Origin of the sequence: Mesorhizobium sp. M0701 (assembly GCF_040320365.1) — a bacterium.
Classification (GTDB): domain Bacteria; phylum Pseudomonadota; class Alphaproteobacteria; order Rhizobiales; family Rhizobiaceae; genus Mesorhizobium.
Genome location: NZ_JAMYPO010000001.1, coordinates 1 through 55,544, shown reverse-complemented (window position 1 = coordinate 55,544; position 55,544 = coordinate 1). Strand labels below are relative to the sequence as shown.

The following is a 55,544-nucleotide window of genomic DNA, read 5'->3' as shown; positions in this document are numbered from 1 at the left end:
ACGCGACCATCTGCTGCTCAAGGTGTGATGATGGGCTTCAATTCTGGGGGCTTCAACTCCGGCCTGGATATCGGCAAATCCTACTATGTCGCGACGACCAATCCGGCTCCGGACCATCCGGCGCTGCAGGGCGACGTCGACGCCGATCTGGTGGTGGTCGGCGGCGGTTGTACCGGCCTCTCCGCAGCCTTTCATGCAGCCGAACGCGGCCTGAAGGTGGTGCTGCTCGAAGGCGGCAAGATCGGCTGGGGGGCGTCGGGGCGCAATGGCGGCCAGATGATCCCCGGCCTGCGCAAGGGCGCCAAGGGGCTGGTCAAGCTATATGGGCCGGAACGGGGGAGGGCGCTGTTCGATCTCGCCTTCGAGGCGCGGGCCCTCGTGCTCGGTCTGATCGAGCGCCATGCCATCGATTGCGACCTCAGGCTCACCGGCCATCTGGCCGGTGCGGTCAACGGTTCCGACCTGCGCGACCTCGAAGAAGAGGCCGAGTGCCTTTCGACGGTGATGAACTTTCATGATGTCGAGATGCTGTCGGCAGCGCAGGCGCGCGGAATGGTGAACACACCTTATCACGGCGCGATGTACGAGAAGCTCGGCGGCCATATGCATCCGCTGAACTACACGCTCGGTCTTGCTCGCGCCGCGGCTGCGGCGGACGTCACCATCCACGAGAATTCGGTGGCGCTGCGGCTGGAGCGGGAACCTTCCCCCCGGGTTTCGACGGCCAAAGGCTCGGTCCGGGCCAGGCATGTCGTACTGGCCGGCGATGCGCTGCTCCACGGGCTTGAGCCGCGCGTCAACAGCCGCATCATGCCGGTCGGCAACTACATCATCGCCACCGAGCCGCTGGGCGACACGAACGACGTCATCCCAAGCAATGTGGCCGTCTCCGACACGCGCTTCGTCGTCAATTACTACCGGCTGTCGGCGGATGGACGCCTGCTGTTCGGCGGCGGCGAGAGCTATACGCCGTCGCCGCCCGCCGACATTGCCGGCTTCGTGCGGCCGCACATGGAAAAGACCTTTCCGCAATTGCGCGGCCGCCGCATCGATCACGCCTGGGGCGGGCTGGTCTCGGTGACGACATCGCGCCTGCCGCATGTCGGTCGCTATGGCGACGTCTATTTTGCGCATGGCTATTCGGGCAAAGGGGTGATCCTGTCGACGCTGTCGGGCAAGCTGCTCGCTGAGGCGATCACCGGTGATGCTTCGCGGCTCGATCTGTTTTCGACCCTAAGCCCCCTCCCGTTCCCAGGCGGCACGGCGCTGCGCGGCCCACTCTATGTGCTCGGCATGCTTTGGTACGCAATGCGTGACCGCATCAAACATTGAGCGCAGGCATGCGCAATGAGGCCGAGCGCCGCCACCAAGCGATTAACGGCTGATTTCGCGGCGGCGTCCGACTTGATCGATGCTTGAATATGGTCCGCAGGCCATGGCCGCGCGTCGGTTCGTGCCCTGCTCCCGAAGCCTGAGCGCCGATAGACCTGCCTGCTATTTCCTCAGCTAATAGATCGATATGATTGCAGGATTAACTGTTTCATATCCCAGGCGCGGCTCCGATTTGTCTTTCGAAATCGCGCTGGAGACAGTTCCGGTTGAACTGCAATCCAATTTTGTTTCCCTGTTTTTCTTGATCGTGCTGCCCGACAGGTCGGCGCCGGCCGACGTTACTTCTGTACTGACCACTCTCTTTTTCTCGTGCGCAACGGCGGCGGTGGATACGGCCATCACAATTGCCGCACAAATAATCGTCAATCTCATTGATTTCCCCCTTAGAGCACCTCAAACGTGTGGTCGACTGCCTTGAGACGCCGGCGAAGACGGTACTCGCGCCTAGCCGGCCCATGCAGCTTCCGACTGCACAAGATTGTAACTACATTAGCTGCAGCGCAAGTAACCATTTCGGACTAGGGAACGGGTTCCCCTTCGATCGAAAGCGCTGGGCTGCCGGCGAAAAAAGCAGGCGTTTTAGCCGTTCTCGCCGCCGAGCGCCTTCCAATTTTGGGACAGAGGTTGGCTGATGCCCTTAAACTCACGGCTACGCATTGGTTGGATCTATGCAGCGACAAGGCCAACCTTGGCAAAGCCTCTACATAGTCACCTTCGGGCAGCACCAGTCTTGGAATTCACGCCCTCAAGCAAGGCGAGCAAGCCTTTCAGAATTTCGATTGGCGGCGGCGGACAACCTGGAATGTGCAGATCAACAGGCAAGGCCTCGGACACTCCGCGCACCACCGCATAGCTGCCGGAGAAACAGCCGCCATTGCCTGCGCAATCTCCCAGTGCGACCACCCATTTTGGGTTGGGTGTTGCGTCGTAGGTCCGCTTCAATGCCTCGCGCATGTTTTTTGTGACCGGCCCGGTGACGAGCAGTACATCGGCATGGCGCGGTGATGCGACGAACCGGATCCCAAAACGCTCGATGTCATAGAAGGCGTTGTTCAGCGCGTGCATCTCAAGTTCGCAGCCGTTGCAGGAACCAGCATCGACCGCCCGGATCGACAGGCTTCGCCCCAATCGTTTGTGAGCAGCCCCATCGAGCGCGCGTGCGAGTTCGTCGACTGCCGTGCTGCTTGCCAACGGCGGACGCTCGGTGAGAGGGGGGCGTATCAGGCTTTCAAAAAGAAGCTTGCGCATGACAGCGTGCCTTCAGAGATCATGGCCCGAATAAGAGCAGTTGAACGATTTGTTGCACAGCGGAAAGTCGGCAACGATGTTTCCTTCGATCGCCGCTTCAAGGAGCGGCCATTGAAACCATGACGGATCACGGAGGTGACAGCGCTCGACCAAGCCGCCCTTGCCAATGCGCAGCCAGGCCAGAATGTCGCCGCGGAAACCTTCGACGAGCGCCATGCCTTCATGCGATCGGTTTGTCTGCGCGAAATCGACACGGATCGGTCCGTCTGGCAGTTGTCGCAGGACTTGTTCGATCAGGGACAGGCTCTGTTCGACCTCGTGGATACGAATCCATACACGGGCGTTCACATCGCCTTCCTGGAGGAGAGGTACATCGAAGGCGAGTTCGCCATAGGGTGGATAAGCGAGATTGCGTCGGGCATCGAAGTCCCGACCGGAGGCCCGGCCAACGTAGCCTCCGGCGCGATATTGACGAGCGAGTTCCACCTTCAGCCGGCCAGTCGCGACAGTCCGATCCTGCAGCGACGCCGTGTTGTCGTAGAGCTCGACCAGCGCGGGAAACCGCTGCCTGATCTCTTTGATCAGGGACCTGAGTGCTGTCATGCCCTCATCGCTCAGGAAGCTTGCCACGCCTCCGGGCACGATGCAGTCGCGCATCAAACGATGACCGAAGGCAGCATCGCTTGCCCGCAATACGCGCTCACGCAGCACCCCACAGTGGGCATGCATGAGCGCGAAGGCGGCATCATTGCAGATAGCGCCGATGTCGCCCAGATGATTGGCCAGGCGCTCCAACTCGGCCATGAGCGCTCGCAGCCAGACCGCGCGTGGGGGAACCTGGATACCCAGCGCCGCCTCGACGGCGCGGGCAAAAGCGAGGGAGTATGCCACGGTACTGTCGCCAGAGGTTCTGCCCGCCAATTTGGCTGCACGGTCGATGTCGGACCCCGCCATCAGGCCTTCTATACCCTTGTGCGCGTATCCGAGGCGCTGCTCCAGCCGGACGACCGTTTCACCGCTCGCCGTGAACCGGAAATGGCCCGGCTCGATGATGCCGGCATGCACGGGCCCGACCGGGATCTGATGCAGGCTCTCCCCCTCGGCAGGCAGGAAACTGTACGGGAAGGCAGTCGCAGCAGACATCCGGACGCGGGTACTCAACGGATAGCTGACACCCCAGTGGCCATGATCAAGCCACCGTCTCATATCAGGCGCGCCTTGTGGCAGGAGCCCGAACAGGTCAGCAGCCGCACGTTCGAGCCGCAATGCGGGCGGATGCAGCCGGCCGACCGATGGGTAGCGGCCACTGGGGCATTCCAGGCTGACAACGCCGATGTCCCCGGCGCTTTCATCGAGAAGTGCCATGTGGACGGCGCCTGGCTCACCCCATAGGCCGAGCAAGCTCCAGTGGCCTTCGGCCAGTTGCTCGACGGCAAAGCCCCATTTTTTCGGAGTCACCACGGCGCGCGACCACGGGAAATGATTTTCGACACGTTGGCCAGCAAGGATGAGGTCGATCAGCGCGGGCATGCTCTTTCTCTCCTCTGCTCACCCCAGGATACTTGCGACGTGCTGGAACCATGTGACCAGCGGTGGCGGCAGATAGATGCCGGCAGCAAACACCAACGCCAAGTGGGAATACATCGGAATGTAGGACGCCTCGGCGGGTGCAGTGCTGCCGCGCGGTTCGCCGAAAGCGACGCCGGTCAGTCGAAGCAGCAGGGCGCCGAAAGCGAGCAGAATCCCGAAAACCAACGGCATTGCCAAAAGAGGGTGTCTTGCAAATGTCGAACTCACGACCAGGAATTCGCTCATGAAGATACCGAGCGGAGGGAGGCCGGCAATGGCAACGACGCCGATGACGAGCGCCCAGCCAAGGGCAGGATGTGTTTCCGTCAGTCCCCGGATTTCGGCGATGTTCTGTGTCCCCTTGACCTGGGCAATGTGGCCGACCGTGAAAAAGATCGCCGACTTGGTCAGGCTGTGCATGACCATGTGCAGCAGCCCGGCAAAATTGGCGAGCGGGCCTCCTATGCCGAAGGCGAACACGATGATGCCCATGTGCTCGATCGAGGAGTACGCGAACAGGCGTTTGATGTCGCGGCGGCGGTAGAGCATGAAGGCCGCGAAGACAAGCGACGTCAGTCCCATCGTGATCATCAATGGCCCAGGTGCGATCGCTTCCGGGCTTGCCGCGAGCAATAGCTTGAAGCGCAGCACGGCATAGAGTGCGACGTTTAACAGCAAGCCCGACAGCACTGCGGAAATCGGCGTTGGACCCTCAGCATGCGCGTCTGGCAGCCAGGCATGTAAGGGCGCAAGGCCGACCTTCGTCCCGTAGCCGAGCAGCAGAAAGATGAAGGCGACATTGAGCAGAGCCGGATCGAAGCGCGCGGCGTGAGCGATGAGCACCGTCCAGACCATCGCATTCGTCCCCTCGCCAACAACCGGCTGTGCAGCCATGTAGACGAGGATAGTGCCGAACAGTGCGAGCGCGATGCCGACGCTGCCCAGAATGAAATATTTCCAGGCTGCCTCCAGCGCTTCGTGCGTGCGGTAGATGCCGACCATGAGCACGGTGGTCAGCGTGGCAAGCTCCACCGCCACCCACATCAAGCCAATATTGTTGGACACGAACGCCAGGTTCATGCCGAACATCATGACCTGGTACATTGCGTGATAAAACCGCAAGTTCGGGACTGTCAGCCGCCCGCTCTCCAGTTCGTGGGCAATGTAGGAAGCGCTGAAGACGCTGGTGGTGAAGCCGACGAATGTGTTGAGCACGATGAAGACGATATTGAGATCGTCGACGAGCAGATACTGCCCAGGCTGCGGGCGGGCGGTGACAAGAAGCGACAGTGCGGCGAGCAAGGTCAGCAAGCTCGCCGCGACATTGACGCCCGCCGATATCTGGTATTTCGGCAGTGCCGCCAGAAGTGCGGCCGCGAAGACCGGTATCAGCAAAATGGCGGCCACCGCATCGAGGGAAAACGCGGTCAACGGTGTTCTCCCCTGTAGTCGTCGAGCGCGCCGACATCCACCGAGTCGAACCTCTCGCGAATGCGGAACAGGAAGACTCCGATGACGATGAAGGCGATAAGGATCGAGAAGGCGACACTGATCTCGACGACCAGAGGCATGCCCTTGGCCCCCGTGGCGGCGAGGACCAGACCGTTCTCGAGCGACATGAATCCGACAACTTGGCTGACGGCGTTACGGCGGGTGACCATCACCAGCAGCCCCAGCAAAATGATGGACAGCGCGAAAGCCAGGTCCTCGCGGGCGAGGGGATCAGCCTCGGGAGTGACGCGCAGCATCAGGACCATGGACAGGGTCACCAGGCCTATCCCCGCAAGCATCGTCGTACCGATGCCGACGGCGGTCTCGACGTCACGATGGATGCCGAGCCGCTGAATGATGCGATGAAGCCCGACAGGAATGACGATCGCCTTGAAGACGAGGGCGATCGCCGCCGTGACGTAGAGATGATGCGCGTCCTGAATGTATGCCTGCCAAGCTACGGACAGGGCCAGCACGATTGCATGAAGCGCAAAAACGTTGATCAGAGCAAAGAGGCGATCCTGATACAGCATCATGAAACTGACCAGCACCAGGCCGCCGGCGAGCAGGTGAGCGATGTCGAAGGTGAGGCCGTTCATCAGAGGCTCCGTGAGACGAACAGCAGGAGCGTGCCGAGCAGGGCCAGCATCAGCGCTGCCCCAAGGAAATCCGGGACGCGGAAGACGCGCATCTTGGCGATAGCAGTCTCAAACACGGCGAGGAGAACGCCACAGACGGCAAGCTTGCCGACATAGGCGACGACACCCGGAGCAAGGGATTCCAGTCCTGCACCGGCGCTCGCCAGTCCCCAAGGTAGGAAGACGCAGGAAATCAGCGACACATAGAGCAGAAGCTTGAGGAAGGCGGCAAACTCGATCATCGCCAGATGGCGACCGGAATATTCCAGCACCATCGCCTCATGAACCATGGTGAGTTCCAGATGGGTCGATGGGTTGTCCACGGGTATGCGGGCGTTTTCGGCGATCGCCACCATCACGAGGGCGATGAGCGACATCCCGAGCGACACCCGCAAGCCAACCTCCGGTGACCCCATGAAGGCGGCGACCGTTGAGAGTTGCGTAGCACCCGCGACGAGCGCCAGGCTGAACACGATGAGCAGCATGGCGGGTTCGGCCAGCGAAGCGATCGTCACCTCGCGGCTCGAGCCGATGCCGCCGAAGCTCGTGCCGACGTCCATGCCTGCCAGCGCCAGGAAGAACCGGGCGCTTCCCAGCAGTGCGACAATGGCTATGAGATCGGCGGTCCAACTGAATGTGAGGCCGGCGGCGAATGTCGGGATGAGCGCCGCGCCGACCCAGGTGGTGGCAAAGATCAGATAGGGCGTCACGCGAAACAGCCAGGATGCGTTGTCCGCCAGAACGACTTCCTTGCGCATCAGCCGCAAGAGATCGCGGTAAGGTTGGATCAGGGAAGGACCCTGGCGGCGCAAGAGCCGTGCCTTCACCTTGCGCACGAATCCGGTCAGGAGCGGCGCCAGCAAAAGCACCAGCGCCATCTGCGCGCCTTGAACGGCCAACTCGAGAATCACGGCCATAGTGCGAGCACCAGGAGCAGGACAATGAGAAAGAGAAAGACGAGGGTCAGGTAGCGCCTGATCGTCAGGAACTGCAGATGGTTGAGGTGGTCGGTCGCAAAGTCGAGGGCCCGGCCGATAGGCAGGTACAGCGTCTCCCAGATCACATCATGCATTTCGACATTCAGACGAGCCGGACCGGTCTCGCCAGGTGCCGGCATTTCGACGGTTTCCCTTGCACGGAATACGAACGTGCCGAAGACGCGGCGGATAGGCTGCGCGAAGCTGACGGCCGTGTACTGCGAGCTCGGGACCACATCCGGGAAGCCACAACCCCAGGCGGGACCCCGACGGAGTGCATGTGATGCAAAGCGATGGATCACATATGCCGCAGTGGATGCGGAAAAGGCGATGAACAGGAACACCAACAGGCCGTTGTAGGAACTGCGGCTCGCTGCAATCGGCACGATAGACAGCCAGGGCTGGGCCACCTGCACAGGCATCCGACTGCCGATCAGTGGCAGTGTCACCGATGAGAGGCCGTCTATCACAAGACCGGGCAGAATGCCGGCCAGGAGACAAAGGGCAGCGAGAATGAACATTGCCGCCAGCGAGTAGCGGTCGACCTCATGCGCCAGTTCCACCGCGGCCGAGCGTGGCCGGCCGAGGAATGCAATCCCGAACGCCTTTACAAAGCAGGCCGCGGCCAGTGCCGCTGACAGCGCCAGCAGACCGCCAACGGCGGGCACCATGACCTTCAGTCCCCATTGTGGCAGATCGGGGCTCTGCAATATGGCCTGAAAGGCCAGCCATTCGGAGACGAAGCCGTTGAAGGGTGGAAGTGCCGAGATCGCGACGCAACCGACGAGAAAGGCAAAACTTGTAAAGGGCATGCGGTGGATGAGACCGCCCAGCTTCTCCATATCCCGCTCTCCGGTTGCCGTCAGCACGGCGCCCGCGCCGAAAAACAGCAGGCTCTTGAAAAAGGAGTGGTTGAGGACGTGGAACAGCGCGGCGGTGAGGGCCAGCGCTGCAGCCGATGGCATGGCGTTCGCCTTGAAAGCGAGCGCGAGACCAAGGCTTACGAAGACGACGCCGATGTTTTCAATGGTGCTATAGGCAAGCAGTCGCTTCAGGTCCTTTTCCATCAGCGCGTAGAGGATGCCGAGAACCGCCGTCAGGCCGCCAAGGGAAAGCACGGCAACGCCCGACCACCATGCCGGCTCACCGAGCAGATCGAAAATAACGCGTATGAAGCCATAGACTGCGACCTTGGTCATCACGCCGCTCATGAGAGCCGAGACGTGGCTTGGCGCGGCCGGATGCGCGAGTGGCAGCCAAACGTGCAGCGGGACAAGTCCAGCCTTGGAGCCGGCGCCCAGCAGCATGAGAACCAGGACGAAAGCAGCGGCGAACGGGGTGGGGTCGGCGGCTCGCATCGCGTCGAATGTGTAGGTTCCATCGGATCCGGCGAGCAGGCCGAACGCAAGCAGCAGCGCGAGTGTGCCGAAGCTCGCCATCACGAGATAGATGTAGCCCGCCCGCGCATTGTCCTGCTCGCGATGGTGCGCCATGACAAGCGCCCAGGAGGCGAGCGACATGAATTCCCAAGAAAGCAGGAAAGTGAAGGCGTCGTCGGCCACCACGACAAGGTTCATTCCGGCTAGGAAAGCCGGGAAGAACGGCAGCACCCGATGCGGCGCAGACTCATGCCTGCCATAGCCGAGGCCATAAAGACTGGCCATGGAGCCGCCGAAGTTGACGACGATGAGGAAGAAAGTCGAGAGCGCATCCAAACGGAAATGAGCGCCAATCCATGGCAATCCAAGAGGCAACACCACAGTCGACGGGGTGACGGGATTGTCGGCGATGCGGCTCGCGAGAACCATGAGCACGGCCGCCGATATACCTAGCGTCAAGCCGTAGATCAGGCGTGTTCCCGAGTCCGATCTGCGGCTTTCCGCAATCGCAAGCACCGCAGTCCCCAGAAGCGCAGCAACGCCCCACAGGAGGACCGCGGCCGCCGAAATCACGCCACGCTCCTCGCGGGGAGTTTGGCATCCGTATCGACCCCGCCAAGAATTTTAGCGGGGTCAAAATCCGCTTTCAGTCGCACGCCGCGCCCGCCGATTTGGCTGGAGGCGCCTTCAGCGATCAATTCCACGCCGGCGAGGTCAAGTGCCCCGATCAGCTTCATGAGGGAATCGACGTTACCCCGAATAATCGACTCGCTGGCTTCCATGCGTTGAATTGTCGGCACGGAAAGACCGGACAATTCGGCAAGCCTGCGCTGGTCGATGCCAAGGAGCGCCCTGGCGGCACGCAACTGTGGAGCAGTTATCACGGTCGCATCCCCTTTTTGCTCAGCTTTGAGATGTTATCTCTACGTCTTGCAGCATATATTAAAATGGGGCGCATTCAATTAATGATGCGTGACGCATCTGTCTTGAGGCTGTAGAAAACCGGGCGATACGCCCTGCGCCTCGAACCAAAGCCATGCGGCCATTCCCGTCACGGCCAGTCTTGTCGCCAGCCATCTCGGATTGCGCGTGATGGGGCAATGGGCCTTATCTCGGCCGGCCATTCGATTGGAGCCGCCGCGGGCTACAGACCTTTTCAGGATCCGACCGGCACCTGGACCGTCAATGATGCTCGTGCCGGGCGGCCCGCCGAGATGGGCAGCCGAACCATCGTTGGAATGAACCAGCACGATCCCGAGGAACTCGCCGATCTCCTCAACGGGCTGAATGCACAAAGGCAATCTGGTTCTGCGGACGGAATTTCTGAAGAAAGCTTAGGAGAGCCACCGCTTCGATGGGATGTTGTCTCGAGGCTTGTACGGGAGTGCAATCTAGAGCACCGAAACGTCATGGCCCTCGCAGCTATCGGATCGCCCTGTCTTGAGAGAAGCGCCCTGCTGCAAAACCGGGTGTCAAAATTGCAAAATCGCGCGACCCGCTACAATGAGACGACTGGCACCGGTACATCTCTATGTATCTGATTTATCTTTAGGATTTGGTAGCGGGAGAGCGCTACCGCCTTTCCCCCCACTCGGAGAGCATGCGATATTTTCTACAGTGTCGGGCGTGATGGGCCTGTCTCGGTGCTGCAAAGACCGGTAGGGAGCGGGAGAGTCTGACCCGAAAGCTATCCACGACGCGAACGGCAGCTTTGCGCCCAATGTCGGACGTTGAGGTCGGCTTGCGCGTGAGCTGAAAGCGGACATTCTGATGGGGTCGCAGAACGCCCGAAGGGGCGACCCCTAGCTGACATTTGCCTCAGATATTTTCCGGCGTGACTATTTCGAATGGAATTGACCGCTGAAGGGTGGCGAACGGTGCTTGTGGTCCAATGACATCAATCATGGTTTGGACAAGAAAGGCCGAGGTTGCGTCGAGCGGATGACAGAGAGCTGCAGTGATCAACCCTTCAGACAGTCCCTTTCGGGTTTCGGGTCCAATATCACGGCAAACCAGCTTGATACCCGACCGCTTTTCGAGAGTTGCCTCCCTTAGCGCACGGAGGACGCCGGTTATTCCGCCGCCGACGATCAGAATGCCCACAAGGTCGTCAGTCGCCTTCAGCAACTCGGCCACCATGCGGTACGCCTCACTCGATTCCTCATGCGTCGGGCGACTTTCCTCCACTGTTAGCCGCGGAGCATGCTCGCGCAAATAGGACCGGAAGCTGGCGTCTGCGACGTCCTGGCATTGATAGCGGTGGTTCCCTATGAACACCGCAATGCGACCAGGGCCATGTGTGGTCTGGGTGATCAGGAAGGCTGCGGTGCGCCCCAGCTTCCAGTTGTCGGTGCCTACATACGCCGCTCGTTCCGGCGCTGATTGGTCGGTAATGTAAGAGATGACGGGTTTCCCGATCTCCTTCAGAAAACGGATGGCTTGGCCAATGATCGGATGATCTGCGGCGACTACAGCGACAGCGTCGCACGACTCGCCGAGCGCGACGAGGCGGCTCGAGATCGTCTCCGGTGTCAGCAAATCCACAAAGTCGATAACCGGCTCGATCACCTCGTCCCGGCGATCGCGACAGGCGGCAACGATTTTCTTTCCGAACAGCTGGTAGAGGTCACGGGTCGATTGCTGCAGCAGGAACCCCAATCGGTACTGTGGTGATAGCTGACGGGCTCGGTTGTCAATCGCACCGATGCCGTAGAATCCTATTTCTGCCGCAGCGCTTTGAACGCGTTGAACAGTTTTCGGGCGCACGGAAACGGTCCCATTCAGAATTCTATTTACCGTCGCTGTGGATACGCCTGCGGCGATAGCGAGATCGCGAATTGTCGGCCGAGTCATGAACCTCACCTTCGTTTGTATCATGATGATTGAGCCGAAATGATACAAATGTCATTTTGATATTATTTTCGACTACTACAAATATCAACCCTCCGATATGAAATGTGCCAGCTAGGGATATGATCTGATGATGGCTCCCGGCGGCTAGACCCACACGCACAAGACTGATCCGAGCACGGAGGTGCTGTTACGATGGATGACCTTCAGTATGGGACACGCGACAAGCGCGGCAATTGGGCGCCGCACCGCCGCGCCGAACCGGCGCCGTTGTGGCATCGTCCGTTCAATGCAAGAAAGGTCATCGCCTGGCTCCCTGATTTTTTTTGGCCGTGGAATGCTTTCCACATCGCCACATCGCTCCTCTGGGTGAATTTTCTCATCCCGAACTGGCAGAGCCTGGCAAGCTTGTCGGTGCTCAACTATTTTTGGCTTTACGGTCTGAACGCCGCCGGCATTTTCCTGTTTTATGGCTTCTTCGAGCTGCGCTTCTACGTTCATCGCCGGCAGGGCACGCGCTTCAAATACAATGCCAAATTTCCGTCTGATGTGCCGTCCGATGTTTTCTGGTTCCAGCGCCAGAACCTAGACAATTTCCTGCGGTCCTTCTTTGTCACCATTCCGCTGTGGACGGTGGTCGAAATCGTGATGCTGTGGGTCTACGCCAACAGCTGGGCGGTCTGGCTGCCCTGGACGACCAATTGGCTCTACTTGTCTTTCCTGGTGTTGCTCGCGCCGTTTGTTCACGAGGTTTATTTCTTTCTGCTGCACCGCGCGATCCACTGGCCACCTGTCTATAAGTGGGTCCATTCGGTTCACCACAATTCGATCAACCCCAGCCCATGGTCGTCTCTTTCCATGCACCCCGTGGAAGGCTTCCTGTATCACGCCGAGGCGTGGCTGCACCTGCTGATCCCATCCAACCCGGTCTGCGCCTATTTCACGCTGCACGGCGCCGGCTTTGGCGCGGTCAACGGTCATCTTGGCTTCGAAACGTTTGAACTGACCGACAAGTTGAATCTCGATAGCCACTCTTATGTGCATTACCTGCACCACAAGTACTTCGAGGTGAACTATGGCGGAGACGGTCTCGTGCCGCTCGATAGGCTGTTCGGTACCTGGCACGACGGCAGCAAGGAGGCCGACGACGCGATGAAGGCGCGCTTCCTCAAAAAGAAAGAGAAGCTACGCGCCAAGCAGCAAGCCCCTGGGGCAGGCTCGGGTATGCCGGCGGAGTGACGAAAGGCATCAGCGCCTATGAGGAGAGGGCGCGGGGCAGCAGAACTTAATTTGAACACCTGCAGAGCGGGTGAAACCTGGGAGGACTACTGTGAAGCTTTTAAAGACACTCATATCGGCAACGGTTCTGACTGCATTCAGCACCGGGGTGACACTTGCCGCCAACATCTTCGTGATCGGCGGCAAGCCGGACGATCCGTTTTGGTCGATCGTCAAGCGGGGCGCCGAAGACGCCGGCAAAGTGGTCGAGGCCCAGGGCGGTAAGGTCACTTGGCTCGGTCCCCAGAACTATGACAATCTGGGTGTGGATGCTGCCGAGCTGATCCGGCAGGCCATCGACCAGAAAGCCGATGCCATTGTCGGTCCGGACTGGGTGCCAGAAGCAATGGATCCTGCGTTCAAGGCCGTCAAGGATGCCGGCATTCCACTGGTCATCTACAATGCTGGCGGGTTGAAGGCGGCCGATCGCCTCGGCGCGCTGAACTACGTCGGCTCTGACGACTACAAGGGTGGCGTCGCGGGCGGCGAGTACCTGGCCAAAGCCGGCAGCAAGAAAGGCGTCTGCATCAACACCCTCCCGGGTGCCGCCAATATCGAAGCTTATTGTGGTGGCTTCAAAGAGGGGATGAAGAATGGCGGCGGCGAGGCCGACGTGTTGCCCTTGCCCGCCACGTCGTTCGGTTCAGCTACAGCTGTTGCGCAGGCTGTGAAGGCCTATTTGCTGCAGCACTCGGACGTGACCGCCGTGTTCACCATCGGTAACGTTGACGCCAACTCCGCCATGAACGGCCTCACCCAGGCCGGAAAAAGTGATAAGGTTCATCTCTGCGGCATCAACTTCGACGAGACCATCCTGAACAACATCAAGGATGGGAAACAGGCCTGCGCGATTGATCAGCAAGGCTACCTGCAGGGCTACCTCGCCGTGGCGATCCTGAACGGCAATGTAAACTACGGCCTCACCGTGCCCACTCGTGAGATCCTGACTGGACCCGGCATCATCGATAAGGCTTCCGTAGATGCTACCATCGCTGGTGTGAAAGCCGGGACGCGATAGCCCTTTGTTCAGTGCCGCCCTCGCATGGAGCGGGGGCGGCCATTCCATCTCCCTGCGGCGGCCTCATCGTGGCTGGCCGCCCGCTCGCGGATTACCCAATGGCACATCCCGTGACTTCCACATCGATCCCGGCGGCGGACCCCACGCGGTCCGGACTCGCCCTCGGCCGGCTGGCGCGTCGACCAGAGTCGGGCTCATTCCTCGGCCTGGTCGCGGTTCTGCTTTTCTTTGGCCTGTTCGGCGGAAGCGGCTTCCTATCGGCAGCCGGCACGGCCAGCTGGTTGAACATCGCGTCCGAGATTGGGATCATCGCAATGCCGATAGGGTTGCTGATGATCGCCGGGGAACTCGACATCTCGGTCGGCGCCGTGATCCCCGCAGCGTCGCTTACCGCTGCCATCATCTCGGGTCACTATGGGCTGCCCGACTGGCTTGGCATAACGGCCGCGCTTGGCCTCGGCCTCGCTGTCGGCCTCCTCAACGGGCTCTTCGTGACGAGAACGACCATCCCGTCACTCATAATCACAATCGGCACCATGTTCCTCACGATGGGCCTGACGCTAGGTCTCACCGTCAAGATCGCCGGCAGCACCGGCGTGTCACTGGTGCCAGACCCGCTTACCAAGGCAATCTTCGGCGACTATCTCGGCGGCATGTTCCAAGTCACGATCCTGTGGTGGGTGCTGTTCGTGATTGGCCTGTTCTGGCTGTTGCACATCTCCCCACTGGGCAACTGGATCTATGCACTCGGTGGCGACAAGGAAAGTGCGCGCAACGTTGGCATTCCGACCAAACGGCTGACCATCGGCCTGTTCATGCTATCCGGCTTCAATGCCGCTTTCGTCGGGGTCAGCGAGGTGATGGTCTATCAGAGTGCGCAGGTTCTGGCTGGTCAGTCCTTTATCTTCAATTCCATCATGTGTGTGGTCATCGGGGGCGTTCTGCTCACGGGTGGCTTTGGCTCGATCGTTGGCATCGTGTTTGGCACGATTACCTTCTCGATCGTGAACCAGGGCATCTACTTCACCAGCCTGGATCCCAACATCGGAAGCATCATAATCGGCGCGCTTCTTTTGATCGCGGTGCTGACAAACGACACCTTCCGGCAATTGGCACTCAGCTATTCTTCGAAGAGAGGAAAGCAGCCATGATGGACGTGATCAAATCCGTACTGCGTCGTCCCGAAGCCGGCTCGATCCTCAGTCTTATTGGCGTGGTGTTGTTCTTCGTTCTATTCGGCGGCGCCCACCTGGGTACGCTCGTTGGCGCGGCGAGTTGGGTCAATTTCGCGGCCAATCTCGGCATCGTCGCCATTCCCGTCGGGCTGCTAATGATCTCAGGTGAACTAGACATTTCCATCGGCGCTCTGATCCCAGTTGGTTCGATGACAACTGCCATACTCACCGGTTACTACGGACTGCCAATAGGGGTAGGGATAGCTGGAGCGCTGGCAGTCGGCGTGGCGGTAGGCCTGGTCAACGGTCTGCTGACGATCCGTACCTCCGTGCCCTCGCTCATCATTACTCTGGCCACCCTGGTCGCCATGCAGGGGGTGGTGCTCAGTGCTTCGGTGCTTCTGACCGGTAATGCCAGCGTTGCCCTGACCGCACCGGATTGGGCCAAATTCCTCTTCGGCCAGTTGATCGGCGGCAGTCATCAGGTCATCATAATCTGGTGGGTCGCCTTCGCTGTTGTCACAGGCTTCGTTCTGCACAAGACCCGTTACGGGAACTGGCTATTTGCAATGGGCGGCGACCGCGTCAGCGCCCGCAACGCCGGCATTCCGACAGACCGCGTGACCATTGCGTTGTTTGTGTTGTCCGCGGTCAGCGCCACCTTTGTCGGGATCTGTCAGGCGATCCTGTTCAATTCCGCCCAGGTCTCCGGTGGCATGAGCTTTATCTTCAACGCCATCGTGTCCGTGGTCGTGGGCGGCGTGCTGCTGACCGGCGGTTTCGGGTCGGTCGTGGGTATCTTCGTCGGCACCATCACCTTCGCCATCGTCAGCCAGGGCATCTATTTCACCCAGATTGACCGAAACTGGTCGAATCTGATCATCGGCGTGATACTTCTGGTGGCGGTGATGATGAACCAGTCCTTCCGCGACCTGGCTCTGTATTTCAGGCCGCGGCGCGAGCGAAGCGTGCCGCGGGAGCCAGCAAACCCATGAAAAATGATCTGCTACAGCAGCTAAGCAATGGGCTCGCATCGATTAACGAGCATCGACCTTCAATTTCCTCGCCGATCAACAGTGTCAGGCCAGCCGGATCGCAGATGGGAGATGTGCCCGCCATGAACGACAAACCTGCCATTCTAGAACTGAGGAACGTCAACAAGTCCTTCGGACCAATCGACGTCCTGCACGATATTTCGCTGAGGGTACGCGCCGGCGAAGTGCTTTGTCTGCTCGGTGACAACGGCGCCGGCAAATCAACTCTCATCAAAACGCTCGCCGGTGTCCACAAACCCACCAGCGGCCAGATACTGATGGACGGTCAGCCGGTTACCTTCTCTGGACCTCGGGAGGCCCAGGCACAAGGAATCGCCACAGTGCACCAGTTCGGCGGCACCTTCCCGCTGATGAGCATCGGGCGGTCCTTCTTCGTCGGCGTAGAGCCGACCAAAGGCTGGGGACCGTTCAAGATCTACGACCGCAAGCGCGCCAACGAAATCGCAGTGAAAGCGGTACGCGATTTCGGAATCACCCGCATTGATGACGGTGACCGCCTGGTTGGGGGACTGTCCGGCGGCGAGCGCCAGTCGCTCGCCATTGCCCGTGCTGTGTATTTTGGAGCGCGCTTACTGATCCTGGACGAACCGACCGCAGCGCTCGGCGTCAAGCAGGCCTCGCACGTGCTGCGTATCGTCAACGAGGCGAAGAGGCGCGGCCTGGCCGTGGTCTTCATCACCCACCAGGTCATGCACGCCATGGCCGTCGGCGATCATTTCGCGGTGCTGATCCGCGGCGCCATCGCCGCCGATTTCCGCAAAGGCCAACGGTCCCGCGAGGAGATCACAGATCTGATGGCAGGCGGCGAGACCATGGCCGACCTCGAAGCCCAGGTCGAGGGTTACATGGCCGAGCATGAAGGCCATCCGCCGTCCCTCCAGGTGTTGGGAGGCCCAGCCGCTCAGTAGATTTCTTAAAAGGCGCCAACCAGGCGTGGCTCCATGCCGCTGAGTTGGCCGTTGCCCTAATCCGAAGAGCAAAAGCAGGACACAAATGACAATCCGCATTGCAGTGATCGGCGCCGGTTTGATGGGCGCGGATCATGCCAAGATAGTTGCCGAGGAACTGCCCGGCGCAACCCTGCAATTGGTCTGCGACATGGATGAGCAGCGCGCTCGTTCTGTTGCCGGCGCGTATGGCGCTATCGACATTGCCACTGACCCCCAGGGCGCCATCACGCGGCAAGACGTGGACGCCGTGATCATTGCGAGTCCCGATTTCACGCATGCGCCGCTTTCGATGGCCTGCATAGCCGCCGGCAAGCGCGTCCTATGCGAAAAACCGCTGTCACAAGCATCGGCTGACTGCATCGCGGTGATGGAAGCCGAACAGAAAGCGGGGGCGAAATTCGTCCAGCTCGGCTTCATGCGGCGTTACGACCGCTCCTATCAGGAAATGAAGCAGGCGCTCGATAATGGTCATCTCGGTCGGGCGCTGATGATGCACAATTTTCACCGCAATGTTGAAACGCCTGCGGCCGACTTCACCGGCGCGATGGCTATCACCAATTCGGCCCCGCACGAATTCGACGTCGTGCGTTACGTGCTCGGCACCGAATATGCTGCCATCTCTGCATTCCAGCCAAGCCGCTCGGACGCGCGTGTGGCACCTGTCGTCATGGTGCTGGAAACGGTGGATGGGCAGCTCGTCAACATTGAGATCAACAACAACGCCGCCTATGGCTATGACGTTCGCGCCGAGCTGATTGGCGAGAACGGCGCCGTGGCAACCAACAACGTTGCCTACACCCGCACGGAGGCAGCGCTTACCCAAAGCACAAGCTACGACGCCGACTGGCGCACCCGCTATTACGATGCCTATCGCCGCCAGAACCGCGACTTCCTTCGCTTCGTCATGACTGGTGAGTTCCCCGCGACCGCCTCGGACTGCTGGGACGGCTACTGCGCCGCCGTCGTTGCCGAGGCCGGCGTGGTAGCGCTGAAGGAAGCCCGTCGTACGCCTGTCCAGATGATTGCAAAGCCGGAGTTCTACGCGTGAAGCTGGGTTTCGTTTCAGACAGTCTCGGCAATCTGCCGTTCGACGCGGTGCTTGATCATGCGCAGCGCATGGGGGTATCCGGCATCGAGGTGAACACTTGCGGCTGGTCGACCGCCCCGCATTTCCGGCTTTCGTCCATGCTGGGTAACAGGGAAGCGCAGAAGCGGATTGCTGCAGCCTTCGAGGAACGCGGCCTGGAGATCATAAGCCTCAACGCCAACGGCAATCCGCTGCACCCAACTGATCCGGCCCAGGGCCAAGGGTTGAAAGACACGATCCGCGTGGCCGGCGAGATGGGCATTCGCACCGTCTGCACCATGAGCGGTCTGCCGGCCGGCAGCGCTAGCGACAGCATGCCGAACTGGGTCGTCTCGTCCTGGCCGCCGGAAACGCAGACCGTCCTGAAATATCAGTGGGAAGAGAAGCTGATCCCGTTCTGGACCGGGATCGTGGCGCTGGCGAAAGAAAACCGCGTCGAGCGCATTGCGCTCGAGCTGCATGGCAATCAGTGCGTGTACAACGTGCCCTCGCTCCTGAAGCTTCGAGCAGCGGTAGGACCTGTCGTGGGCGCCAATCTGGACCCGTCGCACCTGTTCTGGATGGGTGCTGATCCCCTCGCTGCTGCCGAAGCGCTGGGCGCGGCCGTTTATCATGTCCATGCCAAGGACACGATGCTGAACCGGCCAGTCCAGGCAACGACCTCGCTGCTTGAGAATGGCAACCTGATGGACATTCCGGCCCGCTCGTGGAGCTACATCACGCTCGGGTTCGGCCATGGTGAGGAGTGGTGGCGGCAATTCTGTTATCGGCTCAAGATGGCTGGCTACGACGGCTGGCTTTCCATCGAGCACGAGGACGTATTTCTGAACTCGCTGGAGGGGCTCGAAAAATCCGTCGCGCTCCTCCAGAGCGTGATGCCGTCAGCTCCCGCAGACTTCAAACCGCAAGATATCTGAGGAGGGACTCAATGCCCTGGGTTGACGCTTGTGCCGCTGACGAAATCGAAGCCGAGGAAGCCAAGCGCTTCGAGAATGGCGGCCGTACCTTCGCGATCTTCCGCAACGACGCGGATGAATACTATTGTACAGACGGGCTTTGCACGCATGAGAAGATCCACCTCGCCGACGGTCTTGTCATGGGTAATACGGTTGAGTGCCCCAAGCATGCTTCCGTTTTCGACTTCACGACTGGCGAAGTAGAGACGCCCCCGGCCTGCGAGAACCTCAAAACTTACAAGACGAAGGTCGAGAACGGCCGCGTCATGGTCGAGGTTTGAGCCATCATGAGCCAACCCTTCCAGTTGGCCGCCTGCGCCGAGATGCTTTGGCTTGATCGTCCGATGGCTTGGCGCGTCGCACGTCTGCATGAGATGGGTTTCGGCGTCGGATTGTGGAATTGGCCGGACCATGACCTCGCAGCGCTCGAGAAGTCGGGGGCGACCTTCACGATCATGAACGGCTACCTCGAAGGAAGGCTCGCCGACGACGAGGGCGCCGACATGCTCTTGAAGTCCGCCCTGGAGACCGCAAGAGTCGGAAAGCGCCTCGGGATTGCCAGGCTCAACCTGCACGGCACCGGTCTCGGCGAAGGCGGTATTCCTATTGTGAAGTCCGAACTCGAGACCGGCCTCATGTGGCTGATGGCGCGGGACACCTTGAACTGTATCTGCGACATGGCCGAGGCCGAACATGTCGTCTTCACGCTTGAAAACCTGAACCTGCTTGACCACCCGGGCTGCCCCTTCGGCTCGACGGCAGCGGTGCTGGCATTGGTGTCATCGATCAATAGACCCCAACTGCGGATCAATCTCGACCTCTATCACACTCAGATCGGCGAGGGCGATATCGTGCGCTGGTGTCAGAAATGCCTGCCCTTCATCGGCGAGGTGCAGGTGGCCGATAATCCGGGTCGTTGCGAGCCGGGAACAGGCGAGATGAACTGGCCCAACATCGCGAGAGCTCTGTTCGACATGGGGTATCGCGGGCCGGTGGGTCTGGAAGCCTTTGCCCAAAACGATCCGGAGGCAGCGCTGGTCGCTTTCCGGCGGGCTTTTACGGTGTGAGCCATGCGGGGATGCTCATCGGCGCGATGCGGGGCGGGCGTCATGATCAAGGGCGGCCCTGTCCGACCATGCTTTCCGATCGAGCGCTGCTCGCAGATTCCTTTCAAGTCCACCTGACCTGCAGTGGAGGCTGATTATGGCCATGTATCACAACCGTCCTCATGTCGAGGATATCCGAAAGATGAAGAGGAATGGACAGAAGATATCCATGCTCTTCGTCAGCACGCCCGACGAGGCAGCCGCCGCTGCCGCGGCAGGCATTCACATGCTTTCCATCGAGGGCCGATACTTTGACCAGGAAATGCGACAGGCAGCCGGCGACTGTTTCGTTCAAGTCGGTCTGCCTTACGGCGGCTGGGGCAGCTTTGCTGGCCGTCCGCTGGCTACGGCAGAAGACTATCTGCGTGCGGCTTTCCACTTTGCCGGCATTGGTGGCGACGCCTTCTACTGCTCCGCGTCCTACGACATCCAGAAGGCGCTCTGCGACAACCACCTCCCTGTCGTCGGGCATATCGGCCTGATCCCTTCGTACATCACCTGGACCGGTTGGCGCGCAGTCGGAAAGAGCGCGGAAGAAGCGATACGCCTCTGGCGGCACACCCAGAAACTCGAGGAGATTGGTGTCTTCGGGGCGGAACTGGAAGTCGTCCCCGACCGGGTGGCGAAATTCCTGACCGAAAACTCGTCGCTGGTGATGCTTGGCATGGGCGCCGGCAAGCATGCAGATGCGCAATACCTCTTCACAGAGGATGTATGCGGCTATGGCAAGAACCATAAGCCGCGGCACGGAAAGGTTTACCGAAACCTCGGCCCTGAGCTGCAGAAGATGCAAGACGAGCGCGTGGCGGCGTTCAGGGAATACAAAGCCGACGTCGATTCTGGCCGGTATCCCGATTACGAACATACAGTTCCGATTGGGGACGCTGACTTCGATAGCTTCATGCGAGCAGCCAAAGGATGACAACCATGCGTGCGGGGCTATCCGGATTGCTCACGAGCGGGTGTTAGTCAAGTCGAAGTCCGCAACACGAAGGCGCCAACGCTTGCTGAACTCAAAATGCTGATTGCCAAGAGGGAGCTGATCCTTCCGGCGAAGTTGGAAACTCTCGCTCGCGTGATGTTCGCGGAGCCAGACTACGTTGCTTTCGAGAATGCCGCGTCGATCGCACGCCGATGCAAAGTGTCAACGACAACGTTATCTCGCCTCGCTCCGCGCCTTGGCTTCAGGTCTTTCAAAGAAATGCAGAACTGCTTCCGAAATCATCTCCTAAGTCGACGGAACCAGACACAACCGAGGTAACGCGCAAGCCGGTCGAGATTACGCTGGGTGTAAAGGTCTTCTTTCTAACCCAATCATGCTGAAGGCAGACTTTCTGCTTTCGCGAAGAGTTTCGGGCGCAGGTCGGCCGTAGAAGATCAGTTCTTGCGACTTCCTGAAAGCTGACGATCGGCTTGGGCTGCATGATGTCCGGGTTTTGCCCAAAGGGACATAGGGGCATCAAATCAGGCGGTTGCTTTCCGCAATTTGACGCGCCCGCCGCACCGTGCCGTCGGTGTCGGCGGACTTTCGTCTTGTTGCTTCGTCGCTTCTGATCGTCAGCCGCTTCGACAGGATTTTTCCAGTTTCGACGATTGGCTTGACCGGTATGGCCGGAGCGTCCGGAGTTTTCATGTACCTCATGCTTATTGTCCTTTTAGGCAAAAATGAAAGAGAGCGCGGAGCGGCTGTCCGTCCCGGCACCTTGCACGGCGATAAAATTACGGTCGCACGATCCAGGCCAGCAACGCCGGATTAAAATCGGAGTTGCCGGTATAGTCGCGGATCAAAAGCGCGGCGTATGCCTGCCACTGATCCTCGGGGATCTGCTTTTCAATGACCGATGTTCTGAACGCGTCACGCAGCATATTGCAGTCAAAAGTCGAAATCACATCGGCCGATTGATCGTTGTCCATAATGCGGCTCCCATCGAGGGGGCGGGAGTACGATGGACGCTCTCAAGCGCCGGTGCCCATTGTTCTGTGGCCGGCGACAACGGACTGTACGCCCCGCACAGGTGCTTAGCGAATCATTCCGGCGAATTTGCTCGCCGGTGTGCTAGCTCAGCGGCCGGCCTGTTCCCGCCGCTTGGGGTCTTCATCGTTCAGCCGGCCGACCATCTCGTCCGCTTCGCCGGCATTGATGCCGACCATGATCTTGTGATCGGACTCGGCGGGCTGGCCGGTGAAAACGTCGAAAACGGTCCAGCTGTCCGGGCGGTCCATGCGAAACGCGTAGCGGTTTGCCATAGTCGCGTCCTATTCATTTTCGCCGGCACCAATTTGTGTCGATCGGTTCAGGCCTGCACAATGACAAAGACTGCCGCCAGGACAACGACTGTCCACAGCACCACGCACACCTTCAAAGCCAGGCCCCCGTGCCGTGAGATGCCCTCCCGCATGCGGGGTACCCCGTTCTTCATTCTCCTGCCCGGAGTGGCCGCAACGCCGACCGGCGGCTTGACCCCAAGTCTGCCGAATACCGGAAGCAGCGTCGGCTCACGCACGGGCTTCTCCGGACGCCAAGGTCTCAGTATCCCATGCTGCCGCCGCCACCGCCGCCGCCACCACCAACTGCCGGTGCGGCATCCCGAGCCGGAATGTCGGTGATCATCGCTTCGGCGGTGATCAGAAGGGCGGCGATCGAGCCGGCGTCCTGCAGCGCGGTGCGCACCACCTTTGCCGGGTCGACGATGCCGGCTTTGATCATGTCGACATACACCTCGTTCTGGGCATCGAAGCCCTGATTGTGATCCTTGCTGTCGGCGAGCTTGCCGACGACGATCGAACCTTCGACGCCGGAATTCTCGGCGATCTGCCGGATTGGCGCTTCAAGGGCCCTGAGCACGATCGAGATGCCTGCCGTCACATCGGCATTGGCGCCGCTCAGGCCGTTCAGCGTCGACTTGGCACGCAGCAAAGCGACGCCGCCGCCCGGGACGATGCCTTCCTCGACCGCGGCGCGCGTTGCGTTCAGCGCGTCGTCGATGCGGTCCTTCTTTTCCTTGACCTCGGATTCGGTGGCGCCGCCGACGCGGATGACTGCAACGCCGCCCGCCAGCTTGGCGAGACGTTCCTGCAGCTTCTCCTTGTCATAGTCGGACGTGGTTTCCTCGATCTGCCCTTTGATCTGCTGGACGCGCGCCTGGATGGTGGTCTTCTCGCCGGCGCCGTCGATGATCGTGGTGGTGTCCTTCTCGATCAGCACGCGCTTGGCGCGGCCGAGCATGTCTATGGTGATGTTCTCCAGCTTGATGCCGAGATCCTCGGAAATCATCTGTCCGGCGGTGAGCACGGCGATGTCTTCCAGCATCGCCTTGCGGCGGTCACCGAAGCCAGGCGCCTTGACGGCCGCTACCTTGAGTCCGCCGCGCAGCTTGTTGACGACCAGCGTTGCCAGCGCTTCGCCCTCGACGTCCTCGGAGATGATCAACAGCGGCCTGCCGCTTTGCACCACGGCTTCGAGGATGGGCAGCAGTGCCTGCAGATTTCCGAGCTTCTTTTCGTGGATGAGGACGTAAGGGTCTTCCAGCTCGGCGCGCATCTTCTCGGCATTGGTGACGAAATAGGGCGAGAGATAGCCGCGGTCGAACTGCATGCCTTCGACGACGTCGAGCTCGGTGTCGGCGGTCTTGGCTTCCTCGACGGTGATGACGCCGTCATTGCCGACCTTGTCCATCGCCTTGGCGATCATGGCGCCGACGCTGGTGTCGCCATTGGCGGCGATGGTGCCGACCTGGGCTATCTCGGCCGACGACTTGACCTTCTTGGCGCGCGCCTGGATTTCCTGGACGACGGCGCTGACGGCAAGGTCGATGCCGCGCTTGAGGTCCATCGGGTTCATGCCGGCGGCAACGAATTTGGCGCCCTCGCGCAGGATGGAAGCGGCCAGCACCGTGGCGGTGGTGGTGCCGTCGCCGGCGAGGTCGTTGGTTTTCGAGGCCACTTCGCGCACCATCTGCGCGCCCATGTTTTCGAACTTGTCGGTGAGCTCGATTTCCTTGGCCACCGTCACGCCGTCCTTGGTGATGCGCGGCGCGCCATAGGCCTTGTCGATGATGACGTTGCGGCCCTTGGGGCCGAGCGTCACCTTGACGGCGTTGTTGAGGAGTTCAACGCCGCGCAGCATGCGGTCGCGGGCATCGGTGGCGAATTTGATTTCCTTGGCAGACATTTTTTATCCCGTCGAATTTGGAGTGGAACGGTCGCCGCGCGGAACGCGCTGCGCTTGTTCTTCAAATACTGGAGCGACCTTTGCGCGCCTTGAGGGACACGCGCCGCTCCAGTCAGGCGGCCTTCTTGGCTTCGACAGCTTTGTCGATGACGCCCATGATGTCGGCCTCCTTCATGATCAGAAGGTCCTCGCCGTAGATCTTGACCTCCGTGCCCGACCATTTGCCGAACAGGATCAGGTCGCCGGCCTTGACGTCGAGCGGAACAAGCGCGCCATTCTCGTCGCGTCCGCCCGGGCCGACGGCGATCACTTCGCCTTCCTGTGGTTTCTCCTTGGCATTGTCGGGAATGATGATGCCGCCCTTGGATTTGGTGTCGCCTTCGGCGCGGCGAATGACGACGCGATCGTGGAGTGGCCGGAATTTCATGGGGAACTTCTTTCTGGGGCCAGCATAGGCGGCCGCTACCCCTGATATAGGCGCGTTGGCACTCGATAGATAGGAGTGCCAGAATTATTTCTGGCCAATGGCCAAGAATTCGAATGATATAATTCGAGACGCGCAGAAATTCGTTCGGATGGGAGGAAAACTTTCTGCCGGATTGAATTTCGCGGATGCAGGTTATTATTTCAAAGATCAAATAAAGAGGGCCGCGACCTTGTTTGGAACTCAATTGAGGCGCATATGCAAAATTCGTTGATTTGGGTCGAGTTGGCTTTATGTCAGAGCCCTCGCCATTCACCACCGAATTCTCGAAAACGAGTGCATGCGCCGGTCCGGCGCACATTTAGTTCCGTTCGGACCCTGGAATGAAACCGATGCTGACCACGGATGTACTGGCAGCGTCGGGCATCGTCCCAGCGGTTCGAGTGGGAATGATACGGAAAAGCGCAGCCGCCCGTTTCTGCGGAAAGCCGCAATTCATGACCAGCCGCACCACAAATACAGTCGTTCGCTTCAAGTCGGCGTTTTCGCTGCCCGGCTTTGATCAACCGCAACCGCCCGGAGAGTATCGGGTCGACCATGACGAGGAGGCCCTCGAAGGGACTTCCCAGATCGCATGGCGCCGCGTGGCCACCTTCATTCACCTGCCGGCGATCACCGCGAGCGGTGCTACGCAGCAGATGGTGCCGATCGAACCGGCATTGCTTCAAGCCTCGCTGGAGCTGGACGAGAGACAATCATGAGAACCACAACCCTGATGCAACGCAACTCACGCCCGGTCCGCCGCGAAGCCGCAACGCATCTCTTCGCCGTCGGACAGGCTATCCGGCTGAAGAGCGGCATCGGCACGTTTCCAAAGGCCGCGGAAATCTACCGCGTCACAGCAACGCTCCCGCCGAGCGGAAATTCGCTGCAGTACCGCATCCGCAGCGACGTCGAACTTCATGAACGGGTGGCGACGCAGGACAGTCTCGAACCGGTCGACACGTCGCCGGGTGACAGCATAACGCTAAGCGAAAGGATCTTCGAACATGTCAAAGGGACAGAAACGATCTAGCCGGGAGATCAGGAAGCCGAAGCAGGAAAAGGTCCCGCCCAAGGCTGAAAGCGTATTCGGCGCCCAGACCAGGCTTGCCGCCAACATCAGTGCCCGGCGCGGCAAGGGCAAGAACTGACGTCGCGACACGGGCACGGATGACGATGAAGATCGTGATCGAATTCTATCGCACCCGAAACTCGGACGACGCGCATGCCGTAGTCGGGCGCGAGACGGCGCAAGCGGCCAACCTCGACCATGCGATCGAGGTCGCCAGGCTTTTGGCAAAAACCCTGAACATGCCCCAGCAGCCGGACGCCATGACCATCGTCGACGCGAATGGCGCGACGCTCTATTCCGGCGTTCTGGCCACGGAAGCGATCAATGAGAAAAGACTAACGCCATGAATGCCTATAGCAACGAAACCGATCGGCAGCGCAACACCGCCGGGCTTGCGGCCTGGGAAAATGAGGGTGGCGCATCGGCACGCGACTTCGCGGACCGTCAGTATGGCCGCCGCGTCGAAGCGGATCGGTCCTGGACCGTCTATCATGTCTTCAGCGGAATTCCGGCGCTGATCGACGGTGGTGCGATGACCGGCCTCAGCCGGTCGGATGCGACGCGCAGCATGTTGTCCCTCAACCACCGCAATGCCGAGCACCGGAGGGCGCGGCTTGCGGCGCCGCCAATTGTCCCACACGAGGCAGCGGCGGGCCAATCATGACGCTCTCCTTTCCCAACCCCAGCCGGAGATTCGATGAAGTGCGCGATTTTCGGTAGGTAGGCACCCGATCACGATCGTTCTGGTAAGACCGGAATGTCGCCTCCTGGAGCAAGCGGCCAACGCGGTGCCGCAGTCGAGTAGCGGCTAGCAGCGTCGTTGCGGCCAAGATGGAGGTGGAATGGCGCCTTCTGGCTTCCAGAACCGGACCGTCTGTTTCCGGCCCCAGGCTGCCGGTCTGCAACGCGCCTCATAGTCGTCGTTGAGGTCAGCTTTGCCGCCGCCTGAAAGCAGACATTGCCGATGGCCACGCTGGAGATCTCGGTTGCGCCAGAGGCGGCTGCCTTTTTGGAAACAATCGGATCAACGCAAATTCCTGCCCCGTAGCCGTAGTTGAGTCTGCCAGAAGATTACTCAAGCGCCTGCCGCTGCTTCGCCCAGTCGTGATACCGACGCTCAATCAGCCAGGCGCTATCGGCTCACTTTTCCAGGCTAGCAGTATCCGAGTGCGTCGCGGGATAAACTACACGCCCAGGAACCTACCGTTGGAACGCTTCGAACGTGTCCATCAGTCCAGACTCTTCATCATGGCTATTATCCCAGCGCCCTGGCCCATCGACGGGAAAGATGAGAAGCGACAGTGCAAGGTCACGATACTCATCGAACAGCACCGACTCAAACACCGGCTCATCGGCGTTCCAGACGCCGGCCAGGTGGTCAATTTCGCGTGTGCCAGCCTTCCGTCCGATGGCGGCAAGCGAGCCCCCAGGCAAGGGGATGGTCAACTGTTTTGCCGGGAAATACACACCCGACTTGAAGAGCGCCGGGCTGCTGCGTGCCCAGTCGATGAAGCCATCTTTGCTGACCACGAGCATCGCGCGCCGCCTGGTCATGTCCAGCCACTTGAGGACGGCCGCCGTAATCGAGACCTCGTAACGCTCTCGAAGGGCCTCGAACTGGCTGAGGGTCGGCTTTCTGAAATCATAGGTCTGAATGCGAAAGTCATCAGGCGGCATCAACACCATTGAGGCGAAGCGGTTGGCCTCGGCTTCCATCCGGCCATAGTCGGAGTTCCAAGCCCACATATCCTTACGCGAGCAATAGAACGGATTTCCACTCAGATGGCGGTGGAGGAGGTAGTGTCCGAACTCATGAGCCTGGCAGAAATTGATCCGGCCTTTTGAGCGAAGGCCGGTGTTGTAGAAGATACCCCACTCTCCGTTGCCCTTGGGCACGAGCGCACCTTCGAACCGCTCGCCGAAATCATCCCCTTGCACGATAGTGATCGGCTCTTTGGGATAGAGGTTGCGCGAGTAATCGGCAGCTATGGGCGCGATGCGGATCGGGAAGCGCGCTACGCCCAAGGCGTCGGTCGCCGCCTTGACGAGGGCCGAGACGCGCGTGGCCCAGCCGTCGCACGTCGTCGGAAGCTTCATTTCTTTTTCGCCCAAGTGTCGATCATGTCCATGATCCGATTCTTGTCGTCGTGTTCGAGCCGGTTGAACTTGCGGAAAAACACTTCCTTCAGCTGCGCGTCGTCGAACGTGGCGTTCTCGTCGAGCAGGTATTCGGTGGTTACGTCGAGCACCCGTGCTATGTCGGCTAGTTTTTCCGCAGACGGCTTTCTCTCGGGGCGGTTTTCGAGTTCCCACAGGTAGCTCTTGCTGGCCCCCGCCTCGCGGGCCAGGTCGTCGAGGGACCAGTCCCTCTTCTTTCTGAGTTCTCTGAGCTTCTCGCTTAGCGTCGTTGGCATTTTCCCTCAGTCACAGTGGATTAGGTCGTTCGATATATACCGCACAAAACCGGCCTTGAAAAGCGAACGCTCGTTCGATATATAGAACAAAATTGTCTTACGGAGCTTGAGTTGGCTATTCAGAAGCGTAAACCCAGTCCGAAGGAACGCGGTACAGCCAAGCTTGGCTTCAAACGGGCGATTGCAGTGGAGGGTGACGACACCTTGCCGGTCGTGACGGCTCGCGGCGTTCCGGAGTTGACCCGGTCCACCCTGGCCGCGCTGTCGGCGGGCCGTTGCGAGTTCCGGGGCTGCAACAAGTTCCTGTTCGAGCATTCCCTGACCAAGGACCTTGGCAACTTCAGCGAGGCCGCGCATATTGTTGCCTTCCGCGCGGCGGGTCCGCGCGGCGACGTCGCGGATCGGCCGGCCGAGATCAACAGCATCGAAAACTTAATGCTGCTCTGCGCGGAGTGCCACCACAACATCGACACGCATCCCGAGGCCTACCCGCGCGAGGAGTTGCTGGCGCACAAGCGCGAGCACGAAGACCGCATCCACATGCTGGCCGAACTCGGCCCCGAACTGCGTACCAACGTGCTAACGCTCAAGAGCCGCATTGGTGAGCGCGTTGTCGAAATCGGCAAGGACGAAGTCGTCGCTGCGCTGCGTCCTCGCTATCCGGCATCGTCGCAGTTTCATGTTGTTGATCTCACCGATCTTGGCGACGAAATGGACCCCGACTACTACCAATTCGCCGCGCGCAAGCTGCGCGAGCGTGTCCGGGCGGTCTACGTCGATGAGGGCCCGATGAGCGCGGTGAAGCATCTGTCAGTGTTCGGCATGGCGCCGATCCCCTTGTTGGTCGTGCTTGGCAATGCGCTCAGCAACACTGTGCAAACCGATCTATTTCAGAGCCATCGCGACAAGTCAGACCGCTGGACGTGGCATGCAGGCGAAGCCTCGACCGTGTACGTGGTCGACGTGGTGCGCAAAGGCAGCGTCGCCGACAACATCGCGGTGATCCTGTCCTTGAGCGGCGCGATCTCGGAAGCCGCCCTACCGCCATCGGTCGATGGGACGTTCTGGATCTACCGTTTGACGCTCGACAATGTCGCGCCCAATCCCGGCTTCTTGCGCACGCGCCGCGATCTCGATGCTTTCCGGCTTGCCTACCGCCAGTTGCTCGGCGATCTCGTACGGCGTCATCCGACGCACAAAGTGATTCACGTCTTTCCTGCGGTCGCGGCCCCCGTGGCGATTTCGCTCGGCCTTGATTTGTTGCCCAAGGCGCACCCGGCCTTGGCCGTCTACGACTTCGATAAACGGGTGGGCGGTTTCGCGGAAAGGATCAGGGTGAACCACTATGAGTGACAACGTCTATTTGAAGGATCTGCTCAAGAGCCAGAAGATGGAAGAAGGCTGCGACCAGTTGGCCGCACTGGACGAGGAGCGCGACAAGGTCGAAGCGCTGCTCAGGGAGGCCTTCCCGGACTCCGATCCGGATTTCACGCACGGCGGATCGCGTGCGAAGGGCACGATGATCCGCGAGGACTATGACCTCGACGAGGTCTGCTACTTCGACAACGACGACACCGGGCCCGGCGAAACTCTCGAAGAGATTTACAACAACGTCGCCGAGATGCTGGAGGACGAATACATCGTCGAGCGCAAGCGTTCGGCTCTGCGGCTGAAATCCAAGAAGGGCAAGGATCTTTACGTCGACATCGTGCCCGGCCGTTACATTGACGACACCGGCACGGACGTGTTCCTGCATCAGAACGAGGGGGACAAGGAGCGTCTCAAGACTAACCTCGAAACCCATATCTCCTATGTCCGCGACAGCGGCTGCACCGACGTGATCCAACTCGGCAAGCTGTGGCGCACGCGCAACGGCATCCTGATTCGAACCTTCCCGCTGGAACTGCTGATCATAGCGGTGCTGAGCGGGAATAAGGCGGGGATGCTGCAGGAACGCTTCGAGCGTGTGCTGACGGCGTTCGTCGACGAGATCGACGACCTCACCATCGAGGATCCAGCCAACCCGACGGGGAATGATCTCTCGTTCGCATTGACCGACAAGGTCCGCGACAAGCTGCGCTCTGTGGCCGAAGACACACTGGATACCGCAGCGGAGTACGGCTGGGAGCATGTGTTCGGCAAGGTGGAGAAGAAGGCGGGCGGCCTGCCGCGCGTCCCCGCCCTGACCGCCGCTGCGGCTACCGTCGGCGCCGCCGCTCCTCCGTGGGCAGATGAGGCGTGATGGAAAGGCCTTGGTTCGAGACAAATCCTTCGGCCTTTGACGAACTTCGAGCCACCCTGCGGCGGCGCTATCCAACGCTGCACGCGGAAATAACTGACCGGAAGGTTTGCGTTGTCGGAACCTTCGCCGTCCTCGGCGATGACGACGCCTCGGATCGGTACGGCATCAAAATCGAGTTGCCCGACGATTACCCGCGCTCGATCCCAAGCGCCTGGGAGACAGCAGGGCGTATCGAGCGCGTGATCGACCGCCACGTCTTTCCCCGAACCGGAGCGCTTTGTGTGGGCGTACCGGTCGAGCTGTGGGTCCGGCTGGCTGGCGATTTCGCAATCGTCAGCTATCTCGAAAAAGCGCTCCGACCTTACCTAATTGGCAACAGCCTTGTCGAGGAGGGCAAGCCTTGGCCCTTCGACGAAAGTCCCCATGGTAGCGAAGGCGTGCTTGAGTTCTATCAGCGGTTCATCGGCAACAGGGATCCCGCCGCTGTAGGCAATTTCCTGATCTCGGTCTTGCAGAATCGCGTCCGCGGTCACTGGAACTGCCCCTGCGGCAGCGGCAAACCTATTAGGAAATGCCACGAGGCGAACGTTCGGGCACTGCGTTCGGTGCCTAAACTTGTGCTGGCCTCATCTGTGGAACACATGATCGCTCTGCTCAAATTGCGGACGGCGCCGTCCAATTGAAGTCAGGGTCCGCAAAGATCGGAAGTCAGCTTGGGTCAGACCCAGACATCATACCAGCCGACCTAAACGTCTGCTTTCGCAGGGCGGTTCTCGAAAGCTGCCTGACTGGAGGCGTGCCCTAACGCGACGCTCGGAGATTGGCGCGGCGATGACAGCTCATGGCGCAACTACGCCCTCAAGCGCGGTCGCCGGTGATGTCCGCTGTAAGGCGGTGGCACAACTAACTTTAACGGCCGACATGAGGCGCACAGCAGTCGTTCATCAGGTGTGCCGAGAACGACTGGAACGGGTCAGATCGCGTCGATGCATGGGGGCGCCTGAACGTCCGCTTCTCACATTCCAAGCCTCCAAGCCGCAAGTCCGCTTCCGGCCCAAAATATCGAGACGTTCGTACATCGGCGCACTGCGTCAGCAAGTGGCGCGTTGTGCCGTTTGGAATGGATGCCTTGGGGCAAGATCGCTGATCAATATAGGGTCAAGCAGCATAGGATTGCAGTCTGGAACGCGGATTTCGGATCATTGACGAAGCATAAGGCAAATGAGCCGCCGATGGAGAAATGGCTTTGGCCATCGCTCGCACAAATACAATCTGTACCAGAGCGTGGCCGCCCACTCGCAATGGAGCGCGTCACCCACCTCCTGAACTGAACTGAACTGATCCGGTCCGCCCAGCTTCACGGCGCGGCCCAGCTCCGCTCGCCGGCCATCTTGGCGCGGGTACCTGGAGCGGCATCATCATTCTCATGGTTGAGGTGTGGGTTAGCTGTATTGACCGCCAAAGCGCTCATGACGGGGCTGGGAAGCGGGTGACTGATCGCGGTCGCCGTTGTGACTGTCTGTCCATCCTAGCTACGCCCATGGCGCCCTCGAATGGATTGGGTCTGACCGAAGACCGTTTTCGCTTGGCTCAACCTCGATCGTCTTCCCGCAACGACGGCGCTTCGTTTTCTTCCCCTGGCCGTACCACCCCACCCGGCACACCTGGCGGGGACCCCGGTTTGCGTCCATTCCTCGCGGCCCAAGAAAGTCTCGCGGCGCCGTCTTCCACTTCGTTTCAGCCGCTTTGGGTGCGGCCCGATCGCCCCCGGTCTCAAGACCACCATCGAGGCCGCGATAGGCGCGGCCCGAGAAACAGAAGGAACCACCACAATGGCGACCATCGGCACATTCTCCCGCACCGCGAACGGCTTCTCCGGTTCAGTCAAAACCCTGAACCTCAACGTCAAGTCGGTGACGTTCACGCCTGCCGAAGGCGACAATGAAAAAGGTCCGGACTTCCGCATCTTCGCCGGCGCCATCGAATTCGGCGCGGCATGGAAGAAGACCTCGCGCGAGGGCCGCGACTATCACTCCGTCAAGCTCGACGATCCGAGCTTCCCCGCTCCGATCTATGCAAGCCTGGTCGAGACCGCCACCGAGGGCGAGTTGTCGCTCATCTGGTCCCGCCGCACCGCAGAGTGATCCGACTAAACACGCAGCCCCGCGCAAGGCGGGGCTTCGCCATGGTTCAGGTTCACCACTGCACCTCTATCTGGTGCAGCACGCTATGCTTTGACGGGTGTCTTGCGCGCCTTCTTCACCGGCGACTTGACTGCCGTTGCAATTGCTGCCGCCGCTGCCGCGCGAGCAGCTCGTTTTGACTTTTCCGCCGCAGCTCTCGCTGGCGCTGCCGCCTTGCGTCCCAGGCCTATTGATTTCGCCAGGGCCGAGCGGGTGGCCGCGTAATTTGGCGCCACCATCGGATAGTCGGAGGGCAGGTTCCATTTCAGACGGTATTCGTCCGGACTCAGATTGTAGTGCGTTCCGATATGCCGCTTCAAGGATTTGAACTTTTTGCCGTCTTCCAGGCAAATGATGAAATCAGGTGTCACTGACTTCTTGATCGACACCGCCGGCTCCAGTTTGGCTGCGGTCGCAGCCACAGGTCTGCCGATCCCTCGCAAAGCCACATAGACATCCCCGATCAGCTTCGACAACTCGCCGACCGGCAGCGGATTGTTCGAAACGTAGGCGGAAACGATGTCGGCGGCGATTGATACGAGATCAGCCTGGTCGCTTGGGTCTGCAGAAACGGTCATCGAGTTTTCCTCTTGTCTGATGGCTCTAATGGCGCGCGTTGAAACGGATGGGCTGTTTATTGCCAATCAGGCAAATAATTCGTTGTCCCGCAACAAACCGTATTCGTCGCAAATATCAAGCCGGCAAGCTTTCGCTTCCATCGTTCTGCCCGGCTGCGGACAGAGTTGCTGATAAACCGGTGAAAGCTGCTGCACCGGAGATCGAGCGATGAACATGCGCGTACAATCTTTATCCTCTCGGCACTTGGCGGCGCGGTCCTCCTCGCGGCGGCGGCGGTGAATTGGAGCTTCGGGCGCAATTCATCTGGAACGGGTCGGCGACGTTCAAGTTGCCTGAACCTCTTCGGGCCAACGGGTCCGGCAGACACATTTCGGGCGGCGTGGCGCTACATCTAAACCGCGCCTGGGTATAGTCGAGGATCTCGCTAATGCTCTCGCAGATGCTGGGCAGGGTGCCGCCGCAACAACGCGCGGCGGATGATCGGGCAGCGGCCCGCGCTTTGGTTGCGCTTTTCCGGGTTCGCTACGGCGCGGAGTGATGTTCGCGCCTTCGCTGATATCGCGTTCGATGTGGTCGGGGTCCATTGCGCTCGGAATCCGAGAAGGGATCCATCTTTCAGCTGCTCCTGGATCAGTATGGCGAGCCCGTCGAGCCTCTTGACGGTCGGTATGACCGAGCGCCAGATGCATCTTCACACCCGCCGCAACGACGATCATGATGCGTTCTCCCTTGCCGCGAGATGCCGCTTGACTGCATCCGCATTGCTGCCGACGGACGCAAAGACGCGCCGCCCGTCGTCCAGTCGGACTGCCACCATGCCGTCCGGCGGCCGCACGAGATTGCACAGGGGAGCCGTCGCCGGCGTTCGTTTTTTCGCCCCATGGATGAGCGCAACAGTTGCCAATTGCGGCGTCTTGCGAGCGGTCAGGCCGAAACTCGACACGCCAGCGGAAGGCCGTGCTGGTGGCGACTCCATGGCGGCGGCAACCTCCGCCACTGACACCAGGCTTCTCCGTCTCCTGCACAATCGCCTGCTTCTGCGCGTCGCTGAAGCGGCGCCGGTCCGACCGCCCGTCAACCCGCAGTCTCAAGCGATTAGCGCCGCACGCAATCAGCGCTGCTTAATTGAGCCCGGGCACTCGGATGCAACAGAGATCGCCAGTCCACTTCGAATTCGAATTCCTCAAGACGAGCGCGCCATTTGCGCAGCGCAGGGGGCGAAAGCCCGAGCGCCACGGCATATTCGGCAGGCCCCAATCCGCTCCAGTTCATCGCCTCCACATGCATGCCCCAGAACGCCTGCAGGGCAAATCGGATCGTGTCCGTACGCACGCTGTAGCAGTAGCGGCGCGGGCTCTTGCGTCGCTTCGGCGGCCCTTTCTTGCCCCGCTTTTGCGGCTTTCCCTGGCGCAATTTCCGCAGATATTCCGCACGTTTGCGCCGATCTTCCGCGCTCACCAGATGACGCACCCACAGCTCGAAAGTCGTCATCGAAAGCTTGCGCCGGCGGCAATATTCCTCCACCTCAAAACGGCCCCCGATACCAGGTCGCGACATGCGTCGACCAGTACGAGTTGTCGGCCTTGTCCCAGGAACGTCGAGGCACCGCCGAAGATCCTCCTCGATAAGAAGGAACCCCACACGTTGCGAGATTGCACTAGGTGTGCAGGATCCGGACGGTTACAGAGTGCGGAGAGGGACAGCAAGATAAAGCGAGCTGGCGCTCGCCCTCGCTTCGCTCGTAAGTGTCTGTCTGCACATTGTTTTTTCCGGCAGATTTCGAGACCAGCCGGAATGACGTGAGGTGCGGTGGCTCACGGCTGGTCCGCTATCGTATTGATCTGAAATGACAAACTTCGGTGCCCTAGCGATGTGCGATCCGCCATTGTTTGCCACAACAAGTCTTTGCGCGCCGTAGCACGCTCTGCGCTCCGGCCACCTTGAAGGGCGGAATCTGAGTCTCGATTCTATCGCCATGGCAGATCGTGACAGCGACAGGTTCCAGGTGCGCACCGGCCGGACGCGGGATGGCGGCGCGCCGGTCAATCTGCGCGCGCTGCCCTTCGTGCGCCAGGTCGAGATTGCCATCCGCAGGCAGGGCGGCAACCCCAATCGCATGGGCGCAAGCAGTGCCGGGAAGGGGAGTGGCCGCTTCAACGCCCGCGGCCGCGGCGGCAAGGTCGCGACAGCGTTGCCAAAGGATGGTGGCGGATGGCGGCAGGACGAGAGCGGCGTCCGCTTTCGCTCCCGCCGCGTCGTGGTAAAGGGGCGCGTCGTCAAGTTGCCAGGACGAGGCAAGGGGACCACCGGACGCGGCCAAAAGTTCGTGACGACCAGCAAGGCAGTCGATGCGCATCTGCGCTATCTCCAGCGCGACGGCGTGACCAGCGATGGCGAGAAGGGCAGGGTGTACTCGGCCGTCGACGAGGAGCCCGACGGCAAGGCCTTCATCGAGCGCGGCCGCGGCGACCGACATCAGTTCCGTTTCATCGTTGCGCCGGAGGATGCCGCCGAGATGGAAGACCTGCGCTCCTTCACCCGCGATCTCATGCGGCAGATGGAGACCGACCTCAACACGCGCCTCGACTGGATCGCCGTCGACCATCACAATACCGGCCATCCTCACACCCACATCCTGGTGCGCGGCGTCACCGATGACGGCAAGATCCTGAACATCGCCGGCGACTACATCGCGCATAGCATCCGCCACCGGGCAGGCGAGCTGGTGGAGCGGGAGCTCGGCCTGCAAAGCGAGATCGAGGTCGCCCGCAAGCTGGCCAACGAGGTCGGGGCCGAACGGCTGACACGGCTCGATCGCATGCTGATCGCCGAACAGCAGGAGCACGATCTTGTCGACCTCCGTCCCAATGCCAGCGACAGCTACACCATTTCCAGCAACCGCTATCTGCTGATCGATCGGGCAAAGACACTGGCCCACTTCGGCCTGGCGAACGAGATCGAGCCCGGCCGATGGGTGGTTTCCGACAGGGCCGAAAGTACTTTGCGAGCGCTTGGCGAGCGCAACGACATCATCAAGACCATGCACCGGGCACTCGAGGAGCACGGCCTCGCTCATGAGCGGGGCCCGGCGCAATACGCAACGCATCGGGGGACCATCACTGAGCCGGTCGTCGGCCGCGTGCTCGCCAAGGGTCTTGCGGGTGATGAGATGAGCGACAAGCTGTCGCTCGTCATCGATGGCGTCGACGGGCGCACGCATTATGTCGAGACCGCGGATGCGGCAAAGCTCGACGACATCCCGCGGCCATATCGTGGCGCTTGATCCCATCCTGCCGAAGAAGGAGCCGCGTGCGGCCGACCGCAACATCGGCAGCGTAGCCGGCGAGGACGGTGTCTATCGGCCGAGCCAACACCTTGAGGCGATCCGCGAGGCATTTTTGGAGCAGGGCAAGGACCCGGAGGCCTTCGTCCGTTTCCATGTCCGCCGTCTCGAAGCGCTGCGCCAGGCCGGCCATGTCGAACGCCTCGACGAAGGCCACTGGCGCGTTCCAAATGACCTGTCCGAGCGCGGCATCGCCTATGATTCCAATATCCGCGGCAAGGACTTCTCCGTCCGCGTGCTCTCGACGCTCGATCTTGATACGCAGATCGGCAGCGACGGCGCCACCTGGCTCGACCGGGAGCTTACGGCCAAGAACCCCGTGCCGCTGGTCCGGTCAGGCTTTGGTTTCGACGTCGACAACGCTCTCGACAAACGCGCTACCCAGCTCGTCAGGATGGGCCATGCCGAACGCGACGCGACGAGCCGGACCATCACCTTCTCGCGCGACGTTGTTGCCACGCTGGAGCGCCAGGAGGTCGCGCGCGTCGGCAAGGAAATGGCCGCTGCACGCGGCCTCACCTTCGCGCCCGTACAGCCCGGCAACCATGTCGGCGGCACGCTTCTTGGCTCGGTCCGTCTTGCCAGCGGGCGCTTCGCCATGCTGGACGATGGCATCGGGTTTCGGCTCGTGCCCTGGCAGCCGATGCTCGAAAAGCGCATCGGCAAGAACATCACTGGACTCGTGCAAAACAGCGGCGGCATTGACTGGAGCTTCGGCAGAAGACGCAGCATGGGGATTGGGATGTGAGGGTAGCGCGCATTAAACACCGGCGGGTACGTCACGGTGCCGCGGGGCCGAGATCGTCAGCGTGCCGTTGGCCGGCGAGCCGCGCACGGCGAACAGAAACTCATCCTCAGTTGGCGGGACGTTTTTTCGTTCATAGAGACATTGCCCCGAGGTCATGCTGACTGCCACTGATCTGGCAGCGACTGCCGGCTGTGTATGCCGGTCGTCGGCCGTGGCTGAAAACGATCCTGAATCTTGCGTTCAACCGATCAGCAACCGGCTAGGGTCGCCGCAATCTGACGCCCGGGCGATCGCCATTGGTAAACTCCACGCCTTCGGCTTCAAGAACGGTACGAATCTTTGCTTGGGTTTCGGCGGATACAATCGAACCGTTCTTACCATCGCTTTCGCAGCGCTTAATTGTCGGAACAGATACCCCCGCACGGCGAGCAAGCTCCGCCTGGGCGATACCAATCAACGCGCGGGCTGCCCGCATCTGTCCTGCTGTCACCAAGCCTGTTGATCCCTTTAGATCATTCCTATATGATCCAAAGGTATCAGCGATACCCTTGGGCCGATGGTCCGAGGTGCGGCTAGGCGCGGTGTTGGCGCACCGTGCCCAGCCTGACCACAACCCAAGCTTCTGAGGAGCTCGGATCATGGGTGATTCCGACAATACCACGACTTCGCCGTTCGTCACTCGCAGGGAAGTGCTTGCGGGAGGGATGATCACGTCCACTGCTTTGGGGCTTGAGAAAAGCGCTTCTGGCGGATCGCCCGCAGCCACGAGTATGCCTCTCGCCGACCCAGCGCTGGCGCTCTGGCACGAATGGGAGAGAGTCCACAAATTGACCGGGCAGCTCTGCCGTATGCAGCAACACCTGGAGACGAGGCTTGTTGAGAGCATCGGCTTTCCATGTGTGACCGTCCGCCTGCCGGAGGGAGAAGACGTGACCGTCCACTCGATCGGGGCGGTCAATGATGTACTCGGCAAAGGGCCCGACATGGCGGCTCTCCGCGAGAAGGCCGAAGCTGATTTGGCGGCACATCAGGCCCGCTGGGACGCGGCTGCCGAGGAGGGCGGCTACACCGCAGCGCTCAGGGACGAGCGCGAGGCTGGCGACCGGGCGGAGGATCTGCTTGAAGCGTTCTCAACCACCCCCGCCACGACGCTCGCCGGTGTGGCGGGCAAGCTCGATGCCGTATTGCGCGAGGGCGAAGCCTGGGAGGGATCCTCCGAATTCCCCTGGCCGCAAATCCGCTCGGCGCTCAGTGATCTGGTGCGCATGGTGCAAGAGAAGATGCCTGAATAGTTCTTTCACTGCGGGCGGTGTCCCGAGCTCCGCAAGTGGCGGGCTGGTGCTGTACAGTCGCATAATATGCGGCGTGGAACTCAACAGAGGACCTGATCAGGTTCCTGATCCATCACAACTTGCACCCTGGCAAATCGAGGTAGAAATCATAAGAGGCGGACCGTGAGTGGGGGTCGTTAGCGAAAGAAGGACCAGATTTGCATGTTCAGGAGCGCCGGCCGGCGGCCGACACCTCCGAAGAAAGATCATTGAGACGACTTCGGGCAAGCCCGCGCAGGAGCCCGACCTCATCTGGCGCGCCAGCCGGCATCACCGAGAAGGGCAGGCGAATGGCGTCTCCAAGCGGTTTGCCGCGCCTGCGTGAGTTCAATCCGTATGGATGCGAACCCTAGTTGGTCTTCAACTGGCCGACGCGGTTTTCCGCGATCCAGCGGGCGGCAAGCACCAGCGCGCCCATGCTGAAATCCTTGCCATGCTTGGCCACCATTTCTTCCGACAGCTTGGCCAGCCGTTCGAAAAATTCGTCCTTGCTCTCGTCCTCGGGGGTGGGTTCGGTCTCCATGTGATCCTCCTGTTTCATGTGGGCTGCGTCCGCTATTTGAACATCTGCGCGGGAAAGGTGACGATCGCGGCGGTGCCATCAACGGAACCCACCGCGAGGTGTCTGCCGTCGCCGGCCCAGGCAAGCGCGGTGACGGCGCTGCCCAAAGGCCTGATGAGGAGTTCGTCGCGCGCGCCGATCTGGGCGATGGTGATACGGCCGTTGGCGTAGCCCGCCGCAATCAGTTTCTTCTGCGGGTGCGCCGCCACCGCCTCGACAAGAACCAGCCCGGCGCGACCTGTCTCCAGCGCACCCGAGGTCTCGCCGCCAACAGGCGGGCCGGTCATCGACCAGCCGGCGATCCTGAACGCGCCGGACGCAAACAGCGCATGCGCCGGCTGGCTCCAGCACACGGTGCGGACCGGCGATGGAAACCCTGCGACGACGTCTGCTCTTCCATCAGCCAGACTAACCAGAGCAAAGCCGCCGGTTTCGAGCCCGCAGGCCAGCCAGGTCCCGTCTCTGCTCCAGCGGATCGACACCGGGCGCGCGGAAAGGGGGATGTCACGTATCAAGGCTGCGTCGCCTTCGACCGCCCAAATCGACAGCCCTTCGCCAAGGCCGCAGGCAAGTCGCCGCCCGCCCGGCGACAAGGCAAGGGCATCTGTCGACGATGTCACACCGCGTTCCAGCCGCGTGGCATTGCCTTGGCCGTGCGACAGGAAGACATCATGCCCGTTGCTGACAGCCGTCATGTCCACCTTGGCGCTGTGGTCGATGGCGACGACTCGTCCGTCGATCTTGAGCAGTGCGGCTGCGACGTCACCGCCGGCGCTGATGTGCAGTACTTCGCCGCTGGCCGCGCCGACGAGAAAGCCGGAATGCGCATAGGTGGCGAGCGGGACATCGCCGTCACCGAATGCCGCCGTGGCAATCAATGGCACTGGCGGCTTTTCCCTGGGGCGGATCGTCGTCTGGCCGAGATCGTTGCTCACCCTGATCCGCGCTTCCGGCGGCTCGTGATCCGCGACCGCGGCGATGGCGACGGTTCCGTCGACTGCGGTGAAAGCGACAGCCGAACCGTCGGCGCTGAAGCGCAGATCGGCGATCGCCGACGGCCGCTGCCAGCTGCGGGCCAGAAGGTCGAACAAGGTCAGGTTCTGCATCGTCTGCTGGTTCATGTTTCTCTCCCATCAGTCCTCGTTCGACGCTGCGGCAAGCTTACGGTCGACGTCCTCGACATCGCCCTCCGCAGCTATGATGCGATCCTCGCAAGCCGAGCACGCCTGCGCGATCACCGCCGCGTTCTGCCCTGCCTCATGCAAGTCCCGCACCAGTTGCTCGGTGGCGCCGCTTCTGCCGATTTCGAGTTCCAGGCGCAGCACGTCCATTTCGATGCCGGCGCGTTTCTGGTTGAGTCGCAGCGCTTCCGCGGTAAGCGCCGAGACGCTGGCGACGAGACGGAGCCGGCGAGCAAGCAGCGCGTCACGCCGGGCTGTGTGGGATCCTCCGGTCATTTTTCGCTCCCCAAAGGCCCCTGCGGTTTCTCGAAAGCCGACAGCAATTTGGGCAATGTGCCGGCCTGCGACTGGAACTGTTTTTCGGCCGTTTCGATGTGGCTCTTGAGCTGGTCCCAGATGTCGACGCGGATCATCGATGTCGTGTCACCGGTCAGGCGCTCGATCTCTTCGATGCGGAACTGGCGCGTCAGCGAAACCCCGGAAAACACGAAGTCGCGCAGCAGGATCGCATGGCTTTCGATGAACAGATGGATCATCGGATGCGTCTTTGTGGTGACGCCGCCGCCGGCAAGCTCGGCCCTGATGAAGTCCTGGAAATGGTTCTGCAGGCGGTGTTGGCTCTCGCCCATGAAGCGCATGACGAAGACCAGGTCGCGCGGCATCAGTTTCACGAGATCGCCGCTGACGCCATCGGCATGGCTGGATATTGGCTCGGGCGGTTCCCTTCGGTCTCTATCGTTCGGCATGGTCTTTCTCCAGCGCTAGGCCTGTGCGTGGGCCATGACCGTCAAATAGTAGAGATAGACGAAGAGTTAAACAGAAAATATGAGTGTTGTGATTTTCTGCAATTGCTAACTAAATATGCTGCGCGTGCGAATATACGGTAAATATTACAGGCGTAAGTTACAACTGTAAAAGAACGTTACAGTTGGCTGCCGGGTGCGCGCCGAAAGAGCGGCAATTTTGCTTTGAGCGCCAGCCATGGGACTGTTTCGAAACTGGCACGACGCTTGCACTGTTCATTCTCATAAGAAGCCCATCGCGCTTGACGCGGTGCCAAAAGAACGAAGGAACGGAGGAAGCAGAACCGCTTCGATACGCCCATCGCAGATGCGGTTGGCGCTGCGGCTCCCTGTCAGACGCCTCGAAACCTTTGCCCCGATCCACTTGAACGGCCGGACCTCGGGTCGCGCCTCGACGCGCAACGCTTTGTCATGCCGCTCGCACTCTCACTGGCGGTGCTTGCCGCTTCATGCCGGGGTCAAGGGACCTGCGGCTCAAACCTGGTGGAGGCTTATGGCCATGACGTCTCTGACGCTCAACAAGATTACCTCGCAACGCGGAATCTCCGTCGGCGAGGCGACCAAGAAGATTGCCGATCTCGGCTGGAATCCGTCCTACGTGCAGGAAGCAATGACGTTTCCGACCGACTACAAGATCAACAAGACGCCGCGCGACCCGATGAAGCAGGTCCTGCGGTCCTACTTCCCGATGCAGGAAGAGAAGGACAACCGCGTCTATGGCGCGCTCGATGCCGCCTTGCGCGGCGACATGTTCCGCAATGTCGAGCCGCGCTGGGTCGAGTGGATGAAGCTCTTCCTGGCCATCATTCCCTTCCCGGAAATTTCGGCTGCCCGCTCGATGGCGATGGTCGCCCGCATCGCACCTGGCGAGGAACTCCGGACCGGTTTCACCATGCAGATGATCGACGAGTTCCGCCACTCGACCATCCAGATGAATCTGAAGAAATGGTACATGGAGAACTACATCGATCCGGCCGGCTTCGACATCACCGAAGAGGCCTTCGGAAAATGCTATGCCACCACCATCGGCCGGCAATTCGCGGAAGGCTTCATCACCGGCGACACCATGACCGCCGCTTGCATGTACCTGACCGTGGTCGCCGAGACCGCCTTCACCAACACGCTGTTCGTCGCCATGCCTTCGGAAGCCGCCCGCAACGGCGACTACGCGCTGCCGACCGTCTTCCTGTCGGTGCAGTCCGACGAGAGCCGGCATATCGGCAATGGCCACTCGCTGTTGATGGCAGCACTCAAGGAGCCGGAAAACCACCTCTTGCTGGAGCGCGACCTGCGTTACGCCTTCTGGCAGAACCATGCCATCGTCGATGCGGCAATCGGCACCTTCATCGAATACGGCACCACCAACCGCGACAAGAACAAGGAATCCTACGCGGAAATGTGGCATCGCTGGATCTATGAGGACTATTATCGCACCTACATGCTGCCGCTCGAGAAGTATGGCATCAAGGTCCATCACGACGACGTCCAGGCGGCCTGGGAACGCATCACCAAGAAGAACTACGTCCACAAGGTCGGGCAGTTCTTCGCGGTCGGCTGGCCGGTCAATTTCTGGCGCATCGAAGCCCAGACCGACAAGGACTTCGAGTGGTTCGAGCACAAGTATCCGGGCTGGTACGCCGAGTTCGGCGACTTCTGGAAATGGTACGCCAAGCTCAGCCACAAGGGCGAGAAGGTGCTGCTGTTCAACAGCGACGTCGGCTACGTCTATCCGCATCGCTGCTGGTCCTGCCTCGTCCCCTGCCTGATCCGCGAAGACATGGTTGTTGGCGAGATCGATGGTCAGCTGCACACCTTCGCCCACGAGCTCGACAAGTGGACTGCCACCGTGGCGTTCGCCGACGAGTATCAGGGCCGTCCGACGCCCGCCATGGGCCGCTTCAGCGGCAAGCGCGAGTGGGAGACGCTCTATGACGGCTGGGATCTGGCCGATGCGATCAAGGACCTGAACTTCGTCCGCTCCGACGGCAAGACGCTGGTTCCGCAGCCGCACATGCGCTTCGACGACAAGGAGATGTGGACGCTGGACGACGTGCGCGGCAACACGCTCGGATCGCCGCTCAACGCGCTGCGTGCCATGTCGCCCGCGGACCGGGAGAAGCACTTGGCGGAATACCGGGCCGGCTTCACCATCAATCCCTGCAACTGATCAGGCCAAGGGGGCGGCCTGTCCCGCCCCCTTCTTTTCACTGGAGGTCGTATGTCGGAAACCCACTCGGTCAGGCTCAGCCCGGTCGGCGTCGAATTCGATGTCGAGCATGGCGAAACGGTGCTCAACGCCGCCTTTCGCCAGGGCATCGCCCTGCCGCACGGTTGCAAGGAAGGGCAATGCTCCGCCTGCAAGAGCGTCTTGCTCGAAGGCGAAGTTGACATGCTGAAATACTCGACCTTCGCGCTGAACGACATGGAGAAGGAGAGCGGCCACGTCCTTTTGTGTCGCTGCATCGCCTACTCCGATCTGGAAGTCGAGCTTCTCAACTACGACGAGGAGATTTTGGCGAAAGCGATCGCCGTGAAGACGTTCAAGGGCCAGATTGCTCGCATCGAGCACCTGACCCACGACATTCGCGGCATCGAGATCGAACTCGGCTCGCCGATAAAGTTCTGGGCGGGGCAATATGTCGACATCACGGTTACAACGCAAAAAGGGGAGACGATTACGCGCTCGTTCTCCATGGCAAATACGCCGGACCAAACCCAAAAACTCTCCTTCATCATCAAAAAATACCCTGAGGGAAAGTTCTCCGGAGAACTCGATTCCGGGGGAATCAAGGTCGGAGCAGAGGTCACCGTCGTCGGACCCTACGGAACCTGTTTCCGACGCGACGAACGGCAAGGACCTCTGATCCTGGTCGGCGCCGGATCGGGCATGTCGCCGATCTGGTCGATCCTCAACGACCATCTGAAGAGCGGCGAGAAACGTCCGGTCTATTTCTTCTACGGCGCCCGCACCCGCAGCGACCTGTTCTATCTCGACAGGATCGCCGAGCTGGTCGGCAACCATTCCGACGTCACCTTCATTCCCGTGCTGTCGCACGCGAACGACGACGCCGAATGGCAAGGCGAACGTGGCTTCGTGCACCAGAGTGTCGACGCCAAGCTTAAACAACTGGCGGTCGACGGGCAGGGCGATGTCCATGCCTGTGGTCCGCCACCGATGATCGATGCGCTTCAGCCGGTTCTGTTCATGAACGGGTTCGAGACGGAGCGGATCTTCTTCGACAAGTTCACCACATCGGCAGGTGCAACGCCGGCCCACTGAGGGCGGCCACGCCAAGCCAACCACAACTGCAACAAGGGAGTGAAGACTATGCCAGCTATCTCGAGTTCAGTCGGATCCGGAGCCGCCGGCGCGGCGATCTTTGCCGACTCCGACAGCCGGAAGTACCGATATTTCGACCCGAAGGGCCAGCGCGCCACGCACTATGAGGACATGACAGTCGACGTGCAGCCCGATCCCGAGCGCTACCTGATCCAGGACTGGATCATCTCCTTCGCTGACGGCAAGGGCGCCTATGTCAAGCAGAACACCGCCGCGCAGAGCTCCAACTGGCATGCCTTCCGCGCCCCCGACCAGGAATGGGAACGCACGCACTACCAGCGCCAGTCGAAAATCGAGACGATGGTGCAGAGCGTCATCAACAATGCCCGCAAGTCGGGGGCGCCGAAGACCTTCGACAAGGCCTGGGTCAAGATCCTGCAGACGCAGCTAGGTGCTTGGAAACACGCCGAATTCGGGCTCGGCACTTCGCTGATGCAGGCGCAGCGCTACGGCTACACCCAGATGATCAACAACGCCACGCTGACCAATTCGTCCTACAAGCTGCGGCTTGCCCAGGACATCACGCTCTACCTTGCCGAGACCGGTATGGACTTGCCCGGCTGGGACGACGAACTCGGCAAGAAGGCCTGGCTCGAGGACAAGAACTGGCAAGGCACCCGCGAAGCGGTCGAGACCATCATGGGCGCGACCGACTATCTCGAACAGTACTTCGTCATCAACATCGTCTTCGAACCGCTGGTCGGGGAAGTGTTCCGCTCAGGTTTCCTGATGCAGATCGCCGCCGCCAACCACGACTTCATCACGCCTGCGGTGATCTCGGCAGCCGAGGCCGACTACGAGCGCAACCTCGCCAACACGATCGACCTCATGCACCTGCTCGCCAATGACGAGAAGCATGGCGCCGCCAACAAGAAGCTCTTCCAGGGCTGGGTCAAGAAGCACGGCGCGCTCGCCGACAAGGCAGCCACCGGCCTGCAGCCGATCTGGTCGATGCCGCATTCCAAGCCGGTCGCGTTCGCGGATGTCCGCGCCAAATCCGAGGAGCGGATTGGCCAAATCCTTGGCGAACTCGGCCTCAAGCGCTGACACGGGAGAAATCGTCATGTCAACTACAGCACGCGATGCATCGCATTCCAACATCTTCAAGGCGATGAAGGACATCACCTTCGAGCAGACGATTTCGCACCAGTGCGGCGTCACCATGAACGACTCGGTCGAGGCTCGCGCCATCGCCGAATTCATGGGCCAGAAGCCGGGGGTGACCATCACCTACCAGCCGGCGCTGATCCGCATCGACGGTGACGGCAAGCTGATCTTCAAGATGGACGCGATCGGCGAATATCTCGGCCGCGAGATTTCGGCCGAGACCTTCGAGGTCAACACCTCCACCCATTACGGCCGCATGGTTCGCGTCGACGACAACACCGTGATCCTCTTCGGCAACATGGACGAGATGTTCGAATACATCGAATAGCCGCCAAAAACCTGGCGCGCCGTTGCATACGGCGCGCCGACCCGTCAACGCGACCATTGTGGAGGCAAGTATGTACAGGACACCGGAAGGCAAGGACATTTTCGTGGTCGACGGCCACACCCATTTCTGGGACGGCAGCCCGGAAAACCAAAAGAATATCCACGGCAAGCAGTTCATCGAGTGCTTCTACGCCTATCACACGGGGCTCAGCCCGAAGGAACAGCTGTGGGAGAAGAGCAAGTTCGAGAAATACAGTGCCGACGATCTCTATCGCGACTTGTTCATCGACGGTCCCGATGATGTGGCGATCGTCCAGTCGACCTATCTCAAGGACTTCTACAAGAAAGGGTTCAACACGATCGAACGCAACGCCGAGGTGGCCAAGCGCTATCCGGAGCGTTTTATCGTCAATGGCGCCTTTGATCCCCGCGATGGTGAGAAGGCGCTTGAGTACATCCACTTCCTCAAGGAGACCTACGACGTCAAGGGCGTGAAGATGTACACGGCCGAATGGAACGGCGCCTCCAAGGGCTGGAAGCTCACTGACCCCGATGCCTACAAATGCTTCGAGCTCTGCGACAAGCTCGGCATCAGGAATATTCACGTCCACAAGGGTCCGACCATTATCCCGCTCAGCAAGGACGCCTTCGACGTGCATGACGTCGACCACGCTGCGACGGATTTCCAGAACCTCAACTGGATTGTCGAGCACTGCGGCCTGCCGCGCCTCGACGATTTCTGTTGGATCGCGACGCAGGAGACTAACGTCTATGGCGGGCTGGCGGTAGCGCTGCCCTTCATCCATTCCCGCCCGCGCTATTTCGGCGAGGTCATCGCCGAACTGCTCTTCTGGATCGGGCCAGAGAAGATCCTGTTCGGTTCCGACTACGCGATCTGGACGCCGCGTTGGTTGGTCGAGAAGTTCTGGACCTATCAAATCCCCGAGGATATAGCCGCCGAAAGGGGCGTGCAGCTGACCGACGAGATCAAGGAAAAGATCCTCGGGCTCAACGCCGCGCGTCTCTACAACATCGACGTCGAAGCCAAGAAGAAGGCGCTCGCCAGCGCGCCCTTCAGCATCGCGGCGGAGTAGGAACCATGGCAACCGCCAGCGTTTCCGACGGCCGCGAGAAGGAACTCTGGCGGCGCCTTGGTGAGGTCGACGACCCGGAACTCGACGAACCCGTCACGGAGATGGGCTTCGTCGAGCGGGCCGAGATGACGAGCGATGGTAGCGTGGAGATAGACTTCCGCCTGCCGACCTACTGGTGCTCGCCAAACTTCGCATTCTTGATGCTGGACGGCGTGCGCAAGGCGCTCGACCAGCTCTCATGGTCGCCCGCCTATCGCGTGAAGCTGCACGACCATATGTTCGCGGAAGAGGTCAATCGCGGCATGGAGGCCGGCAAGACATTCGGCGATATATTCGCCGAACTTGCCGAGGATCAGGATCTCGGCGCTTTGCGCGAAACCTTCAGGATGAAGGCATTCAAGCGGCGCCAGGAGGCAGTCCTGCGCGGCCTGCGGCAGCACGGCCTGACCGATCAGGAAATCCTGGACATGGACCTGCCGGCATACGATGTCGCACGCTTAGAACCGGGCGAAGCGGCCAAACAGAAGCCGAGGTACAGGGCGGCTCTGCTTGAGCGTTTTCCCGGCCGCCGGGCGGATGATCCTGTTTTCGTGACATGGGAAGGGCAACGCATACCGGCTGGCGCACTCAGTGCCCATCTCGCCGAACTGCGCGGTGTGCGTATCAATATGGAGTTCAACGGCGCGCTTTGCCGTGGGCTCAAGCTGACCAGATACAAGGAACTGGATGTGGTCGACGGCGAACCGACGCTGGTCGATTTCATCATGGATCGCGTGCCGGCACGGGCCGCGCCGACCGCCTGAAGCAGAGCTGAAACAACGGCCTCCCTCGCACGAGGCCCCTAACCAACAACCCGCCCGTAAGGCGGAAGGAGGAATCATGCCCAAAATAATGCTTCACAATTCCGAAGCGCGCCGTGCTCTCGCCCGTGGTGTCTTTCGGTTGGCCGCTGCCGTCGAGCCGACACTCGGCCCCAAAGGCATGAACGCCATGATCGACCGGCCGATCGGCACGCCGATGGTGACCCGCGACGGCGTCAGCATCGCCTCCGAGATCGAACTGCACGACCGTTTCGAAAACATGGGCGCGCAGGTCGTCCGCGAAGTGTCGATGCAAACCAACGAGGTCGCCGGCGACGGCACCACGACTGCCATCGTGCTCGCAAACGCGCTCATCCAGGGTGGTGTGGAGGCGAATGAACGCGGCGCGAAATCCGTCGATCTGTGCAAGGGCATCGACCTTGCCGTGGCGGTGGTGGTGGCCGCGCTCAAGGCTTCGGCCAAGCCCGCCAAGGGCAACGGCATTCTCGCTTCGGTCGCGCACATTGCGGCGACCAATGCCAAGCTTGGCGCGCTGGTAGCGGAAGCCCATCAGCGGGTAGGGGCCGAAGGCGTCATCACCACGGACTTCAGTGTGACCACCGAGACCACGCTCGATGTGGTCGAGGGCATGTCCTTCGAACGCGGCTATCTCTCGCACCACATGGTGACCGATCAGGAGAAGATGGAGGCGGTTCTCGAACGGCCTTACATCCTGATGACCGACCTCAAGATCAAGGAACCCGGGCAGCTCGATGCGGTTCGCCGCATTGCCGACGAGGATGGTCGGCCGCTGCTGATCGTCTCCGAGGAAATGTCGCCGGAAGTGGTGGTGACGCTGCTCGGCAAGCAAGGACCGGGAAAATACCTCGTCGTCCACCCGCCGGAATATGGCCATTGGCGCAAGGCGATAATGGAGGATCTGGCCATCATCACCGGCGGCAAGGTGATCGCGCGCGACCTCGGCGGCAGGCTGGAGGACATCACCGCCGACGATCTCGGAACGGCTGACCGGGTGAAGACCAGTTCGTCCTACACCTCGATCATTCGCGGCGGCGGCGATCATGCGGCAATCGCATCGCGCCGCGCCCAGGTGCAGCGGCAGTATGAAGCCTCGCCGCCGAACATCGATCAGGACAAGCTGCGCGAACGCCTGGCCAAGCTCTCTGGCGGCACCGCGATCCTTTATGCCGGCGGTGTCACACCGGTCGAGCAGAAGCGAACCATCCAGCTCATCGAGGATTCGCTGAATGCGGTGCGCGCCGCATCCGAAGAGGGCGTCGTCGCCGGCGGCGGCTCGGCGCTTGCCCAGATCGCGCCGCTGCTCGACAAGGTGGCCGGCGTCGACGGCGATGTCGCCGAGGGCGTGCGCCTGGTGCGGTCGGTGCTGTCGCGGCCGCTCTGGCGCATCGCCGCCAATGCCGGCGCCGATCCCGAAGCAGTCGTGGCGGAAGTCACGCGCATCAACGGCGGCTATGGCTACAACGCGTCTGCCGGCAGCTACCAGAACATGTTCGAGGCAGGGATCATTGATCCGGTTCGTGTCACCTACACAGCACTCGCCAACGCAGCTTCGGTCGCGACGCTGATCCTGACCACCGAAACGCTGATTGGCCATCTCGCCGAGGATGAGGATCCGACGGCCGGACCGGCTCGCGGTGGCGGCTCAGAAAAGCTCGGCCGCGCCTGAAGCAATTCCAGACAATCTCGACGTTGAAAGGATACGACGATGAAAGCTGCCAGACTGTACGAATACGATCCGAAGATGAACATCCAGCTCAAGATCGAGGAAGTCAAGACTCCGACAATCACCGCGCCCGACGAGGTGATTGTGCGGGTGGGTGCTGCCGGGCTTTGCCGCACCGACCTGCACATCATCGAGGGCGTGTGGAAGCCGACCATGGATCCCGAAGGCACGCTGTTGCCCTACATAATGGGCCACGAGAATGCCGGCTGGGTCGAGGAGGTCGGCAGCGGCGTCAAGTCGGTCAAGCGCGGTGACGCGGTGATCTGCCATCCCTTCCGCTCATGTGGCATCTGCCTCAACTGCCGCCATGGCGAGGACATGTACTGCGACAACGGCCAATTCCCTGGCCTTGGCATGAATGGCGGCTTCGCTGAATATTTCATCACCAGCGAGCGTTCGCTGATCAAGCTGAACGCCAATGTCACGCCGATCGAGGTGGCGCCGCTGGCTGATGCCGGGATCACCGCCTACCGCGCCGCCAAGCGGGCGGCGAAGCTCTTGAGGCCGGGGAGCTACTGCGTCCTGCTCGGCATTGGCGGGCTCGGCCATATCGCGCTGCAATCGCTGCACGCGATTTCGGGCTGCCGCATCATCGCCGTCGATCGCGAGCCGGCAGCACAGGTGCTGGCCAAGGATCTTGGCGCCGACTACGTCCTTGATGGCGGGCCGAACATCGTCGAGGAGGTCAGCCAGATCACCGGCGGCGGCGCCCATGTGGTGATCGATTTCGTCGGTGAACTCGGTGTCGAGAACATCTGCTGGAAGATGGTGCGCAAGGGCGGGCAACTGTTCGTCGTCGGCTATGGCGGCAATATCAACGTGCCGACCGCGCATCTCGTCATCGAGGAGATCAACATCGGCGGCAGCCTGGTCGGCAATTTCACCGAGCTTGTCGAACTGATGGAACTGAACGCCGACGGCAAGGTGAAGATGCACTACACCGAGTATAACCTCGCAAGCATCAACACCGCCCTCGACGATTTCAAGAACCGACGGTTCACCGGACGCGGCGTCATCGTTCCCTGAAACATTTGGACCGAACGCGGCGCGGAACGGCTACCGCGTCCGGTTCGATCTGACTGCTTGCCTGACCCGGCAAGCCTTCCTTCTGAGCTCCGTGGCTGATGCCATGGCATTTCCGTATCGGGACGTCAGCGAAGCGCGATCCTGAAACGAGTTTCCTTGCTTCGTGGTGTGGAAAACGGGAGGACAACATGGATCTTGTTACAGGGCTGGCCGTCGTCATCGGCATTATGGGTGGCATTGCAACGTGGGCAGCGATCACGATCGGCAACCCCTATATGCTGATCTGGGCGGTATTTGTGGGCTGGGGGAGTTTCTATCACTGTGGCGGCAAGGCAGCCGGGTTCAAGAATTCGGCGGTTGCAAACCTCTGGGGAGCGATCTGCGCCGCCGGCGCATTGATAGCACTGACGTCCATTGGTGTTACGGCGATCATGGCCGGCATTTGCGTCGGCATTTCAATCATAGTCCTGATTCTCGCCGCCAAGCTGCCTTGGCTGAGCGCCATTCCGTCAGCGGTCTATGGCTACGCAACGACCGCCGCGCTTTTTCTGCTTGCCGCCGCCGCTTACGGCGAAGGCGCCAGCGGCATCACCAAGGTCGCGGCCGCTGCGGTGATCTCGCTGATCATCGGCAACATCCTCGGCTATGTCTCAGAGAAAGTGACCGGTGCTGTCGTAAAGGCCTGATCATTTCCGCGTCCGCTGCCTGAAGGCAAGCTAGTCGACGAACTTCCCCCAGCCCCGCGGCGCGAATGCCGCGGGTTTTGTGCCGGTGAACGGACCTGGGTCTAGATGAAACCGCGCCGGATGCCGTATTGTCCGAGCTTGCGATAGAGCGTCGGCCGCGAAATACCGAGCCTCAGCGCGACCTTGCTGAGATTGCCACCCTCTGCGGCGAGCGCGTTCTTGATGACCTGGCATTCTGCATCCTCGAATGTGCACACCGGTGCTTCGAGCATGGCTGCGGGATGATCGCCGTGCATGGTCATATTGTTGCGATTGCCCGCACTGATTTCCCCGGGAAGATCCTGAAGCTCAACGGTGCCGCCGCGCGCCAAGATGTGCAGCCGCCCAATGAGGTTCTTCAGTTCCCGCACATTGCCCGGCCAATGGTAGGCGAGCAGGGCCTCGAGCGCTTCGTGCGAGAATTCAAGCGGGTCCTCGCCTGCTGTGGCGGCGATCTGCCGGTTGAAATGTTCGATCAGCAGCAGCACATCCTCACCGCGCTCGCGCAGCGGCGGGACCGTGATCGAGACCGCACCAATTCGATAATAGAGATCGCGCCGGAAGCGGCCGGCGGCAACTTCCTGCTTGAGATCGCGATTGGTCGAGGCGACCATGCGCACATCCACTGGGCGACCCCGGCTGTCGCCAATGCGGTTGACCACGCGCTCTTCCAGGACGCGCAGCAGAAACGGCTGGATCTCGAGTGGCAATTCGCCGATCTCGTCGAGACTGAGGACGCCGCCGTTGGCGAGCTCGAAAACACCTGGCTTGCCGTCCCGCGAGGCGCCGGTAAAGGCGCCGGCGACATGGCCGAACAATTCGCTGCCAAAAAGATCCTTGGTGATCGCCCCGCAATTCATCGCGATGAACGGATCGTTCGCCGCGCGCCGGCTGCCTGCATGGACGAGCCGGGCAAACAGCTCCTTTCCAACTCCCGTCTCACCTTCGACCAATAACGAAGCCGCGCTGTTCGATTGAGCGACACGACAGGCGATTTCAACGGCGGCCAGCAGCGCCTCACTCTTGCCAACGATCATGGCGACAGCATCCTGAAGGTGCTTGCTCGCTTCCCTACGGACCACCGTCACGCTGGAGACTGTCGGCACGGACGGGAACACCAGTGCCGCGCCGCGGAGGTCGCCGTCGAGCTTGAGTGGCGTGATGTGGCAGGATCGCAGATGTGCCGGCAGCGCCTTGGTGAGGTCGGCGTCCGACCCGGACGACGGAAGGTTCATCAGCCAACGGCCACGACCAGGTTCCATCGGACCGTCCATCATTTCTGTGGTCTCGCCGTCGGGCACATTGTTGCAGAAGATGGCGCGGCCGCGATGGTCGACGATCACCAGCCCGTCTTTTCGGCGGTAGCTGGGAGCCGAGGAAATGAAGGCTTCGAGCAGGCGCGTGCGCTGTTCCTGCTGCTGTTCGGCCAAGGCCTTTTCGATTTGCCGGGCTGTGGCGGCAACGAGCGCGGTGTTGTGCGGCCGGAAGATCGGCGAATAGCCTGACAGGTCGACGACGCCGATGATCTTGCCGTCGAGCGGATCGCGGATCGGCGCGCCAGCGCAAGTCCAGGATTTGATGCCGGCGCAGAAATGCTCGGCCGCATGGACGAAAGTCGGCTCTCCGGTCCACAGCGCCGTGCCGATGCCGTTGGTTCCGACGGCATCCTCGTTCCATTTGCCGCCGATGGCGAGGTGGATATCCATGCCGTCATGCAGCGTCTTCTTGTCGCCGATGGCGTCGATCAGCACGCCGTCGCTGTCGGCCAGAACCAGCATCGCGCCCGTCCCATCCAGCAGCTGGCCAAGGGAGGCGAACGACCGCCGCGCCGCCGAAAGCAGTTCGGCATTGGCGCGGGTCAGATATTCGATCTCGTCGCGATCACTGCTCAGCGGCGCTTCAATACCTTGAGCGTTGATGCCGCCGGTGGCGCTGCGATACCAGGAATCGTGAATGAGAGAGCGGACGTGGTTGGGTTGGATTGGAGCGCGGGCACATTTGGGCTCGTCGGCCAGAAAAGTTTCCCAGGCGCGCATGGTAGCGCGCTCGTCATAGTCGATGTTGCTCAGAACCATTTGCCCAGCGGCCAGCGACGCACGCGCCGGAACAGCATCGATCTTCATCTGATTGGGGCCTATCTCGCGTTTCATTCAGCCATCACAGAACCTTTTGAGGTATGCCATTTCTGTATGCTGTCGCGCTCGTATGCTGACGCGGATTGGACGTGCACAAGCACGCCCAGGCGTCTGCACGGTCAGTCGATGCCGAGTTTCGCGCCGATGTCGGCGGCAAGCTGTTCTTCGGTGTAGGTGGCGGCAAGGCGGGACCCGTCCACGTCGGCAAGCGCCTCGGCGACGGTTTCATCGACCGGCGAGAAAAAGCCATTCTGCTTCGTTGCCAGGACGAAGATCTGTTCCCCACTCCGATTGCGGATATCACCGATATGATGAAGTTGGCGGCCTGTGTTCTGATCTTTCGAGACCACGCGGCCGTTCATGGTGACCTGGATGGACGGCCTGGCTTCGGGCACAGGCACCGCGCCGCCACCAACATGGATGATCAGGCCTTCCGCCTTCGGTTGCTGGCGTGGTTTCCTGGAAGCCGAATAGCCGCCGCCGCTGATCTGGTCGGCAAGGCGAACGATGGTCGAACGGTTCTGCTCGATCAGTCTTTTGACTTGTACGTCCTCGCGCCGCGGGCCATCCCGCTTGGAGATAATCTCGACCATGAATCCTCCCAGATTCGCTCAGCATTGCCGTTGATACGGCTCATTTCTTCTTTTGTGGTGAACTCTACACCGCCTCGGTGAAGTTCGCCATTCATATCACATAGCGCCAAAATTCGGGTCGCTGGTAGCAGGCGGCTGCTACACGGGATTTCCGGTACCCCGACATTTTGAATAAATGCCCGCGGGTCAGGCTGCCTTGTTCGTGAATTCCGAGGGTTCGCTGTCGAGTGGTTGCCTGTCGCGCAGATAGAGCGCGCACGTGGTGCGCAGCATGGAGGCAAAGTTCGGGATATGCCCGTTGATCTCCAGTGCTTCATCGTAAAGCGTCGAGAGGAATTTCGGCGCCGTCATGCCCTGTCCATGGGCGATCTCGTCCAACAGCGTCCAAAAAGTGGCCTCAAGCTGGATGCTCGTTGAATGGCCACCTATTCGAATGGAGCGATTGACCAGCCGATACCCTTCCGGATCCTGCCCGGCAAAGACCTTACACATGCGAAGACCTCCCGTTTGATGGCTTTGTGCGAAAGCGCGGTTTTTGCGCTCATCCGCCGGGATGATACCAACCCGACGCGCATTTTCTGCTCAATTTGCAGTGACTACAATCGGACCTTAGTGCGTAGACCAGCTTTAAGCCAATTTCTCGACGTGGTAACCGGCTGCCACCCCTTTTTGCAACCAATGGGCCACGGTAGGCGCATTACCGAGACCACGCGGCAGACTGGAGGCTCCTTTGGCGAAAGCAATTCATTCCATGATCCGGGTGGTGGACGAGAGCCTGTCGGTCAGTTTCTACAGAAGGGCATTCGGATTCGATGTTGCGGACCGATTGGATTTCGTCACGTTCACACTGGTTTATCTGCACAATGCGGAAGCCGATTTCGAGCTTGAACTGACGATCAACAAGGGCAGGAAAGAGCCCTACGCGCTTGGTGACGGCTATGGCCACATGGCTCTTTGCGTCGACGATATCGAGACAGAACACAAGCGCTTGACGGCGGCAGGTTTCAATCCGCGAAAAATTGTCGAGTTCAACCACGAAGGCGAGCTGCTTGCGCGGTTCTTTTTCGTGAGCGACCCCGACGGTTACCAGATCGAAGTGCTGCAGCGCCACGGCCGCTACCAATAGGGCGTTGCGCGCCGCATGTGGCAGTGCAATCTGACTTGGCTGTCGGCCAGGGCATGAGTGCCAGCGTGCGGCTCCACTGGCGGCCGATCTGCCTGAGGCTTACCGGATCGGCGTCTCGCCGCGAAACAGCGGCTGGTGCGCCCGCATCAAGGCGGCGATCCGGTCGGCGACTTTCCGTACCGGCGGGGAGTGACGTTCCTCGTGATGGGTGACGATCCATTGGTCGGTTTCAAGTTCGGGGA

At 60.7% G+C, this 55,544-nt stretch carries 60 protein-coding genes and 1 pseudogene (1 of these 61 running past the window's edge); 34 read left to right on the top strand and 27 right to left on the bottom strand.

The window, feature by feature from the left end; translation table 11 throughout:
- A protein-coding gene (locus tag NKI24_RS00305) for a glutamine synthetase family protein (RefSeq protein WP_502901419.1) crosses the window boundary here: on the top strand, positions 1-28 show its end. The gene continues 1,358 nt to the left of window position 1, outside the view; the window shows 28 of its 1,386 coding nt (coding positions 1,359-1,386); the start codon falls outside the window, past its left edge; its stop codon occupies positions 26-28.
- Entirely contained in the window at positions 28-1,332 is a 1,305-nt protein-coding gene (locus tag NKI24_RS00300) for an NAD(P)/FAD-dependent oxidoreductase (protein ID WP_352742740.1), read from the top strand. The genes NKI24_RS00305 and NKI24_RS00300 overlap by 1 nt, the downstream gene beginning before the upstream one ends.
- 174 nt (positions 1,333-1,506) lie before the next feature.
- On the opposite strand, the gene NKI24_RS00295 is transcribed toward NKI24_RS00300, so the two are convergent.
- The 8 genes from NKI24_RS00295 to NKI24_RS00260 all read right to left on the bottom strand — a co-directional run bounded on the left by NKI24_RS00295 (position 1,507) and on the right by NKI24_RS00260 (position 9,578).
- The gene (locus tag NKI24_RS00295) at positions 1,507-1,764 is read right to left on the bottom strand and encodes a hypothetical protein (RefSeq protein ID WP_352742738.1); all 258 of its coding nucleotides are present in this window, start codon (positions 1,762-1,764) and stop codon (positions 1,507-1,509) included.
- A 336-nt stretch (positions 1,765-2,100) separates the two neighbouring features.
- Complete coding sequence (locus NKI24_RS00290) at positions 2,101-2,640, bottom strand: NADH-quinone oxidoreductase subunit B family protein (protein WP_352682056.1); 540 nt, start codon at positions 2,638-2,640, stop codon at positions 2,101-2,103.
- Positions 2,641-2,652: 12 nt separating this feature from the next.
- Positions 2,653-4,170, bottom strand: a complete 1,518-nt coding sequence (locus NKI24_RS00285; RefSeq protein ID WP_352742736.1) for a hydrogenase large subunit — start codon at positions 4,168-4,170, stop codon at positions 2,653-2,655.
- Positions 4,171-4,188: 18 nt separating this feature from the next.
- Complete coding sequence (locus tag NKI24_RS00280) at positions 4,189-5,640, bottom strand: hydrogenase 4 subunit F (protein ID WP_352742734.1); 1,452 nt, start codon at positions 5,638-5,640, stop codon at positions 4,189-4,191.
- Positions 5,637-6,299, bottom strand: coding sequence for a hydrogenase-4 component E (locus NKI24_RS00275; protein ID WP_023675519.1), 663 nt, complete (start codon positions 6,297-6,299; stop codon positions 5,637-5,639). Before NKI24_RS00275 ends, NKI24_RS00280 begins: the two co-directional genes overlap by 4 nt.
- The gene (locus tag NKI24_RS00270; protein WP_352742732.1) at positions 6,299-7,255 is read right to left on the bottom strand and encodes a respiratory chain complex I subunit 1 family protein; all 957 of its coding nucleotides are present in this window, start codon (positions 7,253-7,255) and stop codon (positions 6,299-6,301) included. Before NKI24_RS00270 ends, NKI24_RS00275 begins: the two co-directional genes overlap by 1 nt.
- Positions 7,246-9,264, bottom strand: coding sequence for a hydrogenase 4 subunit B (gene hyfB, locus NKI24_RS00265; protein ID WP_352743074.1), 2,019 nt, complete (start codon positions 9,262-9,264; stop codon positions 7,246-7,248). The genes NKI24_RS00270 and hyfB overlap by 10 nt, the downstream gene beginning before the upstream one ends.
- The gene (locus NKI24_RS00260; RefSeq protein ID WP_352452924.1) at positions 9,264-9,578 is read right to left on the bottom strand and encodes a helix-turn-helix domain-containing protein; all 315 of its coding nucleotides are present in this window, start codon (positions 9,576-9,578) and stop codon (positions 9,264-9,266) included. Before NKI24_RS00260 ends, hyfB begins: the two co-directional genes overlap by 1 nt.
- Before the next feature lie 216 nt (positions 9,579-9,794).
- Between NKI24_RS00260 and NKI24_RS00255 the strand changes: the two genes are divergently transcribed.
- On the top strand, positions 9,795-10,235 hold the full coding sequence (locus NKI24_RS00255; protein WP_352742730.1) for a hypothetical protein: 441 nt from the start codon (positions 9,795-9,797) through the stop codon (positions 10,233-10,235).
- Between the two features lie 277 nt (positions 10,236-10,512).
- Here NKI24_RS00255 and NKI24_RS00250 read toward each other — a convergent pair whose 3' ends face one another.
- On the bottom strand, positions 10,513-11,547 hold the full coding sequence (locus NKI24_RS00250) for a LacI family DNA-binding transcriptional regulator (RefSeq protein WP_352742728.1): 1,035 nt from the start codon (positions 11,545-11,547) through the stop codon (positions 10,513-10,515).
- A gap of 192 nt (positions 11,548-11,739) precedes the next feature.
- Between NKI24_RS00250 and NKI24_RS00245 the strand changes: the two genes are divergently transcribed.
- From NKI24_RS00245 to NKI24_RS00200, 10 genes are all read left to right on the top strand, one after another.
- Positions 11,740-12,783 carry a sterol desaturase family protein gene (locus NKI24_RS00245; protein ID WP_352449063.1) on the top strand — a complete coding sequence of 348 codons (1,044 nt, stop codon included), beginning with the start codon at positions 11,740-11,742 and terminating at the stop codon, positions 12,781-12,783.
- 112 nt (positions 12,784-12,895) lie between these two features.
- Positions 12,896-13,840 (top strand): sugar ABC transporter substrate-binding protein, encoded by a 945-nt coding sequence (locus NKI24_RS00240; protein WP_502901421.1) that lies wholly within the window; start codon positions 12,896-12,898, stop codon positions 13,838-13,840.
- A gap of 68 nt (positions 13,841-13,908) precedes the next feature.
- Complete coding sequence (locus NKI24_RS00235; RefSeq protein ID WP_352449065.1) at positions 13,909-14,991, top strand: ABC transporter permease; 1,083 nt, start codon at positions 13,909-13,911, stop codon at positions 14,989-14,991.
- Entirely contained in the window at positions 14,991-16,010 is a 1,020-nt protein-coding gene (locus NKI24_RS00230) for an ABC transporter permease (RefSeq protein ID WP_352743072.1), read from the top strand. The genes NKI24_RS00235 and NKI24_RS00230 overlap by 1 nt, the downstream gene beginning before the upstream one ends.
- Positions 16,011-16,132: 122 nt before the next feature.
- Positions 16,133-16,978 carry an ATP-binding cassette domain-containing protein gene (locus tag NKI24_RS00225; RefSeq protein ID WP_352449066.1) on the top strand — a complete coding sequence of 282 codons (846 nt, stop codon included), beginning with the start codon at positions 16,133-16,135 and terminating at the stop codon, positions 16,976-16,978.
- An 85-nt stretch (positions 16,979-17,063) separates the two neighbouring features.
- A complete protein-coding gene (locus NKI24_RS00220; RefSeq protein WP_352742725.1) occupies positions 17,064-18,068 on the top strand; it encodes a Gfo/Idh/MocA family oxidoreductase in 1,005 nt (334 codons plus the stop codon).
- The gene (locus NKI24_RS00215; RefSeq protein WP_352449068.1) at positions 18,065-19,024 is read left to right on the top strand and encodes a sugar phosphate isomerase/epimerase family protein; all 960 of its coding nucleotides are present in this window, start codon (positions 18,065-18,067) and stop codon (positions 19,022-19,024) included. The genes NKI24_RS00220 and NKI24_RS00215 overlap by 4 nt, the downstream gene beginning before the upstream one ends.
- Positions 19,025-19,035: 11 nt before the next feature.
- Positions 19,036-19,344, top strand: a complete 309-nt coding sequence (locus tag NKI24_RS00210; protein WP_192180180.1) for a MocE family 2Fe-2S type ferredoxin — start codon at positions 19,036-19,038, stop codon at positions 19,342-19,344.
- Between the two features lie 6 nt (positions 19,345-19,350).
- Entirely contained in the window at positions 19,351-20,130 is a 780-nt protein-coding gene (locus NKI24_RS00205; RefSeq protein ID WP_352742723.1) for a TIM barrel protein, read from the top strand.
- 136 nt (positions 20,131-20,266) lie between these two features.
- Positions 20,267-21,091 carry a 3-methyl-2-oxobutanoate hydroxymethyltransferase gene (locus NKI24_RS00200; RefSeq protein WP_352742721.1) on the top strand — a complete coding sequence of 275 codons (825 nt, stop codon included), beginning with the start codon at positions 20,267-20,269 and terminating at the stop codon, positions 21,089-21,091.
- 537 nt (positions 21,092-21,628) lie between these two features.
- Here NKI24_RS00200 and NKI24_RS00195 read toward each other — a convergent pair.
- The 5 genes from NKI24_RS00195 to NKI24_RS00175 form a co-directional block, all read right to left on the bottom strand.
- Positions 21,629-21,811: a hypothetical protein gene (locus NKI24_RS00195; RefSeq protein ID WP_352541463.1), complete on the bottom strand. Its 183-nt coding sequence runs from the start codon at positions 21,809-21,811 to the stop codon at positions 21,629-21,631.
- Between the two features lie 77 nt (positions 21,812-21,888).
- A complete protein-coding gene (locus NKI24_RS00190; protein ID WP_352742718.1) occupies positions 21,889-22,083 on the bottom strand; it encodes a hypothetical protein in 195 nt (64 codons plus the stop codon).
- A 147-nt stretch (positions 22,084-22,230) separates the two neighbouring features.
- Positions 22,231-22,416, bottom strand: a complete 186-nt coding sequence (locus tag NKI24_RS00185; protein ID WP_352742716.1) for a hypothetical protein — start codon at positions 22,414-22,416, stop codon at positions 22,231-22,233.
- Between the two features lie 280 nt (positions 22,417-22,696).
- Positions 22,697-24,340 (bottom strand): chaperonin GroEL, encoded by a 1,644-nt coding sequence (gene groL, locus NKI24_RS00180; protein WP_352742714.1) that lies wholly within the window; start codon positions 24,338-24,340, stop codon positions 22,697-22,699.
- Between the two features lie 112 nt (positions 24,341-24,452).
- Complete coding sequence (locus tag NKI24_RS00175) at positions 24,453-24,767, bottom strand: co-chaperone GroES (RefSeq protein ID WP_352542955.1); 315 nt, start codon at positions 24,765-24,767, stop codon at positions 24,453-24,455.
- A gap of 494 nt (positions 24,768-25,261) precedes the next feature.
- On the opposite strand from NKI24_RS00175, the gene NKI24_RS00170 reads away from it, so the two are divergent.
- From NKI24_RS00170 to NKI24_RS00150, 5 genes are read left to right on the top strand one after another with little or no spacing between them, the layout of a single operon-like run.
- Complete coding sequence (locus NKI24_RS00170) at positions 25,262-25,525, top strand: hypothetical protein (RefSeq protein WP_352743070.1); 264 nt, start codon at positions 25,262-25,264, stop codon at positions 25,523-25,525.
- Positions 25,522-25,839 carry a hypothetical protein gene (locus NKI24_RS00165; RefSeq protein WP_352742712.1) on the top strand — a complete coding sequence of 106 codons (318 nt, stop codon included), beginning with the start codon at positions 25,522-25,524 and terminating at the stop codon, positions 25,837-25,839. The genes NKI24_RS00170 and NKI24_RS00165 overlap by 4 nt, the downstream gene beginning before the upstream one ends.
- Complete coding sequence (locus NKI24_RS00160; RefSeq protein ID WP_352742710.1) at positions 25,814-25,957, top strand: hypothetical protein; 144 nt, start codon at positions 25,814-25,816, stop codon at positions 25,955-25,957. The genes NKI24_RS00165 and NKI24_RS00160 overlap by 26 nt, the downstream gene beginning before the upstream one ends.
- Before the next feature lie 25 nt (positions 25,958-25,982).
- The gene (locus NKI24_RS00155; RefSeq protein WP_352742708.1) at positions 25,983-26,225 is read left to right on the top strand and encodes a hypothetical protein; all 243 of its coding nucleotides are present in this window, start codon (positions 25,983-25,985) and stop codon (positions 26,223-26,225) included.
- The gene (locus NKI24_RS00150) at positions 26,222-26,542 is read left to right on the top strand and encodes a hypothetical protein (protein ID WP_352742706.1); all 321 of its coding nucleotides are present in this window, start codon (positions 26,222-26,224) and stop codon (positions 26,540-26,542) included. Before NKI24_RS00155 ends, NKI24_RS00150 begins: the two co-directional genes overlap by 4 nt.
- A 536-nt stretch (positions 26,543-27,078) precedes the next feature.
- Here the strand turns inward: NKI24_RS00150 and NKI24_RS00145 are convergent.
- Both NKI24_RS00145 and NKI24_RS00140 read right to left on the bottom strand, forming a co-directional pair.
- The gene (locus NKI24_RS00145) at positions 27,079-27,990 is read right to left on the bottom strand and encodes an ImmA/IrrE family metallo-endopeptidase (RefSeq protein WP_352742704.1); all 912 of its coding nucleotides are present in this window, start codon (positions 27,988-27,990) and stop codon (positions 27,079-27,081) included.
- The gene (locus NKI24_RS00140; protein WP_352742703.1) at positions 27,972-28,292 is read right to left on the bottom strand and encodes a helix-turn-helix domain-containing protein; all 321 of its coding nucleotides are present in this window, start codon (positions 28,290-28,292) and stop codon (positions 27,972-27,974) included. Before NKI24_RS00140 ends, NKI24_RS00145 begins: the two co-directional genes overlap by 19 nt.
- 111 nt (positions 28,293-28,403) lie before the next feature.
- Here NKI24_RS00140 and NKI24_RS00135 point away from each other — a divergent pair, with 111 nt between their 5' ends.
- The 4 genes from NKI24_RS00135 to NKI24_RS00120 all read left to right on the top strand — a co-directional run bounded on the left by NKI24_RS00135 (position 28,404) and on the right by NKI24_RS00120 (position 32,678).
- A complete protein-coding gene (locus tag NKI24_RS00135) occupies positions 28,404-29,645 on the top strand; it encodes an SAVED domain-containing protein (RefSeq protein ID WP_352742701.1) in 1,242 nt (413 codons plus the stop codon).
- A 10-nt stretch (positions 29,646-29,655) separates the two neighbouring features.
- Complete coding sequence (locus tag NKI24_RS00130; RefSeq protein ID WP_352742699.1) at positions 29,656-30,534, top strand: nucleotidyltransferase family protein; 879 nt, start codon at positions 29,656-29,658, stop codon at positions 30,532-30,534.
- A gap of 176 nt (positions 30,535-30,710) precedes the next feature.
- Complete coding sequence (locus NKI24_RS00125) at positions 30,711-31,217, top strand: YchJ family protein (protein ID WP_352742697.1); 507 nt, start codon at positions 30,711-30,713, stop codon at positions 31,215-31,217.
- A 1,149-nt stretch (positions 31,218-32,366) separates the two neighbouring features.
- Entirely contained in the window at positions 32,367-32,678 is a 312-nt protein-coding gene (locus tag NKI24_RS00120; protein WP_352596123.1) for a DUF736 domain-containing protein, read from the top strand.
- An 83-nt stretch (positions 32,679-32,761) separates the two neighbouring features.
- Here NKI24_RS00120 and NKI24_RS00115 read toward each other — a convergent pair whose 3' ends face one another.
- From NKI24_RS00115 to NKI24_RS00100, 4 genes are all read right to left on the bottom strand, one after another.
- Positions 32,762-33,295, bottom strand: coding sequence for a Ros/MucR family transcriptional regulator (locus tag NKI24_RS00115; protein WP_352743069.1), 534 nt, complete (start codon positions 33,293-33,295; stop codon positions 32,762-32,764).
- 66 nt (positions 33,296-33,361) lie between these two features.
- Positions 33,362-33,511, bottom strand: coding sequence for a hypothetical protein (locus tag NKI24_RS00110; protein ID WP_352742694.1), 150 nt, complete (start codon positions 33,509-33,511; stop codon positions 33,362-33,364).
- 108 nt (positions 33,512-33,619) lie between these two features.
- Complete coding sequence (locus tag NKI24_RS00105; RefSeq protein WP_352743067.1) at positions 33,620-34,321, bottom strand: hypothetical protein; 702 nt, start codon at positions 34,319-34,321, stop codon at positions 33,620-33,622.
- Between the two features lie 70 nt (positions 34,322-34,391).
- The gene (locus NKI24_RS00100; RefSeq protein ID WP_352742692.1) at positions 34,392-34,787 is read right to left on the bottom strand and encodes a hypothetical protein; all 396 of its coding nucleotides are present in this window, start codon (positions 34,785-34,787) and stop codon (positions 34,392-34,394) included.
- A gap of 484 nt (positions 34,788-35,271) precedes the next feature.
- On the opposite strand from NKI24_RS00100, the pseudogene NKI24_RS00095 reads away from it, so the two are divergent.
- Together NKI24_RS00095 and NKI24_RS00090 are read left to right on the top strand one after the other, a co-directional pair.
- Positions 35,272-37,387: pseudogene (locus tag NKI24_RS00095) on the top strand (DUF3363 domain-containing protein).
- A gap of 638 nt (positions 37,388-38,025) precedes the next feature.
- On the top strand, positions 38,026-38,679 hold the full coding sequence (locus NKI24_RS00090; RefSeq protein WP_352742690.1) for a hypothetical protein: 654 nt from the start codon (positions 38,026-38,028) through the stop codon (positions 38,677-38,679).
- Between the two features lie 388 nt (positions 38,680-39,067).
- On the opposite strand, the gene NKI24_RS00085 is transcribed toward NKI24_RS00090, so the two are convergent.
- Genes NKI24_RS00085 through NKI24_RS00070 form a run of 4 tightly spaced genes read right to left on the bottom strand, consistent with a single transcriptional unit; the run spans position 39,068 to position 41,207 of the window.
- Entirely contained in the window at positions 39,068-39,241 is a 174-nt protein-coding gene (locus NKI24_RS00085) for a hypothetical protein (protein WP_023675582.1), read from the bottom strand.
- 32 nt (positions 39,242-39,273) lie between these two features.
- Positions 39,274-40,401, bottom strand: a complete 1,128-nt coding sequence (locus NKI24_RS00080; RefSeq protein ID WP_352742688.1) for a WD40 repeat domain-containing protein — start codon at positions 40,399-40,401, stop codon at positions 39,274-39,276.
- A gap of 12 nt (positions 40,402-40,413) precedes the next feature.
- On the bottom strand, positions 40,414-40,737 hold the full coding sequence (locus tag NKI24_RS00075; RefSeq protein WP_023675584.1) for a hypothetical protein: 324 nt from the start codon (positions 40,735-40,737) through the stop codon (positions 40,414-40,416).
- Positions 40,734-41,207, bottom strand: coding sequence for a hypothetical protein (locus tag NKI24_RS00070; protein WP_023675585.1), 474 nt, complete (start codon positions 41,205-41,207; stop codon positions 40,734-40,736). Before NKI24_RS00070 ends, NKI24_RS00075 begins: the two co-directional genes overlap by 4 nt.
- A gap of 550 nt (positions 41,208-41,757) precedes the next feature.
- Between NKI24_RS00070 and NKI24_RS00065 the strand changes: the two genes are divergently transcribed.
- The 9 genes from NKI24_RS00065 (at position 41,758) to NKI24_RS00025 (ending at position 51,409) form a co-directional block, all read left to right on the top strand.
- Entirely contained in the window at positions 41,758-43,431 is a 1,674-nt protein-coding gene (locus tag NKI24_RS00065; protein WP_502901418.1) for an aromatic/alkene/methane monooxygenase hydroxylase/oxygenase subunit alpha, read from the top strand.
- A gap of 51 nt (positions 43,432-43,482) precedes the next feature.
- Positions 43,483-44,544 carry an NADH:ubiquinone reductase (Na(+)-transporting) subunit F gene (locus NKI24_RS00060; protein ID WP_352742686.1) on the top strand — a complete coding sequence of 354 codons (1,062 nt, stop codon included), beginning with the start codon at positions 43,483-43,485 and terminating at the stop codon, positions 44,542-44,544.
- Between the two features lie 48 nt (positions 44,545-44,592).
- Positions 44,593-45,651, top strand: a complete 1,059-nt coding sequence (locus NKI24_RS00055; RefSeq protein ID WP_352742684.1) for an aromatic/alkene monooxygenase hydroxylase subunit beta — start codon at positions 44,593-44,595, stop codon at positions 45,649-45,651.
- A 16-nt stretch (positions 45,652-45,667) separates the two neighbouring features.
- Entirely contained in the window at positions 45,668-46,039 is a 372-nt protein-coding gene (locus NKI24_RS00050; protein WP_352742682.1) for an MmoB/DmpM family protein, read from the top strand.
- 70 nt (positions 46,040-46,109) lie between these two features.
- Entirely contained in the window at positions 46,110-47,132 is a 1,023-nt protein-coding gene (locus NKI24_RS00045) for an amidohydrolase family protein (protein WP_352742680.1), read from the top strand.
- 5 nt (positions 47,133-47,137) lie between these two features.
- The gene (locus NKI24_RS00040; RefSeq protein ID WP_352742678.1) at positions 47,138-47,935 is read left to right on the top strand and encodes an iron-sulfur cluster assembly protein; all 798 of its coding nucleotides are present in this window, start codon (positions 47,138-47,140) and stop codon (positions 47,933-47,935) included.
- Positions 47,936-48,011: 76 nt separating this feature from the next.
- The gene (locus NKI24_RS00035; RefSeq protein ID WP_352742676.1) at positions 48,012-49,640 is read left to right on the top strand and encodes a molecular chaperone GroEL; all 1,629 of its coding nucleotides are present in this window, start codon (positions 48,012-48,014) and stop codon (positions 49,638-49,640) included.
- A 39-nt stretch (positions 49,641-49,679) separates the two neighbouring features.
- On the top strand, positions 49,680-50,723 hold the full coding sequence (locus NKI24_RS00030; protein ID WP_352742674.1) for an NAD(P)-dependent alcohol dehydrogenase: 1,044 nt from the start codon (positions 49,680-49,682) through the stop codon (positions 50,721-50,723).
- Between the two features lie 188 nt (positions 50,724-50,911).
- Positions 50,912-51,409: a DUF1097 domain-containing protein gene (locus NKI24_RS00025; RefSeq protein ID WP_352742672.1), complete on the top strand. Its 498-nt coding sequence runs from the start codon at positions 50,912-50,914 to the stop codon at positions 51,407-51,409.
- A gap of 101 nt (positions 51,410-51,510) precedes the next feature.
- Here the strand turns inward: NKI24_RS00025 and NKI24_RS00020 are convergent, their stop codons facing one another.
- The 3 genes from NKI24_RS00020 to NKI24_RS00010 form a co-directional block, all read right to left on the bottom strand.
- Positions 51,511-53,598, bottom strand: coding sequence for a sigma-54-dependent Fis family transcriptional regulator (locus NKI24_RS00020; protein ID WP_352458626.1), 2,088 nt, complete (start codon positions 53,596-53,598; stop codon positions 51,511-51,513).
- A 104-nt stretch (positions 53,599-53,702) separates the two neighbouring features.
- On the bottom strand, positions 53,703-54,176 hold the full coding sequence (locus tag NKI24_RS00015; RefSeq protein WP_352742670.1) for a hypothetical protein: 474 nt from the start codon (positions 54,174-54,176) through the stop codon (positions 53,703-53,705).
- Between the two features lie 186 nt (positions 54,177-54,362).
- Positions 54,363-54,668, bottom strand: coding sequence for a ribbon-helix-helix domain-containing protein (locus NKI24_RS00010; RefSeq protein WP_023675597.1), 306 nt, complete (start codon positions 54,666-54,668; stop codon positions 54,363-54,365).
- A 238-nt stretch (positions 54,669-54,906) separates the two neighbouring features.
- Between NKI24_RS00010 and NKI24_RS00005 the strand changes: the two genes are divergently transcribed.
- Positions 54,907-55,302: a VOC family protein gene (locus NKI24_RS00005; protein WP_352742667.1), complete on the top strand. Its 396-nt coding sequence runs from the start codon at positions 54,907-54,909 to the stop codon at positions 55,300-55,302.
- The last annotated feature ends 242 nt before the right edge of the window (positions 55,303-55,544 follow it).

What these genes read in the sequence shown, in the direction of transcription:
- NKI24_RS00010 (WP_023675597.1), bottom strand. Translation starts at nt 54,668, where the DNA reads ATGTGTAAGGTCTTTGCCGGGCAGGATCCGGAAGGGTATCGGCTGGTC.
- NKI24_RS00185 (WP_352742716.1), bottom strand. Translation starts at nt 22,416, where the DNA reads ATGGCAAACCGCTACGCGTTTCGCATGGACCGCCCGGACAGCTGGACC.
- NKI24_RS00250 (WP_352742728.1), bottom strand. Translation starts at nt 11,547, where the DNA reads ATGACTCGGCCGACAATTCGCGATCTCGCTATCGCCGCAGGCGTATCC.
- NKI24_RS00255 (WP_352742730.1), top strand. Translation starts at nt 9,795, where the DNA reads ATGGGCCTTATCTCGGCCGGCCATTCGATTGGAGCCGCCGCGGGCTAC.
- NKI24_RS00120 (WP_352596123.1), top strand. Translation starts at nt 32,367, where the DNA reads ATGGCGACCATCGGCACATTCTCCCGCACCGCGAACGGCTTCTCCGGT.
- NKI24_RS00155 (WP_352742708.1), top strand. Translation starts at nt 25,983, where the DNA reads ATGAAGATCGTGATCGAATTCTATCGCACCCGAAACTCGGACGACGCG.
- NKI24_RS00070 (WP_023675585.1), bottom strand. Translation starts at nt 41,207, where the DNA reads ATGCCGAACGATAGAGACCGAAGGGAACCGCCCGAGCCAATATCCAGC.
- NKI24_RS00110 (WP_352742694.1), bottom strand. Translation starts at nt 33,511, where the DNA reads ATGTTCATCGCTCGATCTCCGGTGCAGCAGCTTTCACCGGTTTATCAG.
- NKI24_RS00025 (WP_352742672.1), top strand. Translation starts at nt 50,912, where the DNA reads ATGGATCTTGTTACAGGGCTGGCCGTCGTCATCGGCATTATGGGTGGC.
- NKI24_RS00205 (WP_352742723.1), top strand. Translation starts at nt 19,351, where the DNA reads ATGAGCCAACCCTTCCAGTTGGCCGCCTGCGCCGAGATGCTTTGGCTT.
- NKI24_RS00035 (WP_352742676.1), top strand. Translation starts at nt 48,012, where the DNA reads ATGCCCAAAATAATGCTTCACAATTCCGAAGCGCGCCGTGCTCTCGCC.
- NKI24_RS00270 (WP_352742732.1), bottom strand. Translation starts at nt 7,255, where the DNA reads ATGGCCGTGATTCTCGAGTTGGCCGTTCAAGGCGCGCAGATGGCGCTG.
- NKI24_RS00140 (WP_352742703.1), bottom strand. Translation starts at nt 28,292, where the DNA reads ATGCCAACGACGCTAAGCGAGAAGCTCAGAGAACTCAGAAAGAAGAGG.
- NKI24_RS00050 (WP_352742682.1), top strand. Translation starts at nt 45,668, where the DNA reads ATGTCAACTACAGCACGCGATGCATCGCATTCCAACATCTTCAAGGCG.
- NKI24_RS00295 (WP_352742738.1), bottom strand. Translation starts at nt 1,764, where the DNA reads ATGAGATTGACGATTATTTGTGCGGCAATTGTGATGGCCGTATCCACC.
- NKI24_RS00060 (WP_352742686.1), top strand. Translation starts at nt 43,483, where the DNA reads ATGTCGGAAACCCACTCGGTCAGGCTCAGCCCGGTCGGCGTCGAATTC.
- NKI24_RS00030 (WP_352742674.1), top strand. Translation starts at nt 49,680, where the DNA reads ATGAAAGCTGCCAGACTGTACGAATACGATCCGAAGATGAACATCCAG.
- NKI24_RS00080 (WP_352742688.1), bottom strand. Translation starts at nt 40,401, where the DNA reads ATGAACCAGCAGACGATGCAGAACCTGACCTTGTTCGACCTTCTGGCC.
- NKI24_RS00200 (WP_352742721.1), top strand. Translation starts at nt 20,267, where the DNA reads ATGGCCATGTATCACAACCGTCCTCATGTCGAGGATATCCGAAAGATG.
- NKI24_RS00195 (WP_352541463.1), bottom strand. Translation starts at nt 21,811, where the DNA reads ATGAGGTACATGAAAACTCCGGACGCTCCGGCCATACCGGTCAAGCCA.
- NKI24_RS00045 (WP_352742680.1), top strand. Translation starts at nt 46,110, where the DNA reads ATGTACAGGACACCGGAAGGCAAGGACATTTTCGTGGTCGACGGCCAC.
- NKI24_RS00055 (WP_352742684.1), top strand. Translation starts at nt 44,593, where the DNA reads ATGCCAGCTATCTCGAGTTCAGTCGGATCCGGAGCCGCCGGCGCGGCG.
- NKI24_RS00075 (WP_023675584.1), bottom strand. Translation starts at nt 40,737, where the DNA reads ATGACCGGAGGATCCCACACAGCCCGGCGTGACGCGCTGCTTGCTCGC.
- NKI24_RS00170 (WP_352743070.1), top strand. Translation starts at nt 25,262, where the DNA reads ATGACCAGCCGCACCACAAATACAGTCGTTCGCTTCAAGTCGGCGTTT.
- NKI24_RS00290 (WP_352682056.1), bottom strand. Translation starts at nt 2,640, where the DNA reads ATGCGCAAGCTTCTTTTTGAAAGCCTGATACGCCCCCCTCTCACCGAG.
- NKI24_RS00230 (WP_352743072.1), top strand. Translation starts at nt 14,991, where the DNA reads ATGGACGTGATCAAATCCGTACTGCGTCGTCCCGAAGCCGGCTCGATC.
- NKI24_RS00115 (WP_352743069.1), bottom strand. Translation starts at nt 33,295, where the DNA reads ATGACCGTTTCTGCAGACCCAAGCGACCAGGCTGATCTCGTATCAATC.
- NKI24_RS00065 (WP_502901418.1), top strand. Translation starts at nt 41,758, where the DNA reads ATGGCCATGACGTCTCTGACGCTCAACAAGATTACCTCGCAACGCGGA.
- NKI24_RS00015 (WP_352742670.1), bottom strand. Translation starts at nt 54,176, where the DNA reads ATGGTCGAGATTATCTCCAAGCGGGATGGCCCGCGGCGCGAGGACGTA.
- NKI24_RS00275 (WP_023675519.1), bottom strand. Translation starts at nt 6,299, where the DNA reads ATGAACGGCCTCACCTTCGACATCGCTCACCTGCTCGCCGGCGGCCTG.
- NKI24_RS00225 (WP_352449066.1), top strand. Translation starts at nt 16,133, where the DNA reads ATGAACGACAAACCTGCCATTCTAGAACTGAGGAACGTCAACAAGTCC.
- NKI24_RS00160 (WP_352742710.1), top strand. Translation starts at nt 25,814, where the DNA reads ATGTCAAAGGGACAGAAACGATCTAGCCGGGAGATCAGGAAGCCGAAG.
- NKI24_RS00175 (WP_352542955.1), bottom strand. Translation starts at nt 24,767, where the DNA reads ATGAAATTCCGGCCACTCCACGATCGCGTCGTCATTCGCCGCGCCGAA.
- NKI24_RS00285 (WP_352742736.1), bottom strand. Translation starts at nt 4,170, where the DNA reads ATGCCCGCGCTGATCGACCTCATCCTTGCTGGCCAACGTGTCGAAAAT.
- NKI24_RS00165 (WP_352742712.1), top strand. Translation starts at nt 25,522, where the DNA reads ATGAGAACCACAACCCTGATGCAACGCAACTCACGCCCGGTCCGCCGC.
- NKI24_RS00300 (WP_352742740.1), top strand. Translation starts at nt 28, where the DNA reads ATGATGGGCTTCAATTCTGGGGGCTTCAACTCCGGCCTGGATATCGGC.
- NKI24_RS00040 (WP_352742678.1), top strand. Translation starts at nt 47,138, where the DNA reads ATGGCAACCGCCAGCGTTTCCGACGGCCGCGAGAAGGAACTCTGGCGG.
- NKI24_RS00100 (WP_352742692.1), bottom strand. Translation starts at nt 34,787, where the DNA reads ATGACGACTTTCGAGCTGTGGGTGCGTCATCTGGTGAGCGCGGAAGAT.
- NKI24_RS00220 (WP_352742725.1), top strand. Translation starts at nt 17,064, where the DNA reads ATGACAATCCGCATTGCAGTGATCGGCGCCGGTTTGATGGGCGCGGAT.
- NKI24_RS00245 (WP_352449063.1), top strand. Translation starts at nt 11,740, where the DNA reads ATGGATGACCTTCAGTATGGGACACGCGACAAGCGCGGCAATTGGGCG.
- groL (WP_352742714.1), bottom strand. Translation starts at nt 24,340, where the DNA reads ATGTCTGCCAAGGAAATCAAATTCGCCACCGATGCCCGCGACCGCATG.
- NKI24_RS00020 (WP_352458626.1), bottom strand. Translation starts at nt 53,598, where the DNA reads ATGAAACGCGAGATAGGCCCCAATCAGATGAAGATCGATGCTGTTCCG.
- NKI24_RS00085 (WP_023675582.1), bottom strand. Translation starts at nt 39,241, where the DNA reads ATGGAGACCGAACCCACCCCCGAGGACGAGAGCAAGGACGAATTTTTC.
- NKI24_RS00090 (WP_352742690.1), top strand. Translation starts at nt 38,026, where the DNA reads ATGGGTGATTCCGACAATACCACGACTTCGCCGTTCGTCACTCGCAGG.
- NKI24_RS00190 (WP_352742718.1), bottom strand. Translation starts at nt 22,083, where the DNA reads ATGGACAACGATCAATCGGCCGATGTGATTTCGACTTTTGACTGCAAT.
- NKI24_RS00210 (WP_192180180.1), top strand. Translation starts at nt 19,036, where the DNA reads ATGCCCTGGGTTGACGCTTGTGCCGCTGACGAAATCGAAGCCGAGGAA.
- NKI24_RS00150 (WP_352742706.1), top strand. Translation starts at nt 26,222, where the DNA reads ATGAATGCCTATAGCAACGAAACCGATCGGCAGCGCAACACCGCCGGG.